Source organism: Akkermansia sp. GGCC_0220, assembly GCF_017566105.1.
GTDB lineage: Bacteria > Verrucomicrobiota > Verrucomicrobiia > Verrucomicrobiales > Akkermansiaceae > Akkermansia > Akkermansia massiliensis.
On the sequence record NZ_JABFCI010000016.1, the window covers coordinates 1 to 57,671 of the forward strand.

Below are 57,671 nucleotides of genomic sequence, written 5' to 3' on the forward strand. Positions count from 1 at the left end.
CGTGTGAAAAGGGAGGGGATTCTTCTCCGGTGGCACGTATTTCTTTGCCATATTTTCAAAATTTACCCATTGCCAGCTTAAAAGGCAGCGTGCTAGCGTCCATCAATGAATTCGTTCAACATCTAACTCCATTATTTCATGAGCACCACATTGAAAAAGATCTATGTCAACGGGTTCCCCAGTCTCTACGGGGGCGCGGGAACCGAACTCCACCACCAGATTCTGGTCTGGCTCCACATGGGTATTGACGTGCATATCATCCCCACCAACGGCGGATTTGAAAATGAAGCCCTTTATTTGGAAATGATCCGTCTGGGCGTCCATATCCACGCTCCCAATGATTGGACAGTCCTGCAGGAAGGGGATGCCATCATCGGATTTTGCAACGGAGAATTTCTGGAAAACATGCCAGCCATTCGCCAGCGCACCAAACGCACCATCTTTGTCAACTGCATGACCTGGCTTTTCAACAAGGAAAAGGAACTCATGAAGCAGGGGCTCATTGCCATGTTCCTTTACCAGAACGAGGAAGTCAGGCAGAAGAACATGCCCCTGCTCAAGCGCTGCAACGACGACCCCACCATTGCTTTCATGACGTTCAAGCCTTACTTCCACAACGAATCCTTCCCCTTCATTGAGGAGAGGACGCAGGAATACTTCGGCTGCGGGCGCATCTCGCGCCAGGATGCGGACAAATTTGCGGCCAACACGCTCCACATCTACGAATACTTCGTCTCGCCCCTTTTTAAGAGGGGCCTGTTTCTGGGCTTTGACCAGAGGAGCCGGGAGAAAATCGGAAAACCCTACGACTGGATACGCACGGCCCGCGACCAGAGGGAGGTGAGCCAGCAGGACTTTTACAAGCACTGTGAAATAGTGCTTCAGCCGACGGATACGACGGAAAACTGGCCGCGTGTCGGTTTTGAATCCATGGCCAGCGGAAGCGTGCTTGTGGTGGACAACCGTGGAGGCTGGAGGCAGATGGTGGAGCATGGCAAGACCGGATGGCTGTGCGACCATGAAAGGGATTTCATCTACTACGCCAGCAAGATGGCCTACGAGCCCAACCTGAGGTCCGACATGGCCCACGCGGCGCGGGAGCGTGGACTGGAGCTTGGAGGGCTGGAAGCGTCTGTAGCCAGCTGGGAGGAAGTCTTTGACGCGGTGGAAAAACTGCCGGCTTAGAAATGGGAGGAAAAACCATGAAAAAGAAAACAAATATTGTCGTAGGCATTTGTTCATGCCATGGAACGGGAGATAAACGGAAGGCGGTAAGGTCTACCTGGCTGGCCCATCCCGCGCAGAACGTTGAATGCATGTTCTTTGTAGGAGGAAACCGGGTTCCGGAGGGGGAAGAAGAAGATACGGTGGGGCTTGATGCGCCCGATGGCTACAATGAGCTCCCCGCAAAAGTGAAATCCTTCTTTCGTTACGCGCTGGAGAATTACGAATTTGAATGGCTCTTTAAATGTGATGACGATACGTATTTGGAATTGAGCCGGTTGACCTCCTTGATAGATGAAGATTATGATCTGATTGGGGATGCGATGGTTGCGCTTCGCAATTCACCGAGCGGAGGGGCGGGCTACCTGCTGAAGCGCAGCATGGTGGAAAAGCTGGTGAATGCGCCGGGTTTTGCGGAATGCGGGGCAGAGGATGTGATCGTAGGTGAACTGGCAGGCAGGCTCGGAGGCCGCTTGAAATCCACGAAACGGCTTTACATGTCCAATGTTTATTACCCGGAACGGGATAATGACATGGTAACGGCCCACTGGTGTTCTCCCGACATCATGCAGGCCCTGTATTCGTTTAATTACAAAATTCCCTCCGCTGTGTGCGATGTTGTTCATCTTCATTGGAAAGGGGAAATGCTGTTTTATTCCAACGGGGCATTCAGGAGGCGGGATACTTCCTGCTATGGCTGGTGGAGCATTGGCTCCAAGGGTGAACTGAAGCTGAAATGGCAGATGTGGCCTATGGAGCAGCTTCTTTTGGAGGGAGAACGGTTTATCGGGTCTGAAACGGAGATATTCCAGCGGCCGGACATGCCGTCCCTGGCCCAGTTATGGGCTGAACGCCGTCTTTCTTCCGGCAACGTGGAAATCATGGACCAATCTCCTCTGCTGTATATCCATTTGGGGTGCGGCACCCGGAGGTTGAATGGCTGGTTGAATCTGGACGCTCCCAATTATGATATTACCAGGCCGCTCCCGTGGAAGGACGATTCCGTAGACGCTTTTTATCTGGAGCATGTCATTGGAACAGTAACGCCTGCAGAGGCCTGCCGATTTTTCACGGAAGCCTTCCGTGCTCTAAAACCCGGAGGAATCTTACGATTAAGTTTCCGGGACGTGCGCCTGATGCGCGGGGTGATGACGCCTGCGTTCAGGCAATACATGAAGAAACAGGGGAAAGGAAATCACACTCCGGAGAATGATTTGTGTGCATTTATGGAAGTCTACAAGCAACAATCCCTGTGGTCTGCCGATTTCCTGAGTTATGTTTTGGAAGAGCTGGGGTTCCAGGTTTCCCAGCATGCTCCGGGTAATTCCCGCCATTTGCACCTTCAGTGTCTTGAAAGGCGATCCGACAGGGATGAACATCCTTTTGACCTGCTGGGCACGGTTTGCCTGGATGCCCGGAAACCGCAGAAGACTGTTACCGGTAAATTTTTATCCTTGCGTCCCGCTTCTGTTCCGGCATCTCCCGGTTACGTCACGACGCAGTTTATGCCCGGCTCGCGTACGTGCAATCATCTGTTCCAGATAGCTGCTGCCTATGCACATGCTCTCCGGCTGGGTGTGGGATGCCGTATTCCCTGGAGATACAGTTCCGAGACCTGGGAGCTGATGACTTATCTGGGTGAGGCCTGTTCGCTGTGCCCGGACGGCGGTTATAACGATCCCGTGACATACAGGGAACCCGGATTTTCCTACCATCCCATTCCTGAAACGGTTCGCTACGGCGCCCTGAGAGGGTATTTCCAGAGTGAGCGGTATTTCAAGGATGTTGCGGAAGAAATCCGTTCCCTGTTTGCTCCTCTTATTGCTCCCGTCCAGGAGGGCGTGGCCGGCGTTCATATAAGGATGGGGGACTATCTTGACCGTACAGACATGTACCATACGCCGGATGTTCCCTTTCTTAATGAAGCTTTACGGAGGCTTTCCGGCAACATCAGTAAGCTGGTCGTCTTTTCCGATTCTCCGGAATTGGCCCGGAAATTGATGGAGGGCGTTCCGGAAGCAACGCGTTTTGAAATAGTCATGGATGAGCATGAGACGCTGGACGCCCTCCGGGAATTGACGTCCATGCAGGAACTCGTCCTTTCCTGTTCCTCCTTTTCCTGGTGGGGGGCATGGCTTGGAGACCAGCAGAGGGTTTTTATTCAAAAACAGTGGTTTACCGGAAAGATTGAGGACGAGCAGGACATTTTCTGCCCGCAATGGATTAAACTTTAACAGGTACATTTTATGAAATGTGTTTTGATTGTGTCTCCTGGGGAAAAGTCGGAGGGAGCTTCGGAATTGCACCGGATGGGTTACGAGCTGGAGCTCTATCCCTCTACCGCGGATCTTTCCCCCCTCAGGGATGCGCGGGAAGAGGAAAGTGCATCCTACCTGGGACGGTCCCCGGCGTCTGCGGAACGTTCGCACGTCCGTTCTCTGAGGGCATCTTTCATACGTCTTCTGGAGGACAGAAATTATGCTGGGAGTGACCTGATTATTTTCGGAGAAAGCGATGCCGTGCCGATGGTGGCTTCTTCCCGCTTGGAAACGGCTCTCAGGAAGGAAATGAAGGAGCATCCGGAGACGGATATTTTCCGGCTGTTCCATCATGCAGTATGGTCTCCGCAAGGGGCTCCGGGGGAATCTGATGAAATCTTGTTTGAAGATTTCAAAACGGGAAAGACGGATGCCAATACCTCCTACGTATGGGGAACGCATGCTCTCGTCATCCCTGCTGCCCGACGCCCCAGGGTGGCCCGGGTTTTTGCCGATTACCGGTTGCCGACTGATATTGCCCTGGAGGCTGCCAACAGCCATGGAGACCTCAAGATCCGTGTGGCCCGCCACAATCTGTTTTACCAGCACGAACGGACTAAGCAGAGACCCGATTGCAAAATTGCTGTTTGTCTCTCATCCTATAAGCGTCTGACGGATTTGCAGAGGCAGATTTGGTGCATGATGGATCAGAGCTATCCGAATCTTCATGTGTTCGCAGCTGTCAAGGGGATACCGGAAGGCACGTACCGCAGAACAGTGCTCCCTCTCTTTGAACATTTTATTCACGAAGGCCGTTTGACGATGCGGCTTTTCCCCAACAAGAACCAGCTATCCAATTTCTTGGACACGATAAGGGATTTGAACGTTTCCGATTACGATCTTTTCGCCAAAATTGACGACGATGATTTGTACGGAAGGGATTATTTCAAGTCAGTCAATAAATTCCATCTGCATCTTCCGCCGGAATTCAGCAGCTTTTATTGCGGGCCGGGCGAATATCTAAGCGTGCGTGGAGGGTATCCCTTCTCCGGAAACGGATTTTTCGGCTGCTTTGGCCCCACCTTGGTATTGAGCCGGGATGTGCTGGAAAAATTAATAATTTGTGAGACCAATCCTCACATGATATCCCAGATCTCGCCCAGGCTCCGTCATGCCGGGTATGGATTTACGGAAGACAGCTTCATGCACATGATGATGCTGGATACCGGAAGCAGCAACCGCACCCGGTATGTACAGGAAATGGCCCTGCCAATGCATCTGGCGATTCAGACCGGCAATGCTTCCGTGATGCGCGGAGGGCTGGTTCCGGGAGATTTCCGGGGCAGAAACTGGAACATTTCTACGAACCAGGTTAATGAGGAGCGTCTCATGGAAGTGCATCATCCGCAATGGCATGATATTGTCCGTGTCTTTGGGAACAGGGCGCGCCGTTTTGAACGGGACGACGAAGCGGACGTCCTCTCCGTCACTGATGAGAAAATAACTCTCAAGTGGGATTGCTGGGGCGTGGAGGCGTTTAAAAAGATGGAGGATGGAACCTTCTATTTGTCGAGCGGCGGCAGACAGGAGGAACCTTTTTCTCCCCGGAAAAAAGTGGCTGTCCTGTTTATAGCCACAGGGCGTTATATGACGTTCTGGGAGGAGTTTTATGCGGCCTCCAAACAATATTTCCTGACAGGGCATGATGTGCATTATTTTCTGTTCACGGATCATCCGGAAGTGGAAACCGGCGATGACGTGACTCTTGTCCGCAAGCCGTTTTATCCGTGGCCCATGGAAACCTTGAGAAGGTTTGAGACTTTTTTAACCGTTCGGGAGGAATTGCAGCAATATGACTACATTTATTTCATGAATGGAACTTTGCTTCCCGTAGGGCCTGTCGGTCAGGAAATTTTCCCGATGAACCGGCAGGGTCTCATGGTGACGCTTCATCCGGGGTACTACCAACGCCCCCGTTCCACTTACCCCTACGAAAAAAATGGAATGTCCCGGGCGCGGGTGCTCCATTCCGAAGGAGAATATTATGTCGCCGGAGGCTTTAACGGGGGAAGGGCTGAAGACTATCTCCGCATGTGCCGGGAGTTGGCGGATGCCGTCAGGCGGGATCTTGAGGACGGTGTCATTGCCGTTTGGCACGATGAAAGCCACCTCAATAAATATGTGATTGGCCGGCATCCCCTTGTTTTATCTCCTGAATATTTATTCCCTGAAACATTGGACTTTAATCAAAAAAATCTCATGGCGATCAAACCGAAAGTAAAAATGATCGTAAAGGATAAATCTCTTCAAAAACACGGAGGTCACGCATGGTTGAGGCAACAGATATAAATTCCCGGCAGGCCAAACGTGCCGCTTTTGCGGACTTCTGGCCGGGATTTGATCCACATGATAATATTCTGTCCGCGGTTTTGACGGAAAGACTGGGCATGACCGTTGTGGATGACCAGGATCAGGCGGATTTTTTAATCTACTCCGTTTTTGGAGAAAAACATCAGAACTTTAAGGGGATTCGAGTTTTTTATACGGGGGAATCCGTCAAACCGCGTTGGGATGAGTGCGATTATGCCATTTCATTCATGAAGGGAGATATTCCTTATCCCGAATGTCATTTGAGGATGCCCTGCTGGATGAACAATGGCCCTGTCAGAAGAACGGGAAAAATAGAACAATACTCCAAAGACAGAAAATCCCTTCTGTCCAGGCATACCCGATTTTGCAGCTTTGTGTATTCCAATGGGAATGCTCCGGAAAGAATTCATTTCCTGCGCCTGCTTTCCCGGTACAAGCATGTAGATTGCGGCGGGATGGTCATGAACAACATGGGCTCCTGCGTTCGGGATAAAATAGCTTTCTGCTCCTCCTGCAAATTCACGATTGCCTTTGAAAACTATCCGGCTGCTGGTTACGTGACTGAAAAACTGTTTGATTCTCTTGCCGCTCTTTCCCTTCCCATTTATTGGGGAGCCCCCGATGCAGGGATGGAGGCCAATCCATCCCGGTTCGTCAATGCCGCGGACTTTTCCACCCCGGAGGCCCTGGCTGAATATGTGATTCGTCTTGATCAGGATGAAGACCTTTACCTCAGTTATATGGACGGTCCCGTTTTTGTACCGGGCCAGCCGGACATCGGAGAATATATGAACCGTCTGGCAGAATTCTTTTCCATGATTTCATGCAGCGGGAATATATGCCGGACTGGCAGGCCGCGTACGGAGGCTTGCCGTCTGCATCACGGCTATCCCGTCATGTCCCGGCATGATGACGGAAAACAATGGACGGGAAAGGCGGAACTTCTGCTGCCCCAATCGCTGGCGGCAACTCCGTTTCCCGTGTTCTGTCCGGAAGGGAAGGACACGGCTTCCCAATTCATCCGCAAGCTGGCCATTATTCCGGCTAAAAAACATTCGGAGCGCTGTCCGGATAAAAACAGGCGCTTGTTGAATGGAAGGCCCCTGTTCCTGTATTCCGTTTCCTATGCCCTCCAGGAAGGATTTGTTCCGGTTGTCAGTACGGACAGTGAAGAAGTTCTGGAACGCTGCCGTCGGGAAGGCATCCAGTGCTTCCGGGAGACGGTGGACGACCGCCGAATGGAAAATTGCGTACGCCAGGTATTGACCCGTTTCTCCTGTGACATATTCGCCGTACTTCAGCCGACTTCTCCCTTCCGTCGTCGGGGCCTGTTGCGCCAAATGGCGGAAGACATGGAAAAAGGGAAAATTCAATCCGCCTACACGGCCCGCAAAACCAAAATGATTGGTCACATGGAGGGACATTTCCATCTGGCGCATCGGGAACAGGACGCCAAGAAATTTTTCTATTTTTTTGACGGAAATATTAATGTTGTTACCCGGAAAAAATTTCTGGAATCGGGTACGATGTTTGATGACGGCTCCTGCCCTTACCCGAATGATTTTCCCTGTTGTCTGCAAATTGATACGGAAGAAGAGTGGAAAGCCTTGTCACGGTTAGGTGAATTTAAAGACTGTCAATGTTTTCTGGCTTCAGAAGGGCATAAAAAACGTATTTGCATCGTCTCAAATAAACGTGATTTGAAACGCAACTATTCCTCTTTTGTCGACTCCTGCGACAAAGTAATGAGAATCAGCAAAATGGATAACTTGAATTCCGGTCTGGCGGGAAAAAGGACGGATATTGTTCTTGTTTCCTGCTTCGCCGGATACCTGGCTTTTTCCCCTGAGGAAAGGCATATGGAAATTTTACGCGGAGTCCCGGAAATTTACTTCAACAATGAAGAATTGGGCTATTCCAATGAATTTGCTTGTAGGGAAGGGCTGGAAAACTGGAAATTCATGCCGGGGGAAGTTCACCGCAGCACGGGCAATTTTACCACGTTGAGCAAGGCGCTTTGTCTGGCGGACTATTTATTCCCTGAAGCCCAGCTTTACTATTTGGGAGATACGGATATGAACCTGAGGGCCGCGGGTTCTTCAAAGCATCATGCGCCAACGGAAAATGCCTACATGCAGTCCCTCATTGACAGCGGAAGAGTCATTCCCATTCTGGAAGATGCCGCCGGTGAATTTCATTACTCCGCCCCGGCGCCGCCGGTTTCTTCCCAGGGGAATGTTCCCGCACCGGACTTGCTTCCCGTGGACACCGTTCTCATCAGCCATCCTCAGTGGACAGACCAATTTCAGATGAATGAAAAACGGGGACGCCGGCTTCACCGCAATGACCACGCAACCATACTTCAACATGATGAAAACAAACTCGTTCTTAAATGGGATAACTGGGGGACTGAAGAATTTCTGAGGATGGAAGAGGGTAAATATCAGTACCTTGACTATCATTATTCTTCTACCATCAATGAAGTGAACAAATACGCGCGGGAATTGCTCATCAACCCGTATGACGGCTATAACTCCGTGTTCCGGCATTCCAGCCGTCCTTTTATCGGCATGAGGTATCATCAATGGGAGGGGTTGCTGCTGCTGGAACGCATGTATCGTGATGTTGAAAAAGGAGTACGAAAGATGCCCCGGCTTCAATCCGTCCTGCTGATGGGGATTTGCAAGGATGCGTTTGCAGCCCTTATTCTGGCGCAGCGATTGAAAAAGGATTTCCCGCATCTTCATATTGGCGTGTGGGGATGCCCATGGCCGGTGGATTTAAGTGGACAGTCTCCTGTATACCGGGGAATAAGAGTTTCCCCATCTCATGAACAGATAAGGGAAAAAAGACCGTTTAAAAATCTTTTGGAGCGTTATGGAGATCCTCTCAAACTGCTTCAGCAGCCGGAATCCTCCGGACTTTGTTTGTTTGCCTTTTACAGTACCAGTCAACATTGGACTCTTGATGAAGAAGCGACGAACAGATTGGCTCCTTACCTTCTGAAAACATATGCCCATCAGGCTGGCAGCAAGGAACATCATACTGTTGTTCACGGAAAAATCGTACATCTGGTAAAGGAAAAGCCGGCATTGGTTCAATCCTGGATTGAAGAAATGTTCCGGATGATGGAAACGGAAAGCGGGAACCATGGAGAGGTGAGAAATCTGCGTATATCCGCCTAGGCGTTTCGCAAAATCCCTCAATAATTAAAAATCCCTAATCAAAAAAATGGAATGCCAATCACAAAAAACAAAATTGGCCGAAAACATGAAACGGATAGGTTTTCTCCGTGTTCTCAATGAAGAAAACGCAGTTATCCCATGTTTGTTGAGCGTAGCTCCCGTTCTGGACCACGTTGTGGTGCTCTGGGCGGATATGGATGACCGCAGCATTGATCTGGTCAAGGAATGGGAACATCACCTTTGCCACGCTTGTCAATGCCGGGTCAGCTTTCTTCATTATCCGCATCATGTCGTTCCTCCTCATTCCGTGGATGACTTGAGGAGCCTTCCCCGGGAAAACAGAATTGACACCTACTTGAATTTCGGCATGGAATTCATTCGCCGTCTTTATGAAGGGCAGCTGTTTTGCGTTTCTAAAATAGACGCTGACCAAATTTATTTTACCCGGGAACTGGAAGCGGCCTTTCAAATGATATCCGGTCCGGAGGATTGCGTCTCCATCCGGGGGCACAATACCCTGGTTCATCAGCAAAGATTGATGATTTATGGTCCTCGGCCTGTAAATGGCGGTGGCGACTCCCTCATCTGCGGCATGAACAACTTGCCCCGCTTTGGAATTGCGGCGCCTTACGAAGTGGATATAACCGCTCATCCGCAGGTGACCCCTTATCCTGATGCCTGCTGGATGCACTTCATGAAAGCGGCTAAATACAAAAATGTCATCCGGGAATTTCATGACGATGAAGTCATCCCTCTTTCTCAAAAGCCGGCTCTGCAGGAGTGCTTTCTCTCTCGTATTCTGCCGTTATTGCAGGAGGCAAAAAGCCCGTATGCGCATCTCCGCCTGGACTAGTTCCGTTTGATGCCGGTTGGACAGGAAATCGCATGTTTTCTCGGAAAAACTCTTATCTCACGTCACTCGGATGGACTCTCCCGTTTGCATAGCTTTTACCGACTTTGAATCCGGGTTCAAACCGCAAAACCACATTCTGGGCCTGATCTTGAAAGAACGTTTGGGCGCTGTTTTTGTGGATGACCTGGCCCGTGCCGACTTGCTGATTTATTCAATCTTTGGAAATGCCGCACGTTCCTTTAAAGGTCCTCGTCTGTTTTATACGGAAGAACCTGTTTTGCCGCGCTGGAAGGAAGGATGCTATTCCCTGACAAGCCTGAGAGATGGAACGCTTTCCGGGGACCGTCATTTTCGTTTTCCTGCGTGGTTAAACGCCGACTATATCCGCAGGACGGGTCACATTGAACAATACTCCTCCGTTCCAGGGGATATTCTCAACCGGCATGAAAAATTCTGTAATTTCGTCTATTCCGGGGGAGAATTCCGGGAGGCCATCCGTTTTTTGGAAACTCTTTCCCAATACAAATACGTAGACAGTTCCGGCCAGCTTCTGAACAACACGGGCATGATCGTTAAAGACAAAGTCGAATTCTGCTCCCGGTACAAATTCACCATAGCGTTTGAAAACTATGCTTCCCCCGGTTACATAACGCAAAAACTGACGGATGCTTTTGCTGCCGGAAGCCTGCCCGTCTACTGGGGAGCACCGGATGCCTGCCGCGAATTCAACCCCGGGCGGTTCATCAATGCTCGTGATTTTCGCAATCATGCGGAACTGGTCCGGTATGTGGAGCACCTGGACAGGAATGTTGACGAATACCTCTCCTACTTCAAGGGCCCCTTGTTTGACGAGGGACAGATCGGCGTGGATGGCCTGCTGGATGAAGCAGCCTTGTTTTTCAAGAAAATTTTCAGGGAGGGAAATGCCGGGCGGCAGCCTGCCTCCATGGAGGGAAAGGACGAACCGTTGCTTCACGGGGGAGTTTTTATGCCGCGGTATGACGATGGGAAACCATGGACGGTTTCGGAAACAGTTTCTCCTTCTCAGAAACGGCCACTTGGACGGCCATTCAATATGGCGGCATGCATTGCATCATACAAGCGGGTGGAAGACCTCCTTCGCCAGATTCTCTGCATGATGAACCAGAGCTATCCACATCTGCATGTATTTGCAGCAGTTAAGGGAGTTTCGGCTGAAACGGCCCGCAGGATTCTGCTTCCCCATGTGCAGCCGTTCATCGATGCCGGAAGAGTGACGCTGCGCCTCTGCCCTAACAGAAACCAGCTTACCAACTTTATGGATACCGTCCGTGGCCTGGATATTTCATCCTATGACCTTTTTGCCAAGATTGACGATGATGACTTCTATGACCCGGACTACTTCCGGCATGTTGCCGATTTTCATGCCTTGTTGCCCGATGGTTATTCAAGCTGCCACCGTGGGGAGGGCCTGTGGCTGAAACGGCATGAAGGATACCCTTATCTGGAAAAGTCCTTCCTGCTGGCCCTGGGGCCGGCTCAAATCATGTCACGGCGGGTCATGGAGGATCTGCTGGCTTGGGAAACCGACCGCGCGGCTATGAAGGAAGCCATGTACCGTTGTTTAAGGCAAACGGGATTCTATCAATTTGGCTTTGCGGAAGACCAGCTATTCCAGACCGTCATGCTGGAACACGGGTGTGCTGACATAGCTCCCTATCTGAAAAAGCGGGGAATTCACAGCCATCTGATTATGCAAAAAAGCAATGCTTCCATCATGCGGGGAGGTACTGTTTCCGAGGAATTCCGGAAAATGCAGAACGGTGCTTCTACAGATGCCGGAAATGATGAACACCTCGTGGACATCATCCATTCTGACTGGAAAGGATGCATGAAAATCAGCAATGGACGGGCCATTCGCCTGGATGGCCCTCGGGATGAAGCCGACGTGCTGTCTCTGACCGGAGTGGAAATCACATTGAAATGGGATAAATGGGGCGTGGAAACCTTTACGAAAATGGAAGAAGGCGCCTACCGTTTACGGAAGAAGGAAGAAGCCGCCTTCCTTCAATCTCCTCCCCATGCCTCCTCCCTTATTCATTTGCGCCAGCAGGATTGGACGGATGGCTTGTGCATCACGGGAAACAGGGGAAAGCGTTTAAATTGCAACGATGGAGGCGAAATCCTTGAATACTCGGACAAAAAACTCGTCATAGGCTGGGATTACTGGGGAAAGGAAACCTTTCTTCGCAGAGAAGACGGCAATTACTGGTTCTCTTCCTATTCATTCATGGCGCCGGACTCTTCTATTGCGGATGAATATGTCATTGCTCTCTGCGGCGCTCCGGAAAAACCGTGGCTGCATTCAACGGGGCGTCCCGTCGTTCGTATCCGTTATTCTTCCTGGAACCTGGAAGACCATTTGGACAACATGAAACGGGATATCCTTGAATTTCTCGCCGCCACCCCGCATGCGAAGCGCATTCTCCTGGCAGGGAGGGCGGAAGAAGCCGTTGCCTGCCTTCTTCTCGCTTCATGCATTAAAAAACGCTATCCTTCCGTCCGGACCGGAATTTTCGGAATGCCGTGGAACGTCGGCCGGGAAAGCCGGCATACAGAGGAAAACTGTCCTCAAGAAAAACGTCTCCGGGTCAATCCGTCGTTGCTGCTTAAGGAAAACCGGGCGCAAGGAATCGATACTTGTGCGTACGCTTTCCATGTAAGCAACAGTAAACCGGAACAAGTGGAAAACAATCTCCGGAATCTCCTTGATTCTCTCCAGATCATTTACAATTTCTCGCCCCCCTGCGGTTGGGGGGAAAAAGATGAATGCAAGGGTGCAAAAAACTTCATTCAGCAATATCCGGAAATATTCAAGCGCATGGCGGATTGCTGTTTTGACGACTTGAAAGGAAAATCCGCCCCACCGGAATATATCGATCTGAACGCATGGATCATGGAAGATAGATAAAAATTAGAGTTATTTACTTGTTACTAAGTATATAGGTCCCTTTTGAAAAGATGTACAGGAGATTCATGCCACAGCACAGAACACTACAGCCTGGAAACGAAAAACCTTGAGAAACCAAGGGTTTTACTCATCTTAAAATCTGAAAACTGGCGGAGAGAGTGGGATTCGAACCCACGGTGGGTTGCCCCACGGCGGTTTTCAAGACCGCTGCATTAAACCGCTCTGCCATCTCTCCATGCAACAAGCGCGGGCATAAGCTACCGTGAGGAGGGCGGTTCTGTAAAGTCCTATTCACGTCTGCCCGCAGGTTTGCGGAGATGGCATGAGTGCCTGTGCTTCATGAAATTTTGTGCTGCCGGTGGAGATGCTTTCTCCCTGACCAGCAGGGGAATGCGGAGCCCGGTAGTGCATTTTACGCCGGGAATCAAGGGGAATTTGGGTTGGGTATTACTCTCAGGGGCTGTATAATGCCGGGCATGAAAGGCTCCCGCATTCTTGTCCTGACCGGGCCCGGCAAGGGAAAGACGACTTCCGCCTTCGGCATGGCCCTGCGCGCGTTGGGGCATGGTGGGAAAGTGGCCGTAATTCAGTTTATCAAGCACGACGGTTCCTATGGGGAGGTGGTGGCTCTCCGGCAGTTTCCGAATGCGGAGGTGGTGTGTTCCGGGGCCGGATTTACGGGCCGCGCCAGGGATGAAGAGTCCCGTGAACGCCACGCTTCCGCCGCTCGGGACGGGTGGAGGGTGGCCCGGGAGAAGCTGGCGGATGAGTCCGTGGGAACCGTGATTCTGGACGAGATTTTTTACCCCCTGAATTACGGCTTCATTTCCGTTGCGGAAGTCGTGGATGCTTTGAAAAAAATTACCCCCGGAAAGGTCGTTGTCCTGACAGGCCGGGATGCTCCGGAGGAAATGATCGCCGTGGCCGATACCGTGAGCCGGATTGAATGCGTCAGGCATGCCTTTCAGCAGGGAATCAAGGCTCAGAGGAATGTTGAGTTTTAAGATATTCTCTTCTGAAAACTCTCAGGTAAACCTGTTCTCCGCCGTCGGCCATTCCTCTCTTCATTCCTGCGTCGCCCTGAATTCCGGTGGAAGTTGTTCCATGAGTTTCTGGGCGCATTCCCGGGGCGTCGCTTCCGATGTGTCTATGGAGAAGTCATGCGGGAAATTCTGGTGAATGCATCCGTATTGGCGCTCCGCATGGGCCGGGTCCGGAGTCCGGTCGGTACGGTTCCGCTCGCGTTCCAGCAGGATGTCCTCCCGGCAGTCCACTTTGATGAGGGCGCGGGGAATGCCGCTCAGGCGGTTCAGGAGGTCTTGAACCCAGGCGCGGGATTCGCCGATGACGTGGTCCACGATGACCAGGGCGCCTTTCCGCGCGGCCTCTGCAATGGCGGCGTGGAAGGACTCGATGAAGGGGAGCCCGGTTTCCCGGACGGCGTCCAGGGCGTTTTCATGCCTTCCCCGGCTCATGGCCAGATAATCGTCCATGGAAAAAATCATGGAGTCCTCCTCCATGAGGCGGTGCAGGGTCCGGGCCAGCGTGCTTTTCCCCGCGCTGGAGGCTCCGTTGAGCAGGATGACGCGCCCCAGCCCCGGCTGAGGCTCCTGCGGGTGGTCCGGGGTTTCCGTTCCCCAGTACAGGTGGATGTAGCCGGCCTTCACGTTCCCATCCGCCACTCCTTCCCGGCTCTTGTTTCCATTCTTGTCCGTCACTGTGTAAAGGGGCGGGTAGGGCCGGTTCAGTTCAATTCGGGACCAATGGAATTCATGGCCGCGGATGCGGGTGAAAGGCAGCCCGAACGGGGCTCCCGTTTCCATCACGGCTTCCCGGTATCCCAGGGAACGGAGCTTTTCCCCCATCCGGGCCGTTCCGTCAATGACTCCGCACATGTTCCTGCTTGTCCCGTCCGGAAGCGCCAGTTCCTTGCAAAGGTACATGTATCCCCCGCATTCGGCAAAGATTTCTCCGCCGTTCTTGGCAAATTCCAGGATGGCGTTCCGCATGGCCTCATTGCTTTCCAGACGGCCCGCGAAGGTTTCCGGATAGCCGCCCCCCAGGTAGAGGGCCTGGGTTCCTTCCGGAAGGGCGGTGTCTTCCAGCGGAGAAAAGCAGGTGATGTCCCAGCCCGTTTGCTTCAGCCGTTCCAGGTTGTCCCCGTAGTAAAAACAGAAGGCATTATCCCGGGCTACGGCCAGAATCCCGCGGGGAGGGGCGGGCGGCAGGGGAACTTTCAGCGGTTCCGGACGTCTGCGTTCCGTGATGTTCATCAGCAGTTCCCAGTTGACGCGCTTTTCTGCCTCTGCCGCCAGCCGGAGGAACCAGGATTGCTGCCGGGCTTCCTCTTCCGCGGGAACCAGGCCCAGCTGCCGTTCCGGGAGCGTCCATTCCGCGTTTTTGGGGAACGCCGCCACCAGCGGCGGCATCCTGTGGTGGTCCAGCGCCCGGCGCAGAAGGTCCGCGTGCGCGGCGCTTCCCACGCCGTTGGCAATAACTCCCGCTATGTTCAGGCCGGGATGGTGCTGGGAGAAGCCGCGGACGACGGCGGCAATGGACCCCGCCATGCCGCGCGCCTGAACCACCAGCAGGACGGGCAGGCCGAGCGTGAGGGCGCAGTCCGCCGTGCTTCCTTCCAGGCTTTCAGGCGTTCGGGCGTCAAAGAGGCCCATGACTCCCTCGCAGATGGCGATGTCCGCGCAGGAGGCGTGCCGTGCCCATTGGGAACGGACTCCGTTTTTCCCCATCATCCACGTATCCAGATTGAAGGAAGGCAATCCCGTCGCCTGCCGGTGGAAGGAGGGGTCAATGTAGTCCGGGCCGCACTTGAAGGCCTGCACGCGTAATCCCCGGGCGGAGAGCGCCGCCATCAGGGCGAGGGATACCGTGGTCTTGCCTCCCCCGGACTGGGTGGAGGCGATGCAGAAGGCGTGAAAAGGCTTATTCATGGGAAACAGGCAAATTCTGCGGATGCTGTCTTTCCGGATCAGGTCAGGATATTCCGTACTTGTCGGCGTAGCCTCTCCGTTCAAAAAGGACGTCTCCGTCCCTGATGGTCCGGGGGCCTCCCAGAAGCACCAGCGTGGACATGTCCACGTCCTCCAGCGGGAATTCGTCCAGCGTCCCCACCCATTTCCGTTGGGCCGGGCGCCCCGCGTGCTTCACGTAGGCGCAGAGGGTTTTCCCCCCGCGTTGGTTCCGGAAGATGCGCAGGGCCTCCTCCAGCAGATGGCGGCGTTTGCGTCCGGCGGGGTTGTAAAGGACCACGGGCAGCGCCGTTCCGGCGCTTTGCTCCAGGTTGGCACGGATTTCCTCCGCAGGGACCAGCAGGTCGGACAGGCTGAGCAGGCAGAAGCCGTTCTGGAGGGGCGCCCCCAGCGCGGAGGCGGAAATGCTGGCCGCCGTAATTCCCGGGAGCACTTCAATGCGGACCGGGGAAAAGCGTTCGTTTTCCTTCCTCATTTCGTAGAGCAGCCCGGCCATGGCCAGGATGCCCGGGTCACCGGAGCAGACCATGCAGACATTTTCCCCGTTCAGAGCCGCTTCCAGCGCGGCCGTGCACCGCGGCACTTCCCCCATCATCCCGGTCTGGATCATCTTTTTTCCGTGGATGCGTTCCCGGATGAAATCCAGGTATTTGGTGTAGCCGGCTATGCAGGTGCATTGCTCCATGGCTGCCGCCGCTTCCGGCGTAAGCTGGCCCGGAGACCCGGACCCCAGCCCGATGACGATGACATTTCCGGCTCCTTGACGGGCCTTGTTCCGGCTGCCGTGAGGGCACGTTGCCAGGGCCAGCGTGACGTTCCCGCCGCAAACGGTTTTAGGAGTGCTGATTTTACCCCCGGAGGCCAGAATGGCGGAAGCCTCGGAAACGGAATGAGTCCCCGTTTTTTCAAAGACGGCGTCTGACGGCGTGGGAATTTCCACCGCGTCCAGCTCGGCTGGCTCAAAGACATGGAAAGGCACATTCCATGTTGCGGCCAGGGCCAGGATGGCCGGTTCCTGCTCCTTGAGCGTGCAGGAGGCAAGGGCTTTGATACGGGACCGGGAGATTCCCTGCCGGGCAAGAAAGCCTTCCGCGTATTGCTGCAGCAGCCCGGGTTCCGTTCCTTTTTTGCAGCCTATTCCAAGCACGAAGGAGGATGACTGAATAAGCAGGGCGGCAGCTCCCCCCGCAGATTCCGGGGGCTCTTCATCCCAATAGACGGCGGGAACGTGCGGTTTTTCCGCGGCTTCCGCTCCATCCGCCCGCGCCGGAATGACCTGGGGACAGTCCTGCCAGTACCGTTCGTGGATTTCCTGCGGACCGTGAAAAGATACGGTGTCTCCGGCAAGCAGGGCCGCATTCAGGTTTTTGATGGCGTCCGGGTTGAGAACGCAGGCCTTTTCCCTGGCCGCCGCTTCGTCAAAGGCGGTGATTCCCCGCGTGTCCGTGGCGGTGGTGATGACGGCCTCCCCGCCGCTGATGCGGGCCAGCCTGCGCGCCAGGCGGTTGCCGCCGCCCAGGTGGCCGGAAAGCAGGGGAATGAGGTGGGAGCCGGACTCCGAACAGCAGACTACCGCCGGGTCCGTGGCCTTGTCCCGGAGCAGGGGAGCCGTTTTCCTGACGGCAATTCCCGTGGCTCCGATGAAAACGTGCGCGTCAAACAGGTTCCACTGCCGGGCAAGCAACGGGTCGAAGTCCTCCGGGGCAACCCGCGTGACTCCTTCCGTTTCCCCGGCCCTGCCTACGGAATGGATGACGGCTTTCCCCAGGGACTGGGAAATCTCCTGCGCCTTGCGGACTCCTTTTTCCGTGAAAGCGTAAAACGCGCAGCTTCCGTCGAACCGTTCGTCTTTCTTCTCATTCCGGTAGCCGTGGCTGAACTGGCCGTGGTAGAGCAGGGACTGCCCGCAGCCGTGCGCGCCGATGGCGTCTCCCACCAGAATGAGGGCCTGCCTGCCGATGCCCGCGCGGGCCGCTTCCGCGGCAATGGTGGACAGGGTGCCGCGGATGATTTTTTCATCCGGCCACGTGGCGCGGTACACCACTGCCGCCGCGGTATCGGGGGATTTCCCGGCGGAGACCAGCCGTGCGGCCAGTTCGTCCAGCTTGCCCGCGCTGAGGAAGAACGCCAGCGTGGCTCCCGTCCCGGCAAAGGCTTCGCAGGTTTCTCCCGCGGGCATGGGCGTTCTGCCCGGGGTGCGCGTCAGCACCAGGCTCTGGGCGAGTCCCGGATAGGTCAGTTCCGTGCGCAGGGCCGCCGCCGCGGCAAAAACGCTGCTGACCCCCGGCACCACGATGGATTCAATTCCCTTCTTGTCAAGCAGGTCGAATTGCTCCGCGATGGCTCCGTACATGGAGGGGTCCCCCGTGTGGAGGCGCACCACTTTTTTTCCTTCCAGCACGCCCCGGGCCATCACTTCCACCTGTTCCTCCAGGTTCATTCTGGAGCTGTCATGAAGTTCCGCCTCCGGGCGGCAGCGCTTGAGGTGCCCCGGGTTGACCAGGGACCCGGCATACACGACTACGTCGGCCTCCTTCAGGAGGGCGGCGCCTCGTTCGGTAATCAGGTCTTCGGCTCCGGGGCCGGCTCCTATGAAATGGATGGGAAAACAGGCGGTATTCATGCGCGGGAATAGGTAAAAAGGGTGATGCGGTTGCCGTGCCGCAGATGGTGGTAGGTTCCGGCAATGGGAGATTCGGAGGCGATGTCCAGGGAGAACATCCCCGTGCGTGCGGCGGCGTTCCAGCCGTAAAGCAGGTGCTCGCTTTCCGTGGTTACGGCGGAGGCTACCAGAAGGCCGCCGGGGTTCAGGGCGTCAAAACAGGCCTGCATGATGGATTCCAGCCCGGCGCCTCCTCCTCCCGTGAAAATGCGGTCGGGCTTGGGCAACGCGTCCAGGGCCTCCGGCGCTTCTCCCTGCATGCAGGCGTAATTCACGCAGCCCAGGCGCCGGCAATTCCGGCGCATCAGTTCCAGGCGGCCAGCCTGCCGTTCCAGCCCGTACACGGAAAGTCCGGGGCGCAGGGCGGCGGCTTCCAGGCCGATGGAGCCGCTCCCGGCTCCCACGTCCCACAGCACCCCCCAGGCCGGAAGGCGCAGCTTGGACAGGATGACCGCCCTCACTTCCTCCGCCGTAATCAGGTTATTCTCCTTTTCATAAAAATCCGCGGGCAGTCCCAGCGGCAGGACGGGCGCGGCTCCGGGGCGGTTGTCCGGCAGCAGCAGGAGCATGGAAGTAGGGGAGCATTCCTCCCGGGCCAGCTCCGCCAGGGTTCCTTGCAGAATGCGCTCGTCAGCCATTCCCAGGCATTGGGCCGCCACGGCGGAACGCCCCGCCGCTGACGGATGGAACTCCATGGCCGCCGCGGCCAGGCGGCAGGCGGTGAAGGGATGGCCACCGTAGATGACGGCGAGCGGCTGGGCCAGAATTTCCCCCCACGGAATATATTCCGTGCTGTGCGCGCTGAAGCAGCGTGCGCGGTCCCACGCCATGCCCAGGCGGTGGAACAGGGCCTGGAAGGACGTGGGGGCGGGGACGAATTCCAGCCGGTCTCCGTCACAAGCCAGGGATTGGAGCGTGCCGCCCATGCCGTGGAACAGGGCGTCTCCGGAGGACAGCACCACCACGTTGTTGCCGTGCCGTGCTTCTTCCAGGGCTTCCCGCGCCTGTTCCCGCGCGTTTTTGCCGATGGGGATGCGCCGGGCGTCGGAAGGGGGACAGGCTTCCAGCAGGGCGGAGGAGGCGTAAATGCTCTGTGCCTCTGCCAGTTTGCCAAGCAGGGCCGGGGACGGTTGAAGCGGACCTGTGCCGCAGGAAAAAACAGTCAGGGGTGGCATGGAGGTATGTCGAGAAGGAGGTTGCCGGAAAAGCCGGAAATCAGGAAACGGACGGGAAGGCCGGGCACGTGGCGCTGGAACTGGCGCTGCGCTTCCGCGGCGAGGTCGCGGTAAATGGAAAGGTGGGCCTCTTCCGGCGTCAGGGCGAGCGCCTGGCGGACGGAAGAACAGGCCAGGATGCCCCGGCGCGCTTCCCCGGAAAGCGGCGCATGGCGTTCCGCCGTGCGGAGAAAGAGCGGCATGTCCTGGGCCACCTTGTGGGCGTGGGTGTTGGCAAATCCGGCGGCGTACTTGCAGAGCTTGCCCGGCATGCAGGCCACTACGGCTTCCGTCATGCCCTGTTCACCTGCGCTCTGAAGGCTTTCCGCAATGAAATCCCCAATGCAGATGAAGGAAATGGAGGGGTATTCCGGCAGAAGGGTCTTCGCCAGCGCGGCGGTGCGCCCCCCGGTGCAGAACACGGCCTTCCTGAAGCCGGAAAGCCGGGTAGAGCGCACGCAGATGCGGATGGTGGCGATGTAGGCTTCATGGCTGTACGGGCGAACGATGCCGCTGGTGCCCAGAATGGAGATGCCCCCCACCACGCCAAGCAGGGGATTGAGCGTTTTCCCGGCGAGCTTTTCCCCGTCCCGCACGGAGATTTCCGCCAGCCAGCACCCTTCCCGCATGCCGGCGCGTGCCAGGTTGTCTGCAATCATGCGCCGCGGTCCGTGGTTGATGGCCCATTTGTGCTGCTCGCAGTCCAGGCCCGGCAGCGTGCACAGGCCTATGCCTCCGCCGGAGCGCAGGATGAGGAGGGCCCGGCCAATGGGCAGGAGATAATCTTCCCGGGCGGCCTGCTCCGGCACGGCTGCGCTTACGCGCGCTTCCAGCACGGCTCCATGGGTGCAGTCCGGGTCGTCCCCTCCGTCCTTGACGATGCGGGCGAACCCCGGCGCGCAGTCTGCCAGCGGAAGCGTTCTCGCCTCCCCGTCCGGGAAAAGCAGGGGAAGCGGTCCGTTGATTTCTTCCCCGTTCAGCGTTTTCCATGCGGCCGTGATGGCGGCGGCGGCATTGGCTCCTGTGGAAAATCCTTTCCGGAGCGGCTGGCGGAGGGGGGCGGACATGGATGGGGGACGGCTTTTTGGAATGCGGAAAACTTAGGAGGCGGGCAGGTTTTCCAGAATGGCGTGCAGGGTGGTCACGGCCAGGGCGCTCCCGCCGCGCCGCCCGTCCAGGACAATCTGCGGGACGGGGCACGTCCCGGCCAGCAGCTTGGATTCCACGACGTTGACGAAGCCCACCGGCATGCCTACGATCAGGGCGGGCCTGATGCCTTCCTCCAGCGCGTACCGGGCGATGCGGGCCAGGGAAAGGGGAGCGTTCCCGATGAGGACGATGGCTCCGTCCAGGATGGGGCGCGCTTTTTCCGCGGCGCAGATGGCGCGCGTCCTGCCTGTGGATTTGGCCTGTTCCGCAATGTCGGCATCGGAAATATGGCAGTGGATGTCCTCCCGGGCGTAGCCGGGATGGGCGCGCCTCAGCCGTTCCACGGAAAGTCCGGCGCGGATCATGTTGGAATCGCAAAAGATGGGGCAGTGCCTGCGGAGCGCCTCCAGGGCGGAGGGAATGGGATCATGGCGGAACGCCAGCCCCTCGCCGATGGAAAGGTCCGCCGTGGTGTGGATGAGCCGCCGCATGACCTTCCATTCGGCAGGCGGCAGCTCTTCCCAGCCGTGGAACTCCCGTTCAATGGCGGCAAAGCTCTCCGCCTCAATGGCGGCGGGGGGCATGTCCCAGCGGATGTTAAATTCAGAGGTCATGAGAAGTCAGTGGGTATAGTGGATGAAAAGTCCCGTCAGGGCAATAAGAAGGATGGCCCCGATCATGCGGGAAAGCTGCATGACCACCACGATGGTCAGGGCGTCCCGCGTGGGGAAGATGCCCATGGCGGAGGGAAGGTTGCGCCGCAGGGCGCGGATGGGGTTGCCGATGGCGCTGGCTACCAGCATGGCCAGCAGAATCTGGGAGGAGGTGACCATGCCGTGGCTGCGGAGGTTGGCGGCCACCCCTGCGGCCTGGACCAGGCCGCCCATCTGCGCGGCCACGATGCTCATGAGCTCCGCGGGAAAAATGCGGTTCACCCAGTCCGGCACATGTTCCTCCCACCAGGAAAACAGGCCGTTTTTCATCAGCCATTCCACGCCGATCATCAGGGGAACCGTCAGGCAGAGCATCCGGAAAACAAGCGCCAGCACCCGCAGGCACGTCTGGCGCAGGGATTTGCGCCATTCCGGGGAGGCGTGCCCCGCGGCGGCCACGGCGCCGGCATTCCCGGAATCCGGCACGGCGGCGGGGCTCTTCCTGCGGTGGAGGAACAGCACGGCCGCTATGAACAGGAAGCCGAAGCCCATCTGCCACCCGAAGTAGCAGATGGCGGGCAGCCCCACCGCGCCGATGACCGGATACGCCACCCGCAGGGAGTGGGAGACGTAGGAAAGGTAGCTGTTCACCATGCCGCCCGCAATCAGGTTGGAATGAGTAATTTTGCCTTCCGCATGGCTGCTCACCAGCATGCCGTTGGCGGCGGCATTGGAATAAAGCGCCGTGGGGATGGACAGGCTGATGATTTCCGGCAGGTGGGCCCAGCGGGCCAGTCCGCCGAACAGCTTGCCCAGGGCAAGATGCCAGCGGAAGATTTCAGCAATGCCGCCGATGAAGGCCGCCACGGCCACCAGGCCGATCAGGCTGCCAATCTGGGGAAGGCGCGCCAGAATTTTTCCCGCGCCTGTCTCCGGAACCTGGGTGTTCCGGGAATGATGGCTCTTTTTGGGCGGCGGGGCAGGGCTGGAAGCGGCGGCTTCCGTCTTTTCCCCTCCCGCCTGCGTTTCCCGGGTGGATTCCCCGGCAGGCTTCATGGCTGTGCGGGCTTTTCCCGAGCCCCCCGCGCCCATGCCGGCGGGCATGTGGACCACCATGACTCCGGAGGCTGCCAGGGCCAGCGCCAGCCAGAGCCAGCGGAGGGGCCGGCGCCAGGGATAGGTGCGGGAGTGCCTGGTGCCGTTCATGCCTTCTTGACGAACATCAGGGAAAGGTATTCTTCCGGCCTGGCGTCAATGACGTCGATGTCGTCCGTAATAAACTCGTCGGGCATGCCGAGCCTTTCCCCGTAAATGACGCGGATGTCCTTTTCCCGCCGGATGCGCTCCATCAGGCGCGCGCGGCTGCGGTAGGTCTTCATGAGAACGGTGGTGGTTCCGGGCGGGAACTCCAGGGAATCCGCCATCTCCGGCTTGAAGGCGGGAATGACCCGGAGCCGTTCCCCGTTTTCCACCAGTATTTGGCGGCTGCGGGCCGCCAGGGTGCAGAAGGAGGTGACGCCCGGCACCACTTCCGCGTGCAGGCCGGGATTCCGGCTGAGCAGGAGGCTCAGAATATAGCCGAAGGTGCTGTAGGTCATGGCGTCCCCCAGCGTGGCAAAGGCGCAGTCCAGGCCGCGGGAAAGAACTCCCTCAATAATGGCCGTATTCTTTTCAATCTGCTCCTGCCTGGTTCTCGCGTCGCGGGACATGCTGAAAACCAGCTTGCGGAACTCCGCCTTCACGCCGCCCACGGAACGCACCACCGCTTCGGAAATGCTGAAATCGCTGTTGGGTCCGGTCACCGTAAACACCACGTCCACGGAGCGGAAGACGTTGACGGCCTTGAGCGTGAGGTATTCCGGATTTCCGGGGCCGATGCCCACCCCGTAGAACTTTCCAGGGCTGGCCATGTCAATGCGCTTGTTTGGGGGTCATGAGGTCGTCCTCCGTGGTCCGGGCATGGCGGGAGAAAACGGCGCGGATGCCCGGGTTTTCCCCCAGCCCACGCAGGTGGGTCTTGACGGTGAAGCCCTCCTTCCTGAGCATGGAAGCCCAGGAATCCTCCTCATCCCCGCCCAGGTCGTTCTTGGCGTGGTCTCCGGCCACCAGCATGAAGGGGGCCAGCCAGACGGTCTTGGCGCCGGACTTTTTAAGCTGTTCCAGAATGGGGGCCACCCCCCGCGTTCCTTCCACGGTGGCGAAAAACGCCAGGCTGTCGCGGTCGTTCAGCTCGCGGGCGAAGTCGGAAAGCACCATGTCGCAGCGTCCTTCCTGCTGGCCGTGCCCCATGAGCAGGATGGCTTCATCCTTCTTCCGTTCCGCGGGGAAATGCTCCAGAAGGGCCGTGATGGCCTCGTTCCTGTCCCGTTCGCTTTCCAGCAGGGGGCGGCCGATAAACACGTGGTCAAAGCTGTCCGGATGGCGCGCCAGGAAACTGACGATCTGCCTCTCCATCCGGGAAAACTCCTCGCCGGGGGCGATGTGGAGGGACTGGACGCGCAATGTGCGTATGCCTTTGCGGGCCATCTGTTCCAGATTTTCCTCCACGGAGGGAACGGGGGTTCCGCGTCCGGCAAGCTTCCTGCGGATAATGCTTGAAGTGTAGCTCCACTTCAGGCGGTCCGGGGCATAATGGGCCAGCATGTCCTTCTCCAGCTCCTTGTAGGAGACGGTAGCGTCCTGGTGGCTGGTCCCGAAGGCCACGAGAAGAAGCCCTTCCTGCCGTGACGGCGCCGCCTGTTCCGCCGGGGCGGGGGACGCTTCCTCCCTGCATGGGGCGGCGGAAAGCACGGGCAGGGAAAACAGGGTGAGTCCTGCAAGAAAAACGGAGGAAAGGGGCAGGAATGCCCCCGGAAGGTAAGAGGATGCTTCAATCATGCGTTGATGAGGTATGGTGAACCGAAGCAAGGATATTCGGACTCCGGGTCTCCAACCTCCCCCTCGCCTTCACCCTCCGGAATGGGAGGACTGGCTGACCGGAACGCTGGCGGAAAAGCGTTCCTTGAGGGTTTGTAACCCGATACCGCAGCGCGACTGTTTCCGGTTCTCACGGAATTCCCCGTTGCTTCGGCGTGTTTAATGGCGTTTTTAGCCGTCACTGTCAATGTTTATTAGAACGCCGCCGAATTTCCGGAGGCTGGGAAAAAATGTGCGTGGACGGGTAAAAACCGCCTTTTGGCCGTTCCTGCGCCTGCTTTTGGAAAAAATGCAGGGTTCCGGATGCGGAAGCGGTGGAAGACGGGGCATTCCGGGGTGCAGAAATCCCGGCGGAAAAGAGAGGGAGGAAGCGCCCCATTCCCTACCGTGCCGGGGCTTTCCAATCCGGTGGGCCGCAGGCCGGAGTTTGCTGCTTGCAGAAGGCGGGGCAGGTATGAGAACATGGAACATGGCTTCTTCCCCGGATGTTGTAGAATATATCTGTTTCCAGCTCCGGCATGCCGGGGACATTTCCTTCAAAAAAATGTTTGGGGAATACGGCCTGTACTGTGACCGGAAATATTTCGGCCTGGTATGTGACAACCAATTATTTGTCAAAATCACGGAGCCGGGCCTGAAGCTGCTTCCGCAGCAGGAGCAGGGCAGTGCCTATCCCGGCGCCAGGCCGCATTTCCTGATGACGGAACTGGATGATGACCGGGCTCTCTCCTCCTTTGTCCGGGCAACCTGTTCCGTTCTCTCCGCTCCGGATGTCTTATCCGGGAAGAAGAAAAAAGCTTCCGGAGAAAAAAGAAACAGGCGTCCGTAAACGCCTGTTTGTTCCGGATGAAATGCCGTTCGGCTGAAAGGCTTATTTATCTTCCGGAGCCTCTGGCACAGCCAGGGAAGAAAGGCTCTTTTTCAGATTGCCCGCAACGGTCTGCGTGGCTTCATTATCGGACTCCGCGAATTTGTCCACGGCCTGCGCCAGGGACTTAAGGTCGGATTCCGAAACCTTGCGGCCTTTCGCCTTCCGCTGTTCCAGGCCGGAAATCTTCTTGTAGAGGTCGGCCAGCTTCGGCAGGTCCTTGTTCGCCTTCAGAGCCGCCAGCGGTTCGTCAAACTCCTTGACGGAGGGGACCGCCGTCTTGAGGCGCGTGATGGCCGTCACCGCTTCCAGCGGGTTGGACTGGATCTGGGCCTGCACCATGTCCTTGGCGTCTCCCAGCCATTCGTCAAAAGCGGCGCAGACGGCCTGGGCCTCCTCGTCGTCCGTTTTCTTCCGCAGGGGCGTGATCTTGGACTCGATGTTGCTGCCGTTGGAAACGACTGTCTTGGCCAGGGACTTGTACTTGTCCAGCTCCACGCCTTCCAGGATGGGAAGGCCGCGTTCCACCTTCATCACCTCCTTTTTCACCAGGTCGTAAAGCTGGGTGGGATGCCCCTTGGCCACCACCTTTCCGTTGGCCCCGATCAGCACCGCATGCGGCAGGCCGCCCGGGCAGGAGGCCGCCGGAATATCCAGCCCCTGGTAAACGGGGAAGGTAATCTTCTTTTCCTCCAGGAACTGCTTCACTCTGGGGGTCAGCCCCTGGCGGTGGCTGCCAACCACGGTGAAGCCCTTGGACTGGAATTTGTCCTGTAATTCCTGCAAATGCGGCATGCTGGCGATGCAGGGAGGGCAGTTGATGCCCCAGTATTCAAAAAACACCACCTTCCCCTTCAGGTCGGAAGCCTTGATTCTCGGCCCGTGGAGGTGGCTGCCTTCGTCAAAGGATGGGTAGGTGACTTTGGCGCCGTTCCCGTTGTCCGCCGCGTGGAGGAAAGCCGGGGCCGTCATGGCGGCAATGGAGCCGGACAGAATGAGGGCAGTAAAGGTTTTCATAGGATGGATGATGCAGAATCCCGCATTGAGTGTCAAGAAGGAAGCTCGCGCCCCGCGCTGCCTTCTCCGGTTGTTTCCTCGGCTGTCCCGCCTGTTCTGTTTCGACGGGCTGCGCACTTCCGGTCCGGGGAAGCCCGGCGGCCCGTTCCCGTGGGAAAAACGCTTCAGGCAATATCCAGCCCCATGATGTAATCCGTCATGTAATAGCCGTGGCCGATGTGGAAATCCCCGCGTTCCAGTTCCCGCATCCCCATGCGCCGGTAAAACTCCACCGCCCGGGTATTGTAGCGGTTCACGTTCAGGCGCATCAGGCACGGTTCCGGGTGGATGCTCCTGATGTAGCTGACGGCCTGGCGGAACAGGTAGCTGCCGATGTGCAGCCCCTGGAAGCCGGGCAGAACATAAATTTTCTGCAAGTGGAAGACGCCGGGGCCTTCCGGCTGGACGGACAGGTAGCCGCAGTCCTCCCCCTGGTGGGAGGCGATGAAATACACGTGCCCTTCCTCCATCTGCTTCTCCAGATTGGCGGGGGAATACATCCAGTCCATCATGAAATCCATCTGCTCCTGGGAAAGGAGGTCCCGGTAAGTGGCCGGAAAAGCCTGGAGGGCCAGTTCATGAATCAGCATGATGTCGTCCTTGGCGGCTTGGCGGAGTGTTGGCATGGCGGGAATATTACACGGAAAAGCCCCGGATGAAAAGGGCCTCTTCCACGTTCCCGGCGGAATTTTCCGTCCATGGCCCACTTTCCCCTCCCTATTCCGCCGGGGACGCCGTATGCTGGATGACACAGGCTTTTTTGACGGAAACCGGGGGGAAATCCTGTCTGTATTGTGAACCCTGCATGCATGCCAAATCATGAGAGAACCCATTCCCATACAACAATGGCTCCCCGCGGGGCCGCTGAGGGACATGGGTGAAAAATACGTGAGCGGCCTTCCGGACGTGGCGCAGAACCCCATCGGCCCGGAATCCCTCATGCACCAGTCCGACCACTCCTGGACGGAATACCTGGTGGCCTACTCCCTGCTGTATCCGTGGGTGGTGATCGCGCTGGGCCTCCTGGGCGGGCTGGCCCTGGGGGCCTACTACCTTTTTTGCCGCCGCCGGGAATACGACCACCGCATTTTCTGCTCCAAATGCGGCACCATGATGTACCCGTGCGGCCTGCACTGCCCCAAGTGCGGCACGCCCAATCCCAAACCCCGCGCCCTGAACTGGATTGGTTATTCCAGGCTGCGCACCGTGATTCCGTCCACCGGATGGAAAAGGCATGAGGAAGTCCTCCGCAGCTACCGGCGGTGCTTCTACTGCGGCCAGCCGCTCCATGAGCCTACGCTGAACCAGCGCTGCCCCGCCTGCGGAAAGGCGGTGCTCCAGGGGGAACAATCCGTGGACCAGTATGATGCGTATGTTGGCCGCCGCAGGGGCTGGACCTTTGCGGCCGTGGTCGTGCTGGGCATCATTCCCATCCTGGGGCCGCTGCTGGCCTCCTCCCTGTACAAGAGGACGCTCATCAACCCGTATTCCCTGTACATGACCGTATTCAGGGAAAGCTTCCTGATGGTGGTGCTCTTCCTGTGCCGCCACCTGTTCCGCCTGCTGCCGTTCATCGGAATCATCGGCATGCCCGTCCTCTGCGTGACGGAATACCACCTGTACCGGCGCATGTTCCTGTGGAAGACGGAGAAATATGACTTCGGCGAGAAGTAGGGGGGGCCTCCGGGCGGGAGCTTCTTCCCGGGGCGGCCTTTCCGGTGCATCCACGGGAAATGATGGGCTGCGGGATTGACTTGGAATCCGGGCCACGTACCTTTCCCCCATGCAGATGCGTTATGTCCTCTTGCCCTTCCTGGGAGCCCTTTGCCTGGCCCTGGCCGCCTGTTCCGTCACATACGGCAACAAATCCGTGGCGTCCCCGGAAGTATACGGCAGGCTGGCGCCGGGAAAATCCTCCAAGGCGGACGTTTACGACGCGCTGGGCCAGCCCTCCGACGTGGTGACCATGAAAAACGGCGTCTTGTGGACCTACCGCTACCGCAAGGCTAAAAACGACTTCCTGGGCAATATTCCCCTCTTTGGCGTCGGCCTGATTGCCGGAGGGAAAAACGGGGACGTTTATACGGTGCTGGCCCTGTTTGACCGGCGGGGCGTGCTGGCCTCCCGCACGGCGGCGCGGCAGAAGCTGTACACCTCCAATCTGGCCTCCCTGAAACGTTCCCTGGACGTCATGATGGAGGGCGAATCGTCACACCGGCGGGTGGAAACGGAGATGAAAAAAATAGGCAGGCCCTTTGATCCGTCTGCGGCCAAGGATGCGGACCTGCTGGAAAAGTCTCTTGATTAACGGCCTGCGGGCTTTCTCTTTCTTATTGTATCAAGTATGACAAGGAATCGTTTTTTTCTAATGGACTAAACTTACTGCATACAGTAAGTAGGCGGCGTTCCCCGAAGGGATACGGCAGGGATTCTTCCTGAATTCCTCCGCTCCCGGTGGAGCAAACCCTATAGAAAAAATAGAATGAAAATGAAAAGAAAACTCGCATTGGTTCTGGCGAAGGCTTTCTCCGGAAAGTCCGTGCCGGAAAAGAAACGGGAAAAAGAGGCCAGGGCCTCCAGGAAACTGGAAGCATGGCTGAAGGCTTCCAGAATGCGGTCCTTCTAGGAAAGGCCTGCTGACGGAAAAGGCGGATTCGGGCGCTGGCCGCCCGGTTCGCGGGGAGGGACGGGGAGAAAAAAATTGAGTCTCCTTTTTTTCATCGTACCATAAAACGATGAAGCGCGTGAATGGGACGATGGGGACGGCTGGGTCCTTTGGGACGGAGAGGGAAGGGAGGACAGATGGATGACGGGCGTTTACTGCCTAAGTGAGGCGGCTACAGACGGCTTCTTTCATTCCGCAAGGCCCAAATCATTTACGATTTGACGGTAGCTTTCTGCAGACGCTACTTGAGTCGTGATGCGCGTACTACTGACCAGATGGTGCAGGCGGCGCGTTCCGGCAAGCAGAATATTGCGGAGGGGAGCATGGCTTCCGTTACTTCCCGTGAAACGGAAATCAAGCTGACCAATGTAGCCCGGGCCAGCTTGGAAGAGCTTCTGCTGGACTATGAAGATTATTTGCGTACGCGCGGGTTGAGGCTATGGGATAAGGATTCTCCCGAATCTCTGTTTATGCGGAAGGCCTCCCTGCGGCATGACCATTCGGAATGGTTTTTAAATCTGGCTCATTCCAGAAACGATGAAGTGTTCGCGAATATGGCGGTTTGTCTGATTCATCAGGCCGCTTTTCTCTTGAAAAAACAAATGAATGTACTGGAAGAACGGTTTTTGCAGAAGGGAGGCTTAAGGGAGAGAATGACCCGGCTGCGGAAGCAGAGGAGAAAGTCGGGAAGCTCGTAAAAGCAATTGTCTCACCGGTCTCATTCGTCCCAATGGTCCTCCCGGGCAATTTCCGGGCTGGGTTGCGGGTCAAAAGATATGTCTTCATGACAGTTGCGCCTTGACTACGGCGTTGGAATGTCCGTTCATCTGGGCAGACATGACCATACCCGGAATTCTTGAAGAAAAGTTGTCCGCCGCATTGAAAGCGGTGTTGGGGGAGGAGCTTCCCGCTGATTTTTGCGCCAGTGTGACGCCGTCCGCGGATTTGCGGTTCGGGGACTATCAGAGCAACGCCGCCATGGTGCTTGCCAAGCGGTGCCGCACGAATCCCCGCGCTCTGGCCCAGCAGGTGGTGGACCGGATGGGGCAGGACGGCGTCTGCTCCCTGGAAATCGCCGGGCCCGGCTTCATCAACTTCCGCATCAAGCCGGAATTTTACGCCGCGCGCCTGCTGGCCATGCTGGCGGACGACCGTCTGGGGGTGGAGAAGGTGCAGGACCCCAAAACCATCGTCATTGACTTCTCCGCGCCCAACGTCGCCAAGCCCATGCATGTGGGCCATATCCGCTCCACCATCATCGGTGACGCCCTCTCCCGCGTGGCCCGCTTTGTGGGGCACAACGTGATTACGGACAACCACATCGGGGACTGGGGCACCCAGTTCGGCATGATCCTGTGGGGCTGGAAGAACATTCTGGACGAGCAGGCCCTGGCCGCCAACCCCATTGACGAACTGCTGCGGGTGTACAAGGACGTGAACCTGATGTGCAAGGAAAAGCCGGAACTGCTGGACACCTGCAAGGCGGAGCTGGTGAAGCTCCAGGCCGGGGACGGGGAAAACCTGGCGATCTGGAAGCGCTGCGTGGAAGTCTCCAAATCCGGCCTTTCCAAAATCTACGGCCAGCTTGACATCCACTTTGACTACTGGCTGGGGGAAAGCTTTTACAACGACGCCCTGGCCCCGCTGGTGGACGGCATGATCGCCGCCGGAATGGCCCGTGAGAGCGACGGCGCCATCTGCGTGTTTTCCGACGGCTCCGTGCCGCCCAATGAAGACCCCTTCCTGGTGCAGGACAAGGGGGAATGGCGCGCCAACCCCTGCATCATCCGCAAGGCGGACGGCGGCTTCCTGTACGCCACCACGGACCTCGCGACGCTGGACCACCGCATCAGGACGTGGGGGGCGGATTCCATCTGGTACGTGGTGGGCGCCCCCCAGGCCCTGCATTTCCGGCAGATTTTCTCCACGCAGCGCCGCCGCGGCATGGACGGGGACTACCGCCACATCGCCTTCGGCTCCATCCTGGGGGACGACCGCAAGCCTTTTAAAACCCGCTCCGGGGATACCGTCTCCCTCCAGGACGTGCTGGATGAAGCCATTGAACGCGCCGCCCGCGTGGTGGAGGAAAAGAGCCCGGACATGCCGGAGGAGGAAAAAAAGCGCGTGGCGGAAGTCGTGGGCATAGGAGCCGTAAAATTTGCGGAGCTCTCCCAGAACCGAATGACGGATTACGTCTTCAACTGGGACAAAATGCTGGCCCTCCAGGGGGACACGGCCCCGTACCTCCAGAACTCCTATGTGCGCGTCCGTTCCATCTTCCGCAAGCTGGACGGCAGCCCGCTGGACTGGTCCGCCCCCATTCAGCTTTCAGAAGATGCGGAAATGCATCTGGCGCGGCTCCTGGCCCGGTACGGGGAAGTGGTGCCGCAGGTTCTGGACGACTGCCGCCCGAACGTGCTGGCCGCCTACCTCTTTGACCTGGCCCGGGCCTTCCACTCCTTCTATGAGGCGTGCCCGGTCCTGAAATCGGAAGGGGCTGTGCGGCACTCCCGCCTGGCCCTGTGCGAGCTGACGGCCCGCACCCTCAAGCACGGGCTGGGCCTGCTGGGCATCCAGCTTCCGGACAGAATGTAACCGTTTCTTCCTTATGAACGCCTCTTTCCGCCATGTCCTGCTGGCCGCCGCCATGGCGGGATTCTGTTCCGCTGCTGGGGGCGGGGAACACGGGTACTGGATGAGCAGCCCGTCCCTGAACGGCTGGCGGGAGGCCGTCTTCCGCGCCGGCGTTCCGGCACAGCCTGCCGTGCTGCCGCCCGGCGTGGAGCCGATGATGGTGGGCTCCTCCTCTCCTGCCGCGCAAATGCTGGTGCTGGAAGGAATGACGCATCTGCTCACCTTCGGGGACATGCGTGCTTTCCGGAAATTTGACGCCGCGCTCCGGCTGGACCCGGACTGCCTCATGGCCCACTGGGGCAGGTGCATGAGCCTGATGGGCGCCGGACCCGCTTTTCAGGACCAGCGCGTCCATTCCATGAAGCGCATGAAGGAGCTGGCGCTGCGTCCGGACTGTCCGGAACAGGAACGCGCTTATGCGGACGCCCTGGCCGTGCTGCTGATGAACGGCCCCGTAAAGGCGCAGGAAGCGTGGAAAACCATCTGCTCCACCTGGAAGCGCGACCCTTACGCACCCCTCTTTTACGCCATGCTCCTGCGGGACGGCTTTGACGGGCACGGCAACCCCGGAGAGGGGCAGAAAGAGGCCGTCCGCGTGGTGGACGCCGTCCTGAAAGAACGCCCCGGCTCCCAGGCCGCCCTGTTCATGCGCGCTCTGCTGGAGGAAGTGGCTCCCGTCATTTCCCCGGAAACGGTGGAAACCGCCCGCAAGGCCGTGGCCGCCAACCCCTTCTCCGCGTCCGCCCATCATCTGCTGGGCCATTGCCTGTTCCGCACGGGGGACTATGAAGGGGCATGCGCCGCCTTCAAGGACTCTGAAAACCTGTGCCTGGCCTGGGAAAAGGCGGAAAACGTTCCCCCCGCGCTGGATGACGCCTGGTTCCGCTCCATCCTTTACCGGGCCGTTTCCGAATTCTGCGCCGGACATTACAGGCAGGCGAATGCCGTCGCCGCCCGCGCCGCTTCCGTTCCCCTGGACAAAAAGCATCCGCTGGCCCCCGGCACCCTCCTGCAAATATGGGAGGCCAGGACACTGCCCGCGCGCCTGATGCTGGCCCGGCCTGACCTGCCCGCGCAGGCTCTTGTGCTCAAGGCTTCTCCGGGACCGCTGCCCAAGGGATTTCCGGACTTGAGCAACGGCATGGCGGCAGTGGTCACCCAATACATGGGCGCCTGTTACTCTGCCAGGCAGGGCAGGCCGGGCGCCGTGGCGTCCGCCTTTGACAAACTGTCCGGCGTTCTGCGCCTGCTCATGGACGGCGCGGACGCCGCCCGGCGGCAGATGAGCGTCTCCTACTGGGCTCGCTGCCTCCAGATGGGAAGCCTGTATTCCTCTGAAATCCGCTCCCTCATGTTCCCGGACTCCGCCAGCGTCTGGATGTCCGAGGCCATCGGGAGCCAGCGCTTCTCCTCCCTGCTGCTGCCCCCCGTGGTGCCGTACCCCGCGGAATGGAAGCTGGCCCGCGCCTATCTGAAGGCCGGGAAATACCGGGAATGCGCGGACATGTGCGAACAGGCGCTCAAACGCTTCCCGAACCATGCCGGAGTGCTGGACACGCTGAAACAAGCCCGCGCCGCCGGAAAATAATCCATCCTGCCATCCTGCCGTTTCTCATGGAACGGACTGGAGACTCCGTCCCCGGCAGACGGGAAAGGGACTGGGATGAATAAAAACTTTGGAAAGGCGAACAACATGGATATTTACGAAAGACTGAAAAACGGAGAACCGATCAACACCCGGGAATCCAGGGAATTCAAGGAAATACTGTGGCCGGAAACGGTGAGAAGCCGCACGCTTTGCCAGAAAATCAATTCGCTCCCACCGTTTGACGGGGAAGTGCGGGCGCTCGTGAATGAACTCTTTGAGGGCAGGTTCCCGGAATCCTCCAACATCTCTCCCCCCTTCCAGATTGACCGCGGACACTGCGTCTCGGTGGGCGAGCGCGTATTCATCAATGAAGGCCTGGACGTGATGGCCGCGGGAAGCGTCACGATAGAAGATGACGTGCTGATCGGGCCGCAGGTCTCCATACTGACGTCCAATCATGATGCCGGCAACTTGTTCATCTTGAAAAATAAGCCTGTAGTGATAAAAAAAGGGGCGTGGATCTGTTCCAGGGCGGTTCTCTGTCCCGGCGTCACGGTGGGTGAAGGGGCTGTCGTAGGCGCCGGCTCCGTCGTAACGAAGGATGTCGGTCCGCATACCCTGGTAGGCGGGAACCCCGCAGCATTCATTAAAAATATTTAACAGGCAAACGCCGCTCCTCCGGATTCTCCTAAAACATGGTAAACTTCATCTTTTCATGGCCGCCGCAGGGAAGGCCGGAGCTCCCATGAACTCCTGTATTCCCGGAATAAGGCCATCTTCATTTTCAATAACAAATACATCAAGCAACATGAACCATCCCTATCTGGACCCCTCCTTCCTCGTTTCCTGGTCACGGCTCACGCCGGACGCCATCAAGCCGGACGTTACGGAAGCCATCGCCCGCGCCAGGGCGAACATCCAGGCCATCTGCGACCAGCCGCTGGACTCCCTGACCTATGAAAGCACCTTCGGCGCTCTGGAAAAAGCCTCTGAGGAACTGCACCTCGGCTGGGGCCGCATCATGCATCTGGACTCCGTCAATGACGAACCCGCCCAGCGGGAAGCCATCGGGGAAATGCTGCCGGAAGTGGTCGCCTTCTCCTCCTCCGTTCCGCTGAACCCGTGCCTGTGGACGGTCCTGAAAGCAGCCGCGGCCTGTGACTGGGTGAAAAACCTCTCCCCCGTCAGGCAGCGCTTCATTCAGGAAACGCTGGCGGACTTCCGTGAAAGCGGGGCGGACCTGCCGGACGAGGTAAAGCCGGAATATGCGGAAATAGAAGCCCGGCTCTCCCTGAAGACCAAGAAATTCGCGGAAAACGTGCTGGACTCCACCAACGCCTGGGAACTCATCGTGGAAAATGAAGCGGAACTCTCCGGCCTGCCGGACTCCGCGAAGGAAGCCGCCCGGCTGGACGCCCTGGCCAACGGCCACGGCACGGAAGAAGCCCCCCGCTGGCGTTTCACGCAGAAATTCACCTCCCTCCAGCCCGTCATGCAATTTGCGGACTCGGACGGACTGCGCCGTAAAATGTGGGAAGGCTCCTGCTCCATAGGGAAGGACGGGGAATATGACAACGAGGCCCTCATTGCGGAAATCCTGGAACTGCGGGATAAAAAGGCCCATCTGCTGGGGTATGGCTGCTTTGCGGACTACGCCACCTCCCGCCGCATGGCCGGGAGCGGAGCCAACGCCTTGAATTTTATTAATGACCTCCATGACAAGGTGAAGCCCTCCTTCCTGAAAGACATGGAAGCCGTACGGCGGTACAAGGAGGAAAAAACCGGAAAACCCGTGGAAAAGCTCTCCCCGTGGGAAACCGCCTACTGGTCTGAAAAACGCCGCCGCGAGCTCTACTCCTTTGACGAGGAAGATTTGCGCCCGTACTACTCTGTGGAAAAGGTGATGGACGGCCTCTTCTCCATCTACTCCGGCCTGTACGGCATCACGGTAACGCCGCGCCCCACGGTGGCGTTCAAGCCCGGTGAATCCGGGGAAGTGCCGGAAGGCGCGGTGGAAGTATGGCACCCGGACGTCCTGTTCTATGAACTGCATGATGCGGAAAGCGGGGAACATCTCGGTTCCTTTTATGCGGACTGGCATCCGCGGGACTCCAAGCGCGCCGGAGCGTGGATGAACTACCTCAGCGTGGGGGAACCCCCGCGCGGCGGCAAGCCCCGCGTGCCCCATCTGGGCCTCATGGTCGGCAACATGACCAAGCCCGTTGGGGACAAGCCCGCGCTGCTGTCCCACCGGGAGGTGGAAACCATCTTCCATGAATTCGGCCACCTGCTGCACCAGCTCCTCTCTGATGTGGAGGTGAAATCCCTGGCTGGCACCAACGTGGCCTGGGACTTTGTGGAACTGCCCTCCCAGATCAATGAAAACTGGTGCTGGGAGCGGGAATCCGTGGACCTCTTCGCCGCGCACTATGAAACGGGTGCAACAATCCCGGACGAACTGTTCTCCAAAATGCGCGCCGCCCGCAACTACATGAGCGGCACGGACTTCATGCGCCAGCTCTGCTTCGGCAAGCTGGACCTGGAGCTTCACGTGAACTGGCCGCAGTACAAGGGCGCTCCGCTGGAGGAAACGGATGAACGCATCCTGGCGGACTACCGGGTGCCCATGACCCACCGCGGTCCCTCCGTGGCGCGCCGCCTGACCCACATCTTCGCGGACCCCACGGGTTATGCCTCCGGCTACTACTCCTACAAATGGGCGGAAGTGCTGGAAGCGGACGCCTTCAGCCGCTTCCTGAAGGAAGGGGTGCTGAACCCGCAGACCGGGCGCGACTTCCGCCGCTGCATCCTCAGCAAGGGCAACAGCAAGCCTGCCGCGGAACTCTACCGCGACTTCATGGGCCGTGATCCGGACGCGGAAGCTCTGCTTGTCAAATCCGGCGTCCTTTAAATCAATCTCTAATATAACCCTCATGCCTGAACAAAAAAGACTCTCTCTCGCCGGCATCGGGTGCGGCTCCCGCACGCGCACCTACATGAAGCTGGCCATGGAACAAAAAGACCGCTACCGCATCGCCGCCGCGGCGGACCCCGTGAAGCAGCGCACGGAAGCCGTGCGTGACTTTGCCCCGGAGGAAGAGCGGGACTCCATCCGCCTGTTCAAGGACGCCGCCTCCCTGCTGGAGGAACCGCGCCTGGCGGACGTAGCCATCATCGGCACGCAGGACGACTACCACTACGCCCCGTGCAAAAAGGCCATGGAGCTGGGCTACCACGTCCTGCTGGAAAAACCCATCGCCAAGACGCTGAAGGAAGCGCTGGAACTGCGCGACCTGGCGCGCCAGCTGAAACGCCGCGTGGCCGTGTGCCACGTGCTGCGCTACACCCAGTTCTACCGCACCCTGAAAAAAATCATCGCCAGCGGGGAAATAGGGGACGTCATCACCTTCAACGCCAATGAAGGCGTGGGGGCGTGGCACTTCGCCCATTCCTTCGTGCGCGGCCACTGGGGCAACAGCAAAACCTCCACCCCCATGATCGTGGCCAAATGCTGCCATGACATGGACATCCTCTACTGGCTCATGGGGCGGCGCAAGTGCCTCTCCGTAGCCAGCTTCGGGGAGCTCACCTTCTTCACGAAAAAAACGCTCTCCTCCCCCCGGCCGGAACGCTGCACGGACTGGACCACCCCGGTGGGGGAAGACCCCTGGGACGCCCGCAAATACGCCACGGACGACGAATGCAAGCGCTGGCTGGGCATGGTTTACGACCGCGCGCAGGAAGCCACCGCAGAGGAAATCTGCGAATGGCTTGAAACCTCCCCGTGGGGCAGGGACTACCTCCAGTGCGACAACGACCAGCCGGACCACCAGGTTTCCATCATGCGCTTTGAAGGCGGCCTGACCGGCACCTTCACGATGACGGCCTTTGAACAGGGCCGCCATATTGAAGTATACGGCACCAAAGGCAAAATCCGCGCCGGAGCCTTCTACAAGGAAAACGGCCCCGGTGAAATCACCGTCACGCCCCACTTTGGCGGAAAAACCCGCGTGGTGGAGCTGGAGGAACTGGCTGGCGGCTACCAGGGCCACGGCGGCGGTGACTGGGGGCTGGTGGAAGCCCTTTACGATGACATGCTGACGGTTCCCTCTCCGGCGGACATGACCACCTCCATTGAAGAATCCGCCCACTCCCATGTCATGGCCTTTGCCACGGAACACGCCCGGCTGACCGGCCAGGTGGTGGACGTGGCCGAATTCGAGCGCCGGGTCATGAGAGGTGAACTGGACTACTGATCCGGTAGTTCAACACTTCAATTTCCAGAAAACGGACGGGAAACCGTCCGTTTTTTATTGCTGGTTCCGGATGTGGAACCGTAGATGGCTGCAACCATCTTCCTCCATGAAAAACGGAATAATTAATGGAATTCGTGGAAATGCAGAAAAAGAATATTTGGTCAAGTCTGGAAATCATAAATATTCCGGTTTTAAATGATAAAAAATAACTTATTGGTCAGGACAGGGTTATAAAACGGACGGATTTGGAATCCGGAGTCAAGCCTACAAAATTGAAAGAAAAACGTTTTAAGGAAATTTGGCTTGGCAATATCCTGGAAATTGCCGTAGGGATTTCCTGATATAACAGGCTTTCTTTTTGTTCCGCAATCATTACTGACCGTCTTTGCATGTTGGCGGCGGTAGTCGTCAGGGCCGGCGGTATAAAGCTGTGAAAAGGGGGAATGGGGAAATGTTGCAGAGCATCAGGAAGAACAATTTTTCACGGCTGTAACATCCATACCGGATTCCAAATCCGGCATATATCTTGTGAATTGGCTAAAACCATGAAGAAATCATTCATTCTGCTATTATTGGCAGGCGCCGTCTCCGCGGCTTCTGCGGCTTCCCTGAAAATTAATCTGGGTTCTTCCTCTGCGGGGGATCCGGATTGGATCAGTGTGGCTACCCAGGCTTCCTCCATCACGGGAGGAAAAGCCGCCTCCTACGCCTCCATTGCTTCCTTGAGCAAAAACGGGGGAAACGTTTCCCCGTCCGTGGTTCTCGGCAATCTGGGCGGTCAGGACGTCACGCTCACCATGGCGTACAAAAGCACCGCCGCCATGAATGCGGGTTACCTGGACGCGACAGGCACGTCCCCCTCCATCAACTCCCTCTTCCCGGACAGCATGGCGCAATCTTCCATTTCCGGCAAGTGCAACGGGGTGAAGGGACAGACCGTCGGCCTGCAATTCACGTTGAGCGGCCTGGCGGCCAATACCACCTATTATCTGTACGTTCTGGGCAACAACGGTTTCTCAACCAATAAAACCAGCATGGCCCTCTCGGGCGGTGTCAGCAATGTCACAGGCAGCCTGATGGACGGCTATGAAGGAGCGGGAACGGTGACCGGTTCAACCTTCCAGGGGACGACGGATTCTTCCGGCGTGGGGATGGAATGGGCATTCACCACAAACAATTCGGGCCAGGTGACGCTCACTTATGAACGCTCCGCCGGAGCGGCCGCGGATGTGGTAAATGCAGATGTCAGCTTGAACGGATTAATGCTGGCAACCGAACCCATTCCCGAACCGGCCACGGCATCCCTGGGGTTGCTCGGACTGGCGGCGCTGCTGTTGCGGCGGCGCAAAAACTAAGGAGCATTCAGCATTATCTTTGACGAGATGTCCGGAAAGAAGGGATGGACCGCCCATGTTGTTCATCCCTCCTTTCCGGCATTTTTTATTTGCAGAAGTCTATCTGTTAGATTATTTAATAACCTTATATCTATGAAAAAGAAATCTCTCTTCGGCGTCCTTGTGGCGGTGGCTCTCTCCGCTCTGGGGAATCCGGGGCAGGGTGCGGGAACGGTGGAATCCTTTGGCGTGGACTTCGGCAATGCGGCTTCTGCGGCACAGCCGGGCTGGACGAATATGGGGGTGGTGACCACCACGCCATCCTCCACGCTGAAAAGCGTGCCCCTGCGGAGGAATAACCTGGAAGCCTCTTCCTCCCCCGTGCTGGCTGGAACGCTATTTGGCCGCTCCGTTTATCTGGCGGTAACGGCCAAATCGGAAGCGAGCGTGGGAAACATGTGCTATAACAACGCCAATTCAACGTGGCGGGAAAAGGGGGAAACCCGCGGAGGGCAGCCGGGCGGCGTGCTGCAGGCGGAAAGCGCCTTCTCCTTTCCGAATCATGGGGAAGCCCTGAATACGAGTTTGCAATTGTTTACCAACGGCATGGCGGTCCGGGCCGGCACGGTGCGCGTTTCCCTCTCCGGACTGGCGCCCGGCAAGGAATATGCCGTTTCTTTTTTCCTGGGCAGCGGCAAGCCCGCGTACCAGTCCGTTTCCCTGGTATCCGGCGCTCATGTGGACGTAAAGGCGCTTCAGACCTCCACCGGTTCCCGCACGGAAGACACGTGGAAAGGGGGCGTCAACACGGCGGACGCGGATACCTATATGGCGGTGGAATGGACCGCGGCAGCGGATGAGGCCGGGACGCTCGTTTTTGACGTGGTGAAGGAAGGCAGCTCCGCCGGAACCGGAACCCTGAATCTGAATGCGCTGACTGTCCGCACGGATGATACCCCGGCCCCTCCCGCTCCGGAGCCGAAGCCCGTCAGCGTGCTCCACAACAGGGCGCTGACCGTTCTTTCCTCCCCGGTGGCGCTTCCCGTGCCTGCGGATGCCTGGACCGGAACGGGGGAAATGACTTGCGAACTTTGGGTCAGGCCGGATGGGGACGCCGCCTCCGGCGCTATTCTTTCCCTGGGGGCTTCCACGCTCTCCCTGAACGGAGGCCGTCTGCATCTGGAATCCGGGAATGCGGAAACTCCCGCCTCCGTGGAGGCTTCCGGCCAGCCCTTCGCCGCCGGAACCTGGCACCATGTGGCCGTGGCCCTGGGAACGGAAAACGTCAGCCTGTATGTGGACGGAACATTGGCGGGAACCGCTCCTGCCGCGCCTTACCTGGCCTCCATGAAAAACGGCTGGACAGGCCTGGTGCTGGCTGCGCAGTTCAAGGGAGCCCGGGACGAACTGCGGTTCTGGAATGCGGAGCTGGGGACCGGAGCGGACGACTTTTTCCTGACGGGGCCGCTGCCCATGGCCCACCCCAGGTATGGCCGCCTGGTGGGGCTGTGGCGGCTGGACGGAGACTTCCGGGACGCCAAGTGGACGGAATTCGCGGACAAAACGGGCAGCTCCTTCACCCGCCCGTACCAGGCGGTGACGCCGTCCGGCACGGAATTCTCCATCGTCATGGACAACAACACCTTCCGCTACATGCTGGTGACCGGGTACGTCCGCGAAAGCCATATCATGTGGAACTGGCCGTCCCGTCCCCACATGATCAATAACTCGGATATCATTTACATCGGCGCCGCTTCCGCCGCCGCCAATGGGGACATCAGCTTTTCCTACCCGGACAACGACGTGACGGAAAGCCGGGGCGTGCAGCTTCTCCCCGCTGACGGCGCGCGGACGAACGTTCTGGAATTCACCGGAGAAGACGCTTATATGAACGTGGGCAACGGACTGCTGGCGGGCAGCAATGCCAACGCGTTCACGATTGAAGTGAACCTGGCTCTATCCGCCGGGGAGCAGAACGTCACCCTGTTTGAAAACGACAGCGTGTCCATGACGCTGGCGTGGGCGGACGGCCATTACAAGGCGCGCCTGCAGGCGGGCTCCACGGCTGCCTGGGAGGCGGACCTGCCCGCCGTAGCCCTTCATGAATACTTCTGGCTGGCCTTCATCCGCAATTCCACGGCGGGAACGGCCGTCTTTTACCTGAACGGCGCCCCCCTGCAGACGGCGGCGGTCGCCGCCGGGGAAATGAACGGCACGCCGAATGCCGTCGTGGGCCGGAACCTGAAGGGGAAAATAGACGACATGCGCGTGTGGCATCTGGCCCGGCCCGTCAACCGTTTGGGCACGGAAGTACAGCCCAACTGGAATGACCGTCTCATCGTGGCTCACTGGGGGAACAGCGACGTCTTCGGCCGTGATACCGCCTCCTGGGCGGAACATGTCCGCACGCTGCGCAGCATGACGGAAGGGGTGGGAGGCATGCGCATCCGCCTGGGCATTGCCGGAGGCGCGTGGAGCGCCATGCTGCCGGCTGCCGCCGCCCGCCAGAGGTTTGCGGACGGCATCAGGGACCTGTTGAAAAAATATCCGCTGGACGGCGTGGACCTGGACTTTGAATGGCTGTACCAGGGGGACGGAAAATGGACCAGTTACGGCCAGCTGGCCCAGGCCATCCGGAAGACCAATCCGGACATGTTCTTTTCCATCTCCCTGCATACCGTCGCCTACTGGTTTCCCGCGGCGTACATGCAGTATGTGGACTACTTCACCTTCCAGAACTACGGGCCGGCCATTGACGTGAATACTTATAACAGCATGGTTTCCGCCTGCGGAAAATTCCGGAATCAGGGCTTTCCGGACAACAAAATCATCCTGAGCGCCCCATTCCAGGGAACGCCCGGAACCGCCGGGCTGCCTGACGGCAAAAAGCCGGGGGACTACATCAAGGGCTACAGGGACATAGCCGCCAACTGTCCGGAAGCGGACAACCCCGATCATGACACGGCCGTTTATTCCTATTCCGGCCTCAATCTGACGCTCCATTACAACGGCGTCACCACCGTCAAAAAGAAAGCCAAATACATCAGCGACCAGAAGCTGGCCGGCTTCATGTACTGGGACATGGGGCTGGACGTGGCGGACGCTTCCGGAAGCAATAACTACTTTGACCGCCGCTCCCTGCTGCGGGCCGCCAACCGCTACGTCTCCTCCACGTCCTTTCCTATGACGGCTTCACCGTTCGGCCTGTCCCGGGTGGGGGCGTCCGTTCCCGCCGCCGGAGGGGCGGTGGATGTGGAAGTGCAGATGAAAGAGGAAGCCCTGGGCTGGGTGGTGGCGGACTCCCCGGAATGGGTTTCCGTTTCCGCCGCTTCCGGCATCGGCCGGACCACGGTCATCCTGACGGCGTCGGAAAACAAATCCGCCGCCGGACGGTCCGGAACGGTGGTGTTCCGCGCTTCCGACAAGCAGGAATGCGCCGTCACCGTCACGCAGGCCGGGGCTGACCTGGCGGGCTATGACAAGTGGGTGCAGGACTCCTTCCCGCCGGACGCCACGGCGGACCGGACGGCTGCGGATGCCGCTCCCGCCGGGGACGGCGTCACCAACCTGATGAAATACGCCACGGGCCTGGACCCGCTGAAACCCTGCGGAAGCGTGACGAAGGTATCCGTGGAAGAAGGCGTTGAAGGAAGCAGGCATCTGGTGTTGCGGTGGCCGGTAAATCCTCAGGCGGCGGAGGTAAAGCATGAAGTGGAAGTCTCCCCGGACCTGGTTAACTGGACTTCCCTGGGGGAAGTGGAAACCGCCGGAAAAACGTCTGCCGAATTCCGGGATGCGGAGCCCGTGCAGGACAGCGCCATGAAGCGGCGCTTCCTGCGCCTGAAAGTGACACGGGAATAACTTCAGCAGCCCTCCTTGTGGAGGTGCCTTTCCGCCCCTGCTTACGCCTTGGAAAGCAAAATCCGTCCCGGCACGGCATGGCCGGAACAGGGAGCGCCATATACCCATGCGGGCGGCCCGAACAGCCACGCATGGCAGAATGCACGAACCTTGAATGGGCCTCCTCATCTTAAAAACAGGGAATGTCCCGTTGAAGAATCGCGCTCGCTTTCCTCACCTCATTCCCAGCCGGCCGCAGAGGCCTGCGGCGCTCCCTGCTCCCGCAAACCCATTCCGGGGCATTCACCGGGCAAAGGCGCAGCCTATTTCCCCGCCTTCTTCTTAATCTTTTCCTTCACCCGCTCCACATTGGCGCGGGCGTCTTCATTCCCCAGCTCCGCCGCCTGTTCATACCACTTCCTGGCTTCCGCCAGGTCCTTGGCCACGCCCGTTCCGCGTTCGTACATGGAGCCCAGGTTGTTCATGGACTTGGCATCGTCCTGTTCCGCTCCCTTAATGTAAAACTGGTAGGCCAGAGCCATATCCTGCGGAGTGCCGAGCCCTTCCTCATGCAGGTAGCCGAGCAGGAAATACATGCCGGGCACGGCATGCGTCTGGTTCTGTTCCAGCTTGGTCAGGATGTCCATCGCCGTTTTCGGGTCCGGCTCCATATCCTCTCCCTTGATGAGCAGGCGCGCCTTTTCCACCAGGGCTTCCGGGTCTTTGGTTGCGGCGGCTTTCAGCACATAATCCTTGTGAAGCTCCTTGTTCGGCTGCACGCCGATCCCCTGCTCGTAATACCGGGCCAGCCTCTTGAGGCCGCGCACGTCCTCCTTCTTCACCAGCGCGGTGGCCGCCGTCATGGCGGAGGCCAGCAGCTGCTGCCGTTCCGCAGGGTCCTGCACGTTCCCGGCCACGGTTTCATAATAATTGGCCAATTCGTCCAGGGCGGTCAGGCTGCCGAGTTCCACGGCCTGTTCCCAGAACTTCACGGCTTCCGGATTGATGGTTTTCGGGGCAGGGGCCTGGCGTTCCCTGCCGGACGGCGTCATCCAGGGGGGGACGGCTCCGGCGTCCGTCAGCGTATCTTCCGCGTTATCCTTCTGCCCCGGCTTGCGGAGCCACGGCGGGGTGTTTCCTTCCTCGCTATTCAAGCTCAGCTTGACCTGCTGGTAGGCGGAATGGGAGGTATTCCGGCTGGCGTTCTGCGCCGCCGTTTCCGCCGTATCCTGGGGATAGGCCGCCTGGTTGGCGAGGAAGAGCAGGGAGGGAATGTGGCCCCGTGCCGCCAAGCCGTGCATCATGGCGCTGTAAGGCTGAAGGTTTTCATTATTGGAGCTCCACATGTCCGCCGCGTCCACATGGCCCTTCAGGGCCCCCCGGAACATCCAGGAATCCCCTTCCGCCATGCGTTTTTCCAGGCCGAATTCGTAAATAAGGGCGCGGCCCAGCACGTACATGCCGCAGGGATCCCCCTGTCCGGCGGAAAGCCGGGCCCAGGCCAGGGCTTCCGGATAGCCGGATTCCTCGCTCCTGTAGCTGAACAGCATCAGGTAGGCCAGGTCCGCCTGGCTGCGGGCGTCCCCTTCCTGAGCTTTTTTGCGGAGGCTGGCGGTCAGCTCCTCCCACTGTTCCGGCGTGACGTATTCGGAAATGCCTCTCAGCGTAATGAAGTCCCCGGAGGCGGCTTTCGCCAGGCAGTCGGTCAGCAGCGTTCTGGCGGGTTCCGCGGCCGGCTTGTCCATCAAATCCGGGTTTTCCATCTGGGCCAGGCGCAGCTTGGCCAGGGGATGGCCTTCTTCCGCCGCCTGCTTGTACCACGTGCGCATGTTCTCCTGCGCTTCATGGGCTTTGCCTATGGAATCCATGGTATTGGCCAGTTCCTCCTTCCACAGCTCGCCCAGCTGGACGCTGGAATCCGCGTCTCCAAGCTGGGAGGCCAGCTCCAGCTCCTTGTGCGTTTTGGCATAGGGGGGAAGCTGGTTGAGCTTTTTCTGGGGAAGGGAAAGCGGTTCCTTCAGGAAGGGCATGCCCCGTTCGTCATGAAGGGCCAGCAGGTCCAGGGCGGCCTTGCGCAGCTCCTGCTCCTGCGGTGGCTTCGCTTCGGAAACCAACTGGGCGTACCAGGCATAGGCATTATTGCTGCCCAGCTTGCGGGCCTGGTCAAACAGGGTCTGGAGCAGGTAGCCGTCCACGGTTCCCCTTTTCTCCTTCATGCAGCCGGAGAGGTCGCCCAGCAGGGTTTCCAAATCTCCCCTGGAGCGCAATTCCGCCAGAAGCTTTCCGGACTGCTCCGCGGCAGTACCCTTCGTCATCTCCGCCAGCAGGCGCATGGCTGCCGCGTGTCCCTTCTCCGCGGCCTGGGAAAGGGGCTGGACGGCCATGTCCCGCCACTTCCTGCCGTCCGGATCGTTGCCGGAGGGCCCCCCGCCCAGGGAAAGGGCCAGTTCCCCCATCCGGGCCAGAAGAACCGGTTTGGCGTTTTTCCGGTGCTTCTCCAGGGACTCAAGCACCTTGCCGGGGTCTTCCTTCAGCCAGTCCACCCTGATAAAGGCGAGCTGGGCAAGCGCGTCCTGGTCGCCGGAGGCGGCTTTCTTTTCCAGAGGGGCGAGGTAGTGCTTCAACTCGGCTTCCGGCAGGTCCGTAACGGTGTACAGCGCCGTGACGGCGTCCATGTCTCCCTTCTCGGCCAGCTTGCGGCAGGCGTCCAGCCATTCCGCATGCTCCGGCTGCATGGACTGCGCCTTGAAAATCCCGAAAATCCCGTAGGGGTCCGTCATCATGAGCTTGGGAGCCGGATGACCGGATTTGGCGGCCGCTTCACGGAAGAAATGCTGCATGTGCTCCAGGCAGGCCAGCGGCAGGTCCCCCCGGTTCAGGTAATAAAGCCCCATCCAGTACTCCCCGGCCAGCATGTTGGCCCGGAAGTCTCCCGCGGCAGCCTTGCCGAGCAATTCCCCGTACGTCCAGCCGCCGTCCATGGGCAGCTGGGAAAGGTCCCGGACCGGGACTTGCTCCACCTGCACGGGTGGATTTGCCCCTGCCTGGGACGGAACGTCCTGGGCATGAACCGGAACGGAAAAAATAAAGGGAATAAGCAGAAGACGGGCACGCATGGATCAACTCTTTTCTAACAGGAAAAACCTCTGCCCTACAAGCGTTTTTCACGTGCCTGAATGTTTAATTATTGATGATGTCACGTTCTTTTTTTAAAGAAGACAAATGAAGCTGTGACGGGAGGCTCCGGGCACGTGTGCGGCAGCTCCCAAGGCAAAGGATAATGATAGCCGGGAAAGGCGGAATGGACAAAGTAAACAAGGGATATTAAGCCTCCCCTGTGCCCCTTCCGTCCATCCAGTCCATCCGGTCCATCCGGTCCGGATTATTTAAAAAAGAGCCCCTGGAGGATGCGCCTCACTAAACCTCCCGCAGTTTTTCCGGGCATTCCTCCAGCAGCGCGCGCAGCCGGCGGCGGTCCAGTTTTCCCATCACCGTCAGGGGAATGGGCGTTTCCATGACGGCCCGGATGCGCTGGGGGCCGGGAGCAGCTGCATTCCATTCGCGGCACGCGCGTTCCAGCGGCACAGCGGCGGGACCGCAGGCGACCAGCTCCATTCCGGCCCGCGGGTGCGGAACGGCCTCCACTACCGCGTCCGGAACACGGCGGCGCAGCGCATCCTGGACGGCGTCCGGGTCCACCAGTTCCCCCAGGACTTTGACGAGCCTGTCCGCCCGGCGCAGGAAGGTCAGCAGACGCCCCTCCAGGCGCACCAGGTCGCGGGTGCTCCACCACTCCTGCGGCTCCACCCGTTCCAGCAGAAAACCTCCATGAGGCTGCGTCAGCAGGCGGCCGCACAGCTTGCCTTCCCCCTGGAAGCGCAGGAGGCCGTCCTCGTCCGTCTTTGTTTCCCAGTGGGGTAGCAGGGAAAGGCGGTCCGTGTGGTACGGATCGCCGGGGAAAGCCGTGGCGAGCTGGGAGCCGGACTCCGTCATGCCGTAGCTCTGCACCACGGGCCAGCCGAGGGCGCGGGCTTTCCTGCCCGTCTCCATGTCCAGCGCCCCCCCTCCTACGATGATGCATCCGGCGGTGGAAGGCGCGCGGAGGCGCAGATTGACCAGGTCCACCACCTGCGTGGGAACCAGGGAGGACCAGCAGGCCCCGGAGCTTTTCATCAGGTCCGCATAGGCCTGGGGATTCCACCTGCCGTGAAGCGCATGGACGGCGGTCCCGGCCAGGGCCGCGCGCAGGTAAATCATGGCGCCCCCCACGTGCCAGACGGGCAGGGGGCAGCACCAGTCCCCGCATTCCGCGTGCAGGTGTTCCAGGGCTCCGCGCGCGCAGACGTCCAGGGCGCGCCGGGTGAATAAAATGGCTTTGGGCGGCGAACCGGAAGAACCGGACGTGGCAAAGGCCGTGACCCCATCCATGCCCCGGCGGGAAAGGAAGGCGGCGGCCTCTTCCGCCCAATCCCTCAAATGGGGGGGCGCCATCACGCAGGGGCCGTTGTCCCGGTCCCAGGGCAGCGGTGTTCCGGAGGCGGACATGGCGGCTGCAGGCTACCGGAGGGCTTTTCTGCGCAGGGTGTGCCAGCGTTCCTCCATGCGGGGCTTCAAATGATGCTCAATCCAGGCATAGGCCGCTTCTAGGCCTCCTGCCTTGAAGGTGCGGCCTATTTCCGCTTCCACGCCTGTGGCGTTGCCGGTGCGGCGCAGGAAATCATTGCTGGTGAATTCGATGAAAAGCTTTCCGTTGATCGCTCCTTCCTCCGCCAGAATCCATTCCCTGACGTACAGCGCCAGAATGGCGTCCCCTACCCATGCCTCCACGCGGAGGCGTTCTTCTGTGGCCTTGTCCATATGATGGTTCATGAAAATCTGGCAATGGCGGTTTTCCCTCCCAGCGGATCCTTGATGGGCGGCGGGGGCACACCGGGAGCCTCGTTCCCGGCGGGGGAGGCCGGCTGGCGGTTTTCCCGCGGAAGCTCCGGCAGGTTGTCCGTGGGGGTGGATGCGGGCGCGCCGGGCGCCGGGGGATTCTCCTTGCGGTCCTGCGGCGCGGGGGCGGCTCCCGGCGTAAGGGGCACGTCCAGCACCCTGTCCTGGGCCGCGCGGCGGTTGACCGCATCCTTGGCCTCCAGGGATTTGCGGAGCGCCGTCTCCGATTCCGAATTCCAGTACCCGGAATCCAGTTCAATGTAAATGTTGGAATAGGGGAGGGACGTCTTGGTCTTGATGACCAGCACGTTGAACTGCTTGGCGGCGTCTTCGATCAGGGAATTGATCGTGCGGCTCATCAATTCAAAATGCTGGCGTCCCGGAAGCATTTTATTGATATTATTGCGGTAGCGCTTGATGCCGGGGGCGTAATCCTCCGTAACGCTGCGCAATTCCGAGCTGATCATGATGCGGGGCACCACGTGGGCTTCCTCCTCCAGCATGTTCAGCACGTCCAGAAGCACTTCATCGGACGTCTTGTCGGAGACCATGGTCTTGATGCCGGCTCCCGTATAGGCCGGGAAGGAGGACTCCGCAATGACAATCCAGTTTCTGGCTCCCACGATCGCCAGGTTTTTATATAACTGGTCCTTCCATTCCCGCTCTGCCGGGTTGGCGTCCTGGCAGCCGCTGAGCAGGCTGATGATACATACGGGCAGGATGAGGGGGAGTCGGGTCATGGGAGGGACCCCGCCTTGCGGGGCTGGAAAATGGGCTAGAATTTATGGGACCGGGGTTCGCGGCAGGCGCTGGGGCAACGGCCCTGTTCCGTGGCGAACGGCGCTCCCTGGGTGGGGGCCGCCTCCGTAAAGGCGACGCCCGGCAGTTCAGTAGGTACGCCCTGAACGGGGAAATCCTTTCGCAGGGGGAAATAAGGATAGCCTTCCCACATCAAAATGCGGCGCAAATCCGGGTGGCCGGAGAACTTGATGCCCATCAGGTCCCATACTTCACGCTCGTGCCAGTTGGCGGACTGGAAGATTTCCGTGACGCTGGGCACTTCCTCTCCGTCGTCCACCTTCGTCTTGAGGCTCAGGTTCACGCCCGTTTCCGCCTGCGTCAGCGTATAATTGACTTCAAAGCGGGGGCTTTCCCCCATGTTGTCCACGGAGCAGAGGTTCACCATCATGTCAAACCCGGCGGAATCCCGCAGCCAGCGGACTACGTCCGCCACGGCATGGCGCGCGACGGTCAGCGTGATGTCGCCCCGGAACTCGTAGCGGTCCGTGATGACGTCTTTCCCAAAGCGGTTCTGAGCGTTGTCTGCGGCGGTCTTGATCTGTGATTCTAGAGAAGGCATGGAGAAGAAATGGTAAAAGATGGAACGGAGTAAAACGGTCGGAAAAGGTTTATTCGAGAGGCATTTCCGTCTCGACCGGCACGGGGGCGTTGGCTTCGCGCGGTTCCTCCTTCTTGAAGAACGTGCGTGCGGGCTGCTGGGTATCCAGCTTCTTGCGGAGGGTAAGCAGGGCTTCCAGGATGGCCTCCGGGCGGGGAGGGCAGCCGGAAATGTAAACGTCCACGGGAATAATCTTGTCCACGCCTTGGAGCACGGAATAGGAGCGGAACATGCCGCCGGTGGAGGCGCACGCGCCCATGGCGATGCACCACTTGGGCTCCGGCATCTGGTCCCAGATGCGGCGGACGGCCAGGGCCATCTTGTAGGTGACGGTGCCGGCCACGATCATCACGTCCGCCTGGCGGGGGGAAAAGCGCGTTACTTCCGAACCGAAGCGGGAAAGGTCATACCGGGAGCAGGCCACGGCCATGAACTCGATGGCGCAGCAGGAAAGTCCCATCGGCATGGGCCAGAGGGAATTTTTACGAATCCAGTTGATGGCGGCGTCCAGGGTGGTGTAGACAAAATTGCCTTCCGCGTTGGAGTCCAGTACTCCTGTTTCGTAAACATTCGGTTCGTTCGTGGTGACCATGATAACAGATGATTCTTGCTGAAGCCAGATTAGCGAGATGCCTTCAACTCTCAAGCCTTAATTTGGTTCAGCCATGATTTTCTGCGGCCTGTTCCGGCCCTGTTTTCCGGGTGCCCCGGAGCGGGGATGAATAAACCCGCACAGGGTTTCCCCCGTGCGGGTTTTTATCCAACTATATTACCTATGAAACTCAGAACTCCCCATAATGGGTGGCGGTCTCTCTACCTCCCGCCGCCCGGTTTGTTACTGATGCAGGTTAGAGTCCCGGGTGGGGGCTTGCGTTCAAAAAGGAGAAAATTTTTATGACAGGCCCATGGAAGGAAATACAGGATGCTTTGAGAATGAATGCATCATGTTTTTACTGCCCTGAAAGTGGAAATAGAGGGTAGACCCGGTTTCCCTGCAATGTTGGCGTGAAGGGTGCTTTTGGGAAGGAGGGAGGATGCTTTATCCTCGGTTATCCCTGTGCCGGGAGGAGCGGATGACAAGGTGCGCGACTAGCCAGAGGCTGAGGGCAATAGTGGCTAAAAGAGCCGGCATGCTTTCCGTGATGTCTCCTAACAACAGCACGGCCAGGTCCGCTCCCAGAAGAAGGATGCCCATGAAACGCCAGTACGGGGATTCCCCGTCATGTCTGGCGCGCGGGGAAAACTCTGCTCGAAGGGACGGGATATCCAGCAGAAAGGAAAGAAGGTCAAACATGGTTTTGTGAAAGGAGTTGGAAGGAGGAAGTTGGTGGATGAGCTTTGTTATCGGAAGGCCGGGATGTTATGGACTAACTTATTTACAAGGGCCGGGAGGCCCTTGTTCCCAAAAGCGCGGTCATGATAGGAAATCCGGGATGGGACAATTCCAATGACATGCATGAGAAGCGGTCGCCTGGGAACGAAGGCCTCCCGGCCTTCGTATCTAAACTTCCCCTAGGCATAACCACGGCAATTTTATTTATAGTCATGATTCCGGAGGGATTGGACAATAATATAAGCGATCAGCCAAAAGGCAAAGACCATGCCGAGAACAAGAGCCGCCATGCTGTTCATATGTATCCATAAGAGCAGAGATTCCATGACGATTGCCAGGAGAATAATACCCGTCCATTGACGCCTCCGGGATTGTTCGTCATCCCTGCCACTCCCGGGAGGTCCAATCAATGAGGATAAAATATCTTTCAAAAAATCGGAAAGATCGAACATAGGGGCACACAGGAAGTTTAACGATGCAAATTCGGGAAAGGAATGACGAACATTACAGCCGTTCCTGGATCAGCACGTGGAAATGGCCTCCTGCGCCGTGTTCGTCCGTCAGGAAGGCGTCCTGCGGCGTGTTCTCCGCGTAGGGGAGCAGGTAATCCCGCTGAGTCATCAGGGTGACTGTATCCCCCAGGCAGTTGCGGGAAAGCTCCAGAAGGTCCGTAAAATTCACGTCGCAGGTCAGGTCCGTGAGGCCGGGGTGCCGGTACAGTTCCTCCCCGGTCAGCACCTGGTGGCTTTTATACCCGCGCAGGGAACCCTGGGGGCGGCGGTAGTAAAGCCGCTCCATTTCGTCCCCGTAGTCGATGACCGTCATGACGCCCATGTTCCAGAGGGGCAGCCACCCGGTGAACCAGCGCGCGTAGGAATCGTGAATCTCCAGACGCTGCCCCGGCTGGGAATCATATTCCAGCATGTGGGAAAAAAGCGGCTGTTGACGGACGGGGCGCAGTTCCTCCCGCACGGCTCCGTCCTTTACGGTAAGCCCCACTTCCCGCCAGCCCTCTTCCGTGTACTCAAACACGCGGGCCGGGAAGGCGTCCACCAGCTCGTTGGAGAAAATGAAGGCTTTTCCGCCGCAGTGCTTCAGCGCCTTTTCCATGGTGGAGTAAATCTTGGCCTGGCTCCCCAGCAGAAGGTGCTGGAATTCGCGCAGCCGGGGGGAGGACTCCACAATCACGTAATCCGTATTCAGGCGGTTCCAGAAGCCCAGCTGTTCCAGGACCTTGACGGCCAGGGCTCCGGAACCGGCGCCTATCTCCAGCAGGGGCAGCCGCCTGCCGCAGCGGGCGCAGGCCTCCTTCCAGCGTGCGGCGACGGCCTTTGCCAGAATGGGGGACAGCGTGGGAGTGGTGGAAAAATCCCCGCGGCTCCCGATGTTTTCAATGGAGGAGGAATAATACCCCTCCTGCGGGTGGTGCAGGGCCAGCTGCATGAAGGCTTCCAGGGAAAGCCAGCCGCCGGCGGCCGCGATGTGGTCGGAAAGGCGTATCATGCGGGGGAAAAATGGGTCAGGATTTGGACTGCTCCAGCATGCGCAGCAGCGGGGCTTCCGCCCTCTTGCGCAGGTCTTCCGGCAGCTCCACGGCGGGGGAAAGGTCCCGGAGAGCCAGGTACAGTTTTTCCAGCGTATTCATCTTCATGTACGGGCAGGTGCTGCAGGAGCACTGCTCCGTGGGGGCGGGAATGAACTCCTTGCCCGGCACCAGCTTGCGCAGGCGGTGCAGGATGCCGGATTCCGTGACGATGATGAAGGATGAAGCCGGGCTTTCCGTGCAGTAGGGAATCATCTTCTCCGTGGAGCAGATGTGGTCAGCCAGCAGGCGCACGGCCTCCGTGCATTCCGGGTGGGCCACCACCAGCGCGCCGGGGTGCTTCTCCTTCAGGGCCAGAATCTGGTCCCGCGTAAACTCCATGTGCACGTGGCAGGCCCCGTTCCACAACTCCATGGGGCGTCCCAGTTGGCGGCCTACCCAGGCGCCCAGGTTCTGGTCCGGCACGAACAGGATGGGACGGTCCTCCGGAGCCTGGGAGACAATCTTCACGGCATTCCCGGAGGTGACGATCACGTCCGCCAGAGCCTTCACGCCGATGGAGCAGTTCACATACGCCACCACGTAATAATTCCTGTCGGCGTTCTCTTTCAGGAAGGCTTCCAGTTCCCCGGCGTCGCAGGAGGCTTCCAGGGAGCAGCCGGCGTCCGCGTCCGGCAGGATGACGGTTTTGTCCGGATTGAGGATTTTGGCGGTCTCCGCCATGAAATGGACGCCGCAGAAGGCGATCACGTCGCAATCCGTATGCTGCGCCTTGTAGGCCAGCCCCAGGGAATCGCCCACGTAGTCGGCCATGTCCTGGATGTCCCCGGTCTGGTAGCTGTGCGCCAGAATGATGGCGTTGCGTTCTTTTTTCAGGCGTAAAATTTCCTCTTTCAGGTCAAAAGGTGCCATGCGGGAAAAGATGGGGGGAAGCCTCCGGCAAGTCAAGCATCATGTCCCATGCAGGGCGCACTTGTTGACGGGGGGCGGGAAATGTGGCACAGTCTGGCGCATCATACGATTATGTTTTCACTTTTAGCTGATAAACTGGATAACACGTTCCGGAAGCTGCGGGGCCTGGGCAAGATTTCTGAAAAGAACATTGCGGACGCCCTGCGGGACATCCGGCTGGCCTTGCTGGAAGCGGACGTGGAATTTGGCGTGGCCCGGGAATTCATCGGCCGCGTGAAGGAGCGGGCCATGGGGCAGGAAGTGCTCAAATCCATCAAGCCCGGGGAACAGATCGTCAAAATCTTCCGTGATGAAATCGCCGCCCTGCTGGGCGGAGACGCCGTGGGACTGGACCTGACGGACCCCGCCAGAATCATGGTAGTGGGCCTGAACGGCGCGGGCAAAACCACCACCAGCGCGAAGCTGGCCCTGCGCCTGAAAAACGAGGGGCGCCGCCCCCTGCTGGTGGCCTGCGACCTGGTGCGCCCCGCCGCCGTGGACCAGCTGGCCACGCTGGCGGCACAGATAGAAGTGCCCGTGTACAAGCCCGCTCCCGGCAGCCGGGACGTGGTGGCCGTGGCGCGTGAGGCCCTGGAATGGGCCCGGACCCAGAACGGGACCGTCATGATCTTTGACACGGCGGGCCGCCAGGAAGTGGATGAAGCCCTGATTGACGAGCTGCGCCACCTGCACGCCTTCCTCTCCCCGCGGGAAACCCTTCTGGTGGTGGACGCCGCCACGGGCCAGCAGGCCGTGAACGTGGCCCAGACCTTTGACCGGGCCGTGAACGTCACGGGCATCGTCCTGACCAAGCTGGACGGGGACGCCCGCGGGGGCGCGGCCCTCTCCATGCGCTCCGTGACGGGCAAGCCCATCAAATTCTCCGGCGAGGGGGAAAAGCTGGACCAGTTCGGCCCCTTTGTCCCCGGCCGCATGGCGGACCGCATCCTGGGCATGGGCGACATCGTGGGGCTGGTGGAGCATGCCGCCGCCCGCATTGACGAGGAACAGGCGGCCAAATCCATGGACCGCATGATGTCCGGCAAATTTGACTTTAACGACTTTCTGGACCAGATGAAGATGATGCAGAACCTGGGGCCGCTGGAAGGCCTGCTGGGCCTGCTCCCCGGCTTCGGCAAAATCAAAAAGCAGCTTCCGGACGGCGCGCTGGACCCCAAGAGGATGAAGCACATGGAAGCCATCGTGCTCTCCATGACGGCCAAGGAAAGGAGCAATCCCAACCTGCTGAACCCCTCCCGCCGCCGCCGCATTGCCGCCGGCTGCGGCCGCTCCCTGATGGAGGTGAACAAGCTCATCAAGAACTTCTCTGAAATGCGCAAGATGATGTCCGGCAAGGGCAAGATGGGCGCCATGATGAAACAGATGGGCGCCATGAAGGGGAAAGGGGGCAAGATGCCCGGCCTTCCCGGCATGGGCGGCGGTCTTGGCGGCCTGAAAGGCCTTGGTGGGCTTGGAGGAGGCCTGGGCGGTCTCTTTGGCGGCCGCAAATAGGCGGAAAAACGGATTTAACCCGGGGCGCGGCGAACATGGCCGCGCCTTTTTTAAAGAAAGGGCGGGGAGCGCCGCAAACCCTTGCGCCGGCTGAAATGAATACATCCGTCAGGACGTCCTGTTCTTGGGAAAAAGAATTCACCGCCGCCCGCCTTTATCTTCCGTTCCCGCAGGGGCCTGCGGCGCTCCTCTTTTATTGAAAGAACGGAATGCTGCTCCCCGTACTCCCGGAATGATGAATAAGGGGCGTTTTTACCGGATGGCGGCGTGGCTGGCTCTGGCCGGGTTCCTGAACGCCGGCATGGCGGAAATGCTCCCGGCGGAGGATATGCTGCTCCCCGCGCCTTCCGCATGCAGGTCTGACCGATCCGCTGTGGCGCGTCTCCCGCTGCGGCTGGCGGTCTATGCGCCGGAAAAGGATGTTCCGGCGGTGGAGGCTCTCCTTAATGTGCTCAACGCCCAGGGCGTCCTGTCCGGTCTCTCCATGACCGGGGACAGGGACTCCGCAGACGTGGTGTGTTCCGTGGAAGGAACTCCTGCGGGAACGGGGGAAGGGTATGAGGCGCGCCTGGACGCCGGGCAGGGGGGCCGGGGCGTGCTGCGCCTGAAAGCGGGGGCGTCCGCAGGCCTCTTCTACGCGTGGCAGAGCATGGTGCAGGTACTGAATGCCAACCGGACGGAGGACGGTTTCTCCGTGCCCGTCTTCTCCATCAGGGACGTCCCCCGTTTTGAATGGCGGGGCATCATGCTGGACGTATCCCGCCACTTTTTCACCATGGCGGAGGTCAAGCGCATGATTGACACCATGTCCCTCTTCAAGCTCAACCGGCTTCACCTGCACCTGACGGACGGCCCCGGCTGGCGCATGGAAATCAAAAAATACCCCCTCCTCACTTCCATGAGCGCGTGGCGCGTGCCGCTGGCCAACGGGGAATGGAACTGGCAGGAAGTGAAGCTGGCCATCCAGGAGCATGACCCGGAGGCCACCTACGGCGGCTTTTACACCCAGGATCAAATGCGGGAAATCATCGCTTACGCCCGCAGCCGCCAGGTCACCATTGTGCCGGAAATAGACCTTCCCGGCCATTCCTATGCGGCCATGCATGCCTACGGGGACTTGATCTGCGACGGGGTGGACTTTCCCGTGGAAGGGAAAAAAGGCCGGGACGCCGTCTGCATGGGGCGTCCGGAAACGCTCCGCTTCGTAAAAGACGTGGTGGATGAACTCAAGGCCGTCTTCCCGCCCGGCTCCCCCATTCATCTGGGCCATGACGAGGTATCCGCGGAAGCATGGAAAAAATGCAGGTACTGCCAGAACCGTTTGAAAGACCTGAACGAGACGGATCTCAAGGCCCTGAGCCGGGACTTCCTGCAGCAAATTGCGGACTACGTGCGGAAAGACGGTTATGACGCCATCGTCTGGGATGAGGCAGGGGAACTGGAGGCGGACAAACACATCTTCGTCATGGCATGGCGCGGCAATGACTTTGCCGCGGCGGCGGCCAGAAAGGGGCATCCCGTCATCCTGGCCCCGTGCTCCCACTTCTACTTTGACTACTACCAGTCTTCTGCTCCCACGGAACCGAAGGCCATCGGGGGCCTCATACCGCTCAGGCAGGTGTACGGCTATGAACTGCCGGAGCTGTCCCCGGAGGAAGCCTCCAAGGTGCGCGGCCTCCAGGCCAATATCTGGACGGAATACCTGTACGACATGGGGCTGGTGGAATACATGGCGTGGCCCCGCGCCCTGGCGCTGGCCGAACGGGCCTGGAGCGACTGCGACCCGCGGGACTATAAATCCTTCCGCAGCCGTGCCGCCCTGGCCCTGAAGCTTCTGGAAAAACTGGCCGTGAAATACCGTCCCATGGATGAAGAGGATTAAGGCCCCTCCCGGGTGGCCGTTCCTTTAAAAGGGTTTTCATGGACCTGCCGCGCCTTTTCCTTTTAGCATTCCCGGACGGCTCCGTTCTCGCGAACGGTAACAGGGAAAACAGGCCGGAGGCTCCTGTCTCCTCCCGTGCGCTTCTGATAAAAAGTTTCCACCCTTGTCAACATCCCTGCCGGGATATTTCCGGATGCAGGGAGGGGGGAATTTCCTTCCGTTTCCCTTCTTCCTGACCGGGGGGATGCCGGAAATCTGCGTTCCCTCTCCTGCCGCCTCAACGAGGAAGGCACCGGTTTCCGGTCTTGAGTGGTTTGTTTCCTGGGTTTTATTGACAGCGGATGCCGGGTCATGTATGAAATGACTCTAGCTGATTGCCTGTTTATGAAGAAACACCGGTTCCTGTTCCTCGCTTCCCTGATGGCGCTCGTGCTGCTTGGCGGCATGGCGGTAGTGGCTTGCTCCAATAACTTCAAGCATGTGCCCCGGACGGGCTTCGTGACTCATCAGGTAAAAAATTGCGACTCCCATATCCCGTTTGATGCCTACTGGAATGCTGATGATAAAAAAATCTGGAATGACAAGGTAAACGGCGTGGACGGCAAAAAAGTCCTGATGGCCGTCGTTCCGGTGGATACGGTGCACATGGATGTGAGGCCGGATACCGCGGAAGGATTTGATGCCCTGCACCGTCTGGCGGAATACTTCCGGAAGAGCGTCACGGCCAGCATGGAAAAGGAAGTTGCGGAAAATCCGCACTTTGAGATGGTGCCTCCGGGAACCAGGGGGGCCTATACGCTGGAGCTCGCCATCATTTCCATCACGCCCACGAACGCCAAAGCCGGCATTTTTGTCACGGCGTTGAGCGGCATCAAGGGGGGCGGCCTGGTCAAGCGGTTCATCAAAAAGGGCCACATCGCCATGGCGGGACGCCTGCGGGATGAGGACGGACGCATCGTTTCCGAATTTGCGGACTACGAGGAAGACCACAGCGCCCTGCTGGGCGTGGATACCAAGGATTTTAAAAAATACGCCCACCACCAGCGCACCATTGACGAATGGGCCCGTGAAATTACGGATGTGTATTCCTCTACGTACGGGCACTGGACGCAGAAGCGCATGATCTCATTCAACCCCTTTTAAGGGATAAGCCTCTGCAGACCGTATGCGGGGGAATTGCCCGGCAACCGGGTAACCGTCCTGAAAGGAGAACCGTGAAATGCGGTTGAAACGGCATTCCCGGCGGAACGCGTGGCGGAAGGAATAGCCCGCGCTTCTATTCTCCGTATTCCGCCCAGGAACTGCTGGTCTCCCACACGCGCACGCGTTCCAGGGTGACGCAATCCCGCACGGGGTATTCGCCGGAACCTTCCCTGGCCTTTTCCAGAGCATGCCGGGCGAAGTTGAAAATGGTGCGGGCCATTACCTCGCTGGTGGGGTCCTCCCGGTCAAAC

43 protein-coding genes, 1 tRNA gene, 1 pseudogene and 1 riboswitch (1 of these 46 running past the window's edge) are annotated in these 57,671 nt (G+C 58.8%); of the genes and pseudogenes, 22 read left to right on the top strand and 23 right to left on the bottom strand.

Features of this window, described 5'->3' with window-relative positions:
* The first annotated feature begins 138 nt into the window (after positions 1–138).
* The 5 genes from HJW02_RS10720 (at position 139) to HJW02_RS10740 (ending at position 9,890) form a co-directional block, all read left to right on the top strand.
* Positions 139–1,185 (top strand): glycosyltransferase, encoded by a 1,047-nt coding sequence (locus HJW02_RS10720; protein WP_102721477.1) that lies wholly within the window; start codon positions 139–141, stop codon positions 1,183–1,185.
* Positions 1,186–1,202: 17 nt separating this feature from the next.
* Entirely contained in the window at positions 1,203–3,458 is a 2,256-nt protein-coding gene (locus HJW02_RS10725; protein ID WP_180971790.1) for an alpha-1,2-fucosyltransferase, read from the top strand.
* A gap of 333 nt (positions 3,459–3,791) precedes the next feature.
* Positions 3,792–5,831: a hypothetical protein gene (locus HJW02_RS10730; RefSeq protein ID WP_205575952.1), complete on the top strand. Its 2,040-nt coding sequence runs from the start codon at positions 3,792–3,794 to the stop codon at positions 5,829–5,831.
* Positions 5,810–9,037 (top strand): glycosyltransferase family 10, encoded by a 3,228-nt coding sequence (locus HJW02_RS10735; protein WP_102721480.1) that lies wholly within the window; start codon positions 5,810–5,812, stop codon positions 9,035–9,037. Before HJW02_RS10730 ends, HJW02_RS10735 begins: the two co-directional genes overlap by 22 nt.
* A gap of 85 nt (positions 9,038–9,122) precedes the next feature.
* Entirely contained in the window at positions 9,123–9,890 is a 768-nt protein-coding gene (locus tag HJW02_RS10740) for a hypothetical protein (protein WP_208050638.1), read from the top strand.
* 367 nt (positions 9,891–10,257) lie between these two features.
* Here the strand turns inward: HJW02_RS10740 and HJW02_RS13905 are convergent, their stop codons facing one another.
* Positions 10,258–10,866 carry a hypothetical protein gene (locus tag HJW02_RS13905; protein ID WP_240454331.1) on the bottom strand — a complete coding sequence of 203 codons (609 nt, stop codon included), beginning with the start codon at positions 10,864–10,866 and terminating at the stop codon, positions 10,258–10,260.
* Positions 10,867–10,995: 129 nt separating this feature from the next.
* Here HJW02_RS13905 and HJW02_RS13910 point away from each other — a divergent pair, with 129 nt between their 5' ends.
* On the top strand, positions 10,996–12,840 hold the full coding sequence (locus HJW02_RS13910; protein ID WP_243760021.1) for a hypothetical protein: 1,845 nt from the start codon (positions 10,996–10,998) through the stop codon (positions 12,838–12,840).
* A gap of 147 nt (positions 12,841–12,987) precedes the next feature.
* Here HJW02_RS13910 and HJW02_RS10750 read toward each other — a convergent pair.
* Positions 12,988–13,075: transfer RNA gene (locus HJW02_RS10750), tRNA-Ser, on the bottom strand.
* Positions 13,076–13,316: 241 nt separating this feature from the next.
* On the opposite strand from HJW02_RS10750, the gene cobO reads away from it, so the two are divergent.
* Entirely contained in the window at positions 13,317–13,844 is a 528-nt protein-coding gene (gene cobO / locus HJW02_RS10755) for a cob(I)yrinic acid a,c-diamide adenosyltransferase (RefSeq protein ID WP_180971792.1), read from the top strand.
* Positions 13,845–13,904: 60 nt separating this feature from the next.
* Here the strand turns inward: cobO and HJW02_RS10760 are convergent, their stop codons facing one another.
* From HJW02_RS10760 to HJW02_RS10795, 8 genes are read right to left on the bottom strand one after another with little or no spacing between them, the layout of a single operon-like run.
* Entirely contained in the window at positions 13,905–15,788 is a 1,884-nt protein-coding gene (locus HJW02_RS10760) for a cobyrinate a,c-diamide synthase (RefSeq protein WP_102721484.1), read from the bottom strand.
* A 43-nt stretch (positions 15,789–15,831) separates the two neighbouring features.
* Entirely contained in the window at positions 15,832–18,450 is a 2,619-nt protein-coding gene (gene cobM / locus HJW02_RS10765) for a precorrin-4 C(11)-methyltransferase (protein WP_102721485.1), read from the bottom strand.
* Complete coding sequence (gene cbiT / locus HJW02_RS10770) at positions 18,447–19,664, bottom strand: precorrin-6Y C5,15-methyltransferase (decarboxylating) subunit CbiT (protein WP_102721486.1); 1,218 nt, start codon at positions 19,662–19,664, stop codon at positions 18,447–18,449. The genes cobM and cbiT overlap by 4 nt, the downstream gene beginning before the upstream one ends.
* Positions 19,652–20,770 carry a cobalt-precorrin-5B (C(1))-methyltransferase CbiD gene (gene cbiD, locus HJW02_RS10775; RefSeq protein ID WP_102721487.1) on the bottom strand — a complete coding sequence of 373 codons (1,119 nt, stop codon included), beginning with the start codon at positions 20,768–20,770 and terminating at the stop codon, positions 19,652–19,654. Before cbiD ends, cbiT begins: the two co-directional genes overlap by 13 nt.
* Before the next feature lie 33 nt (positions 20,771–20,803).
* Positions 20,804–21,466, bottom strand: a complete 663-nt coding sequence (locus HJW02_RS10780) for a precorrin-8X methylmutase (RefSeq protein WP_102721488.1) — start codon at positions 21,464–21,466, stop codon at positions 20,804–20,806.
* A 6-nt stretch (positions 21,467–21,472) separates the two neighbouring features.
* Complete coding sequence (locus tag HJW02_RS10785) at positions 21,473–22,711, bottom strand: hypothetical protein (RefSeq protein ID WP_102721489.1); 1,239 nt, start codon at positions 22,709–22,711, stop codon at positions 21,473–21,475.
* A complete protein-coding gene (gene cobI / locus HJW02_RS10790; RefSeq protein ID WP_102721490.1) occupies positions 22,708–23,415 on the bottom strand; it encodes a precorrin-2 C(20)-methyltransferase in 708 nt (235 codons plus the stop codon). The genes HJW02_RS10785 and cobI overlap by 4 nt, the downstream gene beginning before the upstream one ends.
* A gap of 1 nt (position 23,416) precedes the next feature.
* Entirely contained in the window at positions 23,417–24,382 is a 966-nt protein-coding gene (locus HJW02_RS10795; protein ID WP_102721491.1) for a sirohydrochlorin cobaltochelatase, read from the bottom strand.
* Positions 24,383–24,391: 9 nt separating this feature from the next.
* A riboswitch (cobalamin riboswitch) is annotated at positions 24,392–24,597 on the bottom strand.
* A gap of 278 nt (positions 24,598–24,875) precedes the next feature.
* On the opposite strand from HJW02_RS10795, the gene HJW02_RS10800 reads away from it, so the two are divergent.
* Positions 24,876–25,250 carry a TfoX/Sxy family protein gene (locus HJW02_RS10800; protein ID WP_102721493.1) on the top strand — a complete coding sequence of 125 codons (375 nt, stop codon included), beginning with the start codon at positions 24,876–24,878 and terminating at the stop codon, positions 25,248–25,250.
* 42 nt (positions 25,251–25,292) lie between these two features.
* Here the strand turns inward: HJW02_RS10800 and HJW02_RS10805 are convergent, their stop codons facing one another.
* Positions 25,293–26,306, bottom strand: a complete 1,014-nt coding sequence (locus HJW02_RS10805) for a redoxin family protein (RefSeq protein WP_102753021.1) — start codon at positions 26,304–26,306, stop codon at positions 25,293–25,295.
* A 164-nt stretch (positions 26,307–26,470) separates the two neighbouring features.
* Positions 26,471–26,971 carry an N-acetyltransferase gene (locus tag HJW02_RS10810; RefSeq protein ID WP_102721495.1) on the bottom strand — a complete coding sequence of 167 codons (501 nt, stop codon included), beginning with the start codon at positions 26,969–26,971 and terminating at the stop codon, positions 26,471–26,473.
* 193 nt (positions 26,972–27,164) lie between these two features.
* Between HJW02_RS10810 and HJW02_RS10815 the strand changes: the two genes are divergently transcribed.
* The 11 genes and pseudogenes from HJW02_RS10815 (at position 27,165) to HJW02_RS10860 (ending at position 42,683) form a co-directional block, all read left to right on the top strand.
* Positions 27,165–28,019 carry a hypothetical protein gene (locus HJW02_RS10815; protein ID WP_102721496.1) on the top strand — a complete coding sequence of 285 codons (855 nt, stop codon included), beginning with the start codon at positions 27,165–27,167 and terminating at the stop codon, positions 28,017–28,019.
* 109 nt (positions 28,020–28,128) lie between these two features.
* Positions 28,129–28,653, top strand: a complete 525-nt coding sequence (locus HJW02_RS10820; protein ID WP_102721497.1) for a hypothetical protein — start codon at positions 28,129–28,131, stop codon at positions 28,651–28,653.
* Positions 28,654–29,213: 560 nt separating this feature from the next.
* Positions 29,214–29,396: pseudogene (locus HJW02_RS14050) on the top strand (four helix bundle protein); the annotation flags it as partial.
* Positions 29,397–29,480: 84 nt separating this feature from the next.
* Complete coding sequence (locus HJW02_RS14055; RefSeq protein ID WP_257228131.1) at positions 29,481–29,708, top strand: four helix bundle suffix domain-containing protein; 228 nt, start codon at positions 29,481–29,483, stop codon at positions 29,706–29,708.
* 139 nt (positions 29,709–29,847) lie between these two features.
* A complete protein-coding gene (argS, locus tag HJW02_RS10830) occupies positions 29,848–31,605 on the top strand; it encodes an arginine--tRNA ligase (RefSeq protein ID WP_022397399.1) in 1,758 nt (585 codons plus the stop codon).
* 13 nt (positions 31,606–31,618) lie between these two features.
* Positions 31,619–33,232: a tetratricopeptide repeat protein gene (locus tag HJW02_RS10835; RefSeq protein ID WP_022397398.1), complete on the top strand. Its 1,614-nt coding sequence runs from the start codon at positions 31,619–31,621 to the stop codon at positions 33,230–33,232.
* 105 nt (positions 33,233–33,337) lie between these two features.
* Positions 33,338–33,892 carry a DapH/DapD/GlmU-related protein gene (locus HJW02_RS10840; RefSeq protein ID WP_180972935.1) on the top strand — a complete coding sequence of 185 codons (555 nt, stop codon included), beginning with the start codon at positions 33,338–33,340 and terminating at the stop codon, positions 33,890–33,892.
* Between the two features lie 148 nt (positions 33,893–34,040).
* A complete protein-coding gene (locus HJW02_RS10845) occupies positions 34,041–36,143 on the top strand; it encodes a M3 family metallopeptidase (RefSeq protein ID WP_022397396.1) in 2,103 nt (700 codons plus the stop codon).
* A 22-nt stretch (positions 36,144–36,165) separates the two neighbouring features.
* The gene (locus HJW02_RS10850; protein WP_102721498.1) at positions 36,166–37,488 is read left to right on the top strand and encodes a Gfo/Idh/MocA family oxidoreductase; all 1,323 of its coding nucleotides are present in this window, start codon (positions 36,166–36,168) and stop codon (positions 37,486–37,488) included.
* Between the two features lie 545 nt (positions 37,489–38,033).
* Positions 38,034–38,843 carry a PEP-CTERM sorting domain-containing protein gene (locus tag HJW02_RS10855; protein ID WP_180971793.1) on the top strand — a complete coding sequence of 270 codons (810 nt, stop codon included), beginning with the start codon at positions 38,034–38,036 and terminating at the stop codon, positions 38,841–38,843.
* Between the two features lie 132 nt (positions 38,844–38,975).
* Entirely contained in the window at positions 38,976–42,683 is a 3,708-nt protein-coding gene (locus HJW02_RS10860; protein WP_180971794.1) for a LamG-like jellyroll fold domain-containing protein, read from the top strand.
* Between the two features lie 302 nt (positions 42,684–42,985).
* Here the strand turns inward: HJW02_RS10860 and HJW02_RS10865 are convergent, their stop codons facing one another.
* The 10 genes from HJW02_RS10865 to nadA form a co-directional block, all read right to left on the bottom strand.
* A complete protein-coding gene (locus tag HJW02_RS10865) occupies positions 42,986–45,778 on the bottom strand; it encodes an SEL1-like repeat protein (RefSeq protein WP_156340780.1) in 2,793 nt (930 codons plus the stop codon).
* Between the two features lie 301 nt (positions 45,779–46,079).
* A complete protein-coding gene (locus HJW02_RS10870) occupies positions 46,080–47,207 on the bottom strand; it encodes an AMP-binding protein (protein ID WP_102721502.1) in 1,128 nt (375 codons plus the stop codon).
* A 12-nt stretch (positions 47,208–47,219) separates the two neighbouring features.
* A complete protein-coding gene (locus tag HJW02_RS10875) occupies positions 47,220–47,531 on the bottom strand; it encodes a hypothetical protein (protein ID WP_022397389.1) in 312 nt (103 codons plus the stop codon).
* Positions 47,528–48,337, bottom strand: a complete 810-nt coding sequence (locus tag HJW02_RS10880) for a hypothetical protein (RefSeq protein ID WP_102721503.1) — start codon at positions 48,335–48,337, stop codon at positions 47,528–47,530. Before HJW02_RS10880 ends, HJW02_RS10875 begins: the two co-directional genes overlap by 4 nt.
* 35 nt (positions 48,338–48,372) lie before the next feature.
* Positions 48,373–48,957, bottom strand: coding sequence for an NADH-quinone oxidoreductase subunit C (locus tag HJW02_RS10885; RefSeq protein ID WP_022397387.1), 585 nt, complete (start codon positions 48,955–48,957; stop codon positions 48,373–48,375).
* A gap of 49 nt (positions 48,958–49,006) precedes the next feature.
* Positions 49,007–49,588 (bottom strand): NADH-quinone oxidoreductase subunit NuoB, encoded by a 582-nt coding sequence (nuoB, locus tag HJW02_RS10890; protein WP_022397386.1) that lies wholly within the window; start codon positions 49,586–49,588, stop codon positions 49,007–49,009.
* Positions 49,589–50,035: 447 nt separating this feature from the next.
* Positions 50,036–50,290: a hypothetical protein gene (locus HJW02_RS10895; protein ID WP_102721505.1), complete on the bottom strand. Its 255-nt coding sequence runs from the start codon at positions 50,288–50,290 to the stop codon at positions 50,036–50,038.
* 239 nt (positions 50,291–50,529) lie between these two features.
* The gene (locus tag HJW02_RS10900; RefSeq protein ID WP_102721506.1) at positions 50,530–50,781 is read right to left on the bottom strand and encodes a hypothetical protein; all 252 of its coding nucleotides are present in this window, start codon (positions 50,779–50,781) and stop codon (positions 50,530–50,532) included.
* Positions 50,782–50,833: 52 nt separating this feature from the next.
* Positions 50,834–51,832 (bottom strand): SAM-dependent methyltransferase, encoded by a 999-nt coding sequence (locus tag HJW02_RS10905; RefSeq protein ID WP_102721507.1) that lies wholly within the window; start codon positions 51,830–51,832, stop codon positions 50,834–50,836.
* A gap of 16 nt (positions 51,833–51,848) precedes the next feature.
* The gene (gene nadA / locus HJW02_RS10910) at positions 51,849–52,784 is read right to left on the bottom strand and encodes a quinolinate synthase NadA (protein WP_102721530.1); all 936 of its coding nucleotides are present in this window, start codon (positions 52,782–52,784) and stop codon (positions 51,849–51,851) included.
* Between the two features lie 111 nt (positions 52,785–52,895).
* On the opposite strand from nadA, the gene ffh reads away from it, so the two are divergent.
* The 3 genes from ffh to HJW02_RS10925 all read left to right on the top strand — a co-directional run bounded on the left by ffh (position 52,896) and on the right by HJW02_RS10925 (position 57,360).
* Positions 52,896–54,335: a signal recognition particle protein gene (gene ffh / locus HJW02_RS10915; RefSeq protein ID WP_102721508.1), complete on the top strand. Its 1,440-nt coding sequence runs from the start codon at positions 52,896–52,898 to the stop codon at positions 54,333–54,335.
* A gap of 232 nt (positions 54,336–54,567) precedes the next feature.
* Positions 54,568–56,217 carry a beta-N-acetylhexosaminidase gene (locus tag HJW02_RS10920; RefSeq protein WP_102721509.1) on the top strand — a complete coding sequence of 550 codons (1,650 nt, stop codon included), beginning with the start codon at positions 54,568–54,570 and terminating at the stop codon, positions 56,215–56,217.
* A gap of 384 nt (positions 56,218–56,601) precedes the next feature.
* Positions 56,602–57,360, top strand: coding sequence for a hypothetical protein (locus HJW02_RS10925; RefSeq protein WP_180971737.1), 759 nt, complete (start codon positions 56,602–56,604; stop codon positions 57,358–57,360).
* Between the two features lie 133 nt (positions 57,361–57,493).
* Here HJW02_RS10925 and HJW02_RS10930 read toward each other — a convergent pair whose 3' ends face one another.
* Positions 57,494–57,671: the end of a 6-carboxytetrahydropterin synthase gene (locus tag HJW02_RS10930; protein WP_102721531.1), read on the bottom strand. Its footprint extends 275 nt past the window's final position; only the last 178 of its 453 coding nucleotides appear in the window; its start codon lies beyond the right edge, outside the window — the gene reads right to left on this strand; it ends in the stop codon at positions 57,494–57,496.

Bases quoted from the DNA above. Each gene is read 5' to 3' on its own strand.
- HJW02_RS10795 (WP_102721491.1), bottom strand. From the start codon at position 24,382: ATGATTGAAGCATCCTCTTACCTTCCGGGGGCATTCCTGCCCCTTTCC.
- HJW02_RS10805 (WP_102753021.1), bottom strand. From the start codon at position 26,306: ATGAAAACCTTTACTGCCCTCATTCTGTCCGGCTCCATTGCCGCCATG.
- HJW02_RS10735 (WP_102721480.1), top strand. From the start codon at position 5,810: ATGGTTGAGGCAACAGATATAAATTCCCGGCAGGCCAAACGTGCCGCT.
- argS (WP_022397399.1), top strand. From the start codon at position 29,848: ATGACCATACCCGGAATTCTTGAAGAAAAGTTGTCCGCCGCATTGAAA.
- cobM (WP_102721485.1), bottom strand. From the start codon at position 18,450: ATGAATACCGCCTGTTTTCCCATCCATTTCATAGGAGCCGGCCCCGGA.
- HJW02_RS10880 (WP_102721503.1), bottom strand. From the start codon at position 48,337: ATGACCCGACTCCCCCTCATCCTGCCCGTATGTATCATCAGCCTGCTC.
- HJW02_RS10800 (WP_102721493.1), top strand. From the start codon at position 24,876: ATGAGAACATGGAACATGGCTTCTTCCCCGGATGTTGTAGAATATATC.
- HJW02_RS10900 (WP_102721506.1), bottom strand. From the start codon at position 50,781: ATGTTCGATCTTTCCGATTTTTTGAAAGATATTTTATCCTCATTGATT.
- cbiT (WP_102721486.1), bottom strand. From the start codon at position 19,664: ATGCCACCCCTGACTGTTTTTTCCTGCGGCACAGGTCCGCTTCAACCG.
- HJW02_RS10875 (WP_022397389.1), bottom strand. From the start codon at position 47,531: ATGAACCATCATATGGACAAGGCCACAGAAGAACGCCTCCGCGTGGAG.
- HJW02_RS10925 (WP_180971737.1), top strand. From the start codon at position 56,602: ATGAAGAAACACCGGTTCCTGTTCCTCGCTTCCCTGATGGCGCTCGTG.
- ffh (WP_102721508.1), top strand. From the start codon at position 52,896: ATGTTTTCACTTTTAGCTGATAAACTGGATAACACGTTCCGGAAGCTG.
- HJW02_RS10720 (WP_102721477.1), top strand. From the start codon at position 139: ATGAGCACCACATTGAAAAAGATCTATGTCAACGGGTTCCCCAGTCTC.
- nuoB (WP_022397386.1), bottom strand. From the start codon at position 49,588: ATGGTCACCACGAACGAACCGAATGTTTACGAAACAGGAGTACTGGAC.
- HJW02_RS10850 (WP_102721498.1), top strand. From the start codon at position 36,166: ATGCCTGAACAAAAAAGACTCTCTCTCGCCGGCATCGGGTGCGGCTCC.
- HJW02_RS10920 (WP_102721509.1), top strand. From the start codon at position 54,568: ATGATGAATAAGGGGCGTTTTTACCGGATGGCGGCGTGGCTGGCTCTG.
- HJW02_RS10865 (WP_156340780.1), bottom strand. From the start codon at position 45,778: ATGCGTGCCCGTCTTCTGCTTATTCCCTTTATTTTTTCCGTTCCGGTT.
- HJW02_RS10845 (WP_022397396.1), top strand. From the start codon at position 34,041: ATGAACCATCCCTATCTGGACCCCTCCTTCCTCGTTTCCTGGTCACGG.
- cobO (WP_180971792.1), top strand. From the start codon at position 13,317: ATGAAAGGCTCCCGCATTCTTGTCCTGACCGGGCCCGGCAAGGGAAAG.
- HJW02_RS10885 (WP_022397387.1), bottom strand. From the start codon at position 48,957: ATGCCTTCTCTAGAATCACAGATCAAGACCGCCGCAGACAACGCTCAG.
- HJW02_RS10780 (WP_102721488.1), bottom strand. From the start codon at position 21,466: ATGACCTCTGAATTTAACATCCGCTGGGACATGCCCCCCGCCGCCATT.
- HJW02_RS10730 (WP_205575952.1), top strand. From the start codon at position 3,792: ATGAAGGAGCATCCGGAGACGGATATTTTCCGGCTGTTCCATCATGCA.
- HJW02_RS10725 (WP_180971790.1), top strand. From the start codon at position 1,203: ATGAAAAAGAAAACAAATATTGTCGTAGGCATTTGTTCATGCCATGGA.
- HJW02_RS10835 (WP_022397398.1), top strand. From the start codon at position 31,619: ATGAACGCCTCTTTCCGCCATGTCCTGCTGGCCGCCGCCATGGCGGGA.
- HJW02_RS10740 (WP_208050638.1), top strand. From the start codon at position 9,123: ATGAAACGGATAGGTTTTCTCCGTGTTCTCAATGAAGAAAACGCAGTT.
- cobI (WP_102721490.1), bottom strand. From the start codon at position 23,415: ATGGCCAGCCCTGGAAAGTTCTACGGGGTGGGCATCGGCCCCGGAAAT.
- HJW02_RS10860 (WP_180971794.1), top strand. From the start codon at position 38,976: ATGAAAAAGAAATCTCTCTTCGGCGTCCTTGTGGCGGTGGCTCTCTCC.
- cbiD (WP_102721487.1), bottom strand. From the start codon at position 20,770: ATGTCCGCCCCCCTCCGCCAGCCGCTCCGGAAAGGATTTTCCACAGGA.
- HJW02_RS10820 (WP_102721497.1), top strand. From the start codon at position 28,129: ATGCAGATGCGTTATGTCCTCTTGCCCTTCCTGGGAGCCCTTTGCCTG.
- nadA (WP_102721530.1), bottom strand. From the start codon at position 52,784: ATGGCACCTTTTGACCTGAAAGAGGAAATTTTACGCCTGAAAAAAGAA.
- HJW02_RS10895 (WP_102721505.1), bottom strand. From the start codon at position 50,290: ATGTTTGACCTTCTTTCCTTTCTGCTGGATATCCCGTCCCTTCGAGCA.
- HJW02_RS10760 (WP_102721484.1), bottom strand. From the start codon at position 15,788: ATGAATAAGCCTTTTCACGCCTTCTGCATCGCCTCCACCCAGTCCGGG.
- HJW02_RS10855 (WP_180971793.1), top strand. From the start codon at position 38,034: ATGAAGAAATCATTCATTCTGCTATTATTGGCAGGCGCCGTCTCCGCG.
- HJW02_RS10840 (WP_180972935.1), top strand. From the start codon at position 33,338: ATGGATATTTACGAAAGACTGAAAAACGGAGAACCGATCAACACCCGG.
- HJW02_RS10785 (WP_102721489.1), bottom strand. From the start codon at position 22,711: ATGAACGGCACCAGGCACTCCCGCACCTATCCCTGGCGCCGGCCCCTC.
- HJW02_RS10815 (WP_102721496.1), top strand. From the start codon at position 27,165: ATGAGAGAACCCATTCCCATACAACAATGGCTCCCCGCGGGGCCGCTG.
- HJW02_RS10870 (WP_102721502.1), bottom strand. From the start codon at position 47,207: ATGTCCGCCTCCGGAACACCGCTGCCCTGGGACCGGGACAACGGCCCC.
- HJW02_RS14055 (WP_257228131.1), top strand. From the start codon at position 29,481: ATGCGGAAGGCCTCCCTGCGGCATGACCATTCGGAATGGTTTTTAAAT.
- HJW02_RS10905 (WP_102721507.1), bottom strand. From the start codon at position 51,832: ATGATACGCCTTTCCGACCACATCGCGGCCGCCGGCGGCTGGCTTTCC.
- HJW02_RS10810 (WP_102721495.1), bottom strand. From the start codon at position 26,971: ATGCCAACACTCCGCCAAGCCGCCAAGGACGACATCATGCTGATTCAT.